The 55,003-nt window shown below is 67.5% G+C and carries 56 protein-coding genes (1 of these 56 only partly in view); 33 read left to right on the forward strand and 23 right to left on the reverse strand.

The genetic code is table 11. From position 1 onward, the window contains the following. The 3 genes in view from BP68_RS16080 to cbiB are tightly spaced (at most 55 nt apart) and all read right to left on the reverse strand, a layout consistent with a single transcriptional unit that may run on beyond the window. Positions 1-602, reverse strand: the 5' portion of a protein-coding gene (locus BP68_RS16080; protein ID WP_496373717.1) for a HipA family kinase. Its footprint begins 184 nt before the window's first position; the window shows 602 of its 786 coding nt (coding positions 1-602); its start codon is at positions 600-602; its stop codon lies beyond the left edge, outside the window. A 55-nt stretch (positions 603-657) separates the two neighbouring features. After that, positions 658-1,704, reverse strand: coding sequence for an aminotransferase class I/II-fold pyridoxal phosphate-dependent enzyme (locus tag BP68_RS16085; RefSeq protein WP_496373576.1), 1,047 nt, complete (start codon positions 1,702-1,704; stop codon positions 658-660). Beyond that, complete coding sequence (gene cbiB, locus BP68_RS16090; RefSeq protein ID WP_496373578.1) at positions 1,697-2,671, reverse strand: adenosylcobinamide-phosphate synthase CbiB; 975 nt, start codon at positions 2,669-2,671, stop codon at positions 1,697-1,699. Before cbiB ends, BP68_RS16085 begins: the two co-directional genes overlap by 8 nt. 181 nt (positions 2,672-2,852) lie before the next feature. On the opposite strand from cbiB, the gene BP68_RS16095 reads away from it, so the two are divergent. The 9 genes from BP68_RS16095 to BP68_RS16135 all read left to right on the forward strand — a co-directional run bounded on the left by BP68_RS16095 (position 2,853) and on the right by BP68_RS16135 (position 13,371). After that, entirely contained in the window at positions 2,853-3,455 is a 603-nt protein-coding gene (locus BP68_RS16095; RefSeq protein ID WP_496373580.1) for a GspH/FimT family pseudopilin, read from the forward strand. A gap of 27 nt (positions 3,456-3,482) precedes the next feature. Further along, positions 3,483-4,052 carry a GspH/FimT family pseudopilin gene (locus tag BP68_RS16100; protein WP_496373582.1) on the forward strand — a complete coding sequence of 190 codons (570 nt, stop codon included), beginning with the start codon at positions 3,483-3,485 and terminating at the stop codon, positions 4,050-4,052. Then, positions 4,040-4,741 (forward strand): type IV pilus modification protein PilV, encoded by a 702-nt coding sequence (gene pilV / locus BP68_RS16105; protein WP_496373584.1) that lies wholly within the window; start codon positions 4,040-4,042, stop codon positions 4,739-4,741. Before BP68_RS16100 ends, pilV begins: the two co-directional genes overlap by 13 nt. Before the next feature lie 33 nt (positions 4,742-4,774). Continuing rightward, positions 4,775-5,638: a prepilin-type N-terminal cleavage/methylation domain-containing protein gene (locus BP68_RS16110; RefSeq protein ID WP_496373586.1), complete on the forward strand. Its 864-nt coding sequence runs from the start codon at positions 4,775-4,777 to the stop codon at positions 5,636-5,638. A 32-nt stretch (positions 5,639-5,670) separates the two neighbouring features. Then, positions 5,671-6,399, forward strand: coding sequence for a pilus assembly PilX family protein (locus BP68_RS16115; protein WP_496373588.1), 729 nt, complete (start codon positions 5,671-5,673; stop codon positions 6,397-6,399). 83 nt (positions 6,400-6,482) lie between these two features. Beyond that, complete coding sequence (locus BP68_RS16120) at positions 6,483-9,959, forward strand: pilus assembly protein (protein WP_496373590.1); 3,477 nt, start codon at positions 6,483-6,485, stop codon at positions 9,957-9,959. 115 nt (positions 9,960-10,074) lie between these two features. After that, positions 10,075-10,500 carry a type IV pilin protein gene (locus BP68_RS16125; protein ID WP_496373592.1) on the forward strand — a complete coding sequence of 142 codons (426 nt, stop codon included), beginning with the start codon at positions 10,075-10,077 and terminating at the stop codon, positions 10,498-10,500. A gap of 36 nt (positions 10,501-10,536) precedes the next feature. Next, positions 10,537-11,649 (forward strand): bifunctional diaminohydroxyphosphoribosylaminopyrimidine deaminase/5-amino-6-(5-phosphoribosylamino)uracil reductase RibD, encoded by a 1,113-nt coding sequence (gene ribD, locus BP68_RS16130; protein ID WP_496373594.1) that lies wholly within the window; start codon positions 10,537-10,539, stop codon positions 11,647-11,649. A gap of 24 nt (positions 11,650-11,673) precedes the next feature. Further along, on the forward strand, positions 11,674-13,371 hold the full coding sequence (locus tag BP68_RS16135; RefSeq protein ID WP_496373596.1) for a phospholipase D family protein: 1,698 nt from the start codon (positions 11,674-11,676) through the stop codon (positions 13,369-13,371). Here the strand turns inward: BP68_RS16135 and BP68_RS16140 are convergent. From BP68_RS16140 to moaE, 7 genes are all read right to left on the reverse strand, one after another. Next, a complete protein-coding gene (locus BP68_RS16140) occupies positions 13,331-14,350 on the reverse strand; it encodes a tRNA dihydrouridine synthase (RefSeq protein WP_496373598.1) in 1,020 nt (339 codons plus the stop codon). The two genes, BP68_RS16135 and BP68_RS16140, sit on opposite strands and share 41 nt — an antisense overlap. Before the next feature lie 96 nt (positions 14,351-14,446). Continuing rightward, entirely contained in the window at positions 14,447-15,610 is a 1,164-nt protein-coding gene (locus BP68_RS16145) for a methyltransferase (RefSeq protein ID WP_496373601.1), read from the reverse strand. A gap of 8 nt (positions 15,611-15,618) precedes the next feature. Beyond that, the gene (locus tag BP68_RS16150; protein ID WP_496373603.1) at positions 15,619-16,140 is read right to left on the reverse strand and encodes a GNAT family N-acetyltransferase; all 522 of its coding nucleotides are present in this window, start codon (positions 16,138-16,140) and stop codon (positions 15,619-15,621) included. 156 nt (positions 16,141-16,296) lie between these two features. Then, positions 16,297-17,733 carry a coniferyl aldehyde dehydrogenase gene (locus BP68_RS16155; RefSeq protein ID WP_496373605.1) on the reverse strand — a complete coding sequence of 479 codons (1,437 nt, stop codon included), beginning with the start codon at positions 17,731-17,733 and terminating at the stop codon, positions 16,297-16,299. Between the two features lie 105 nt (positions 17,734-17,838). Continuing rightward, entirely contained in the window at positions 17,839-18,147 is a 309-nt protein-coding gene (locus BP68_RS16160) for a hypothetical protein (protein ID WP_496373607.1), read from the reverse strand. A 64-nt stretch (positions 18,148-18,211) separates the two neighbouring features. Next, positions 18,212-20,815 (reverse strand): ATP-dependent chaperone ClpB, encoded by a 2,604-nt coding sequence (gene clpB, locus BP68_RS16165; protein ID WP_496373609.1) that lies wholly within the window; start codon positions 20,813-20,815, stop codon positions 18,212-18,214. A 77-nt stretch (positions 20,816-20,892) separates the two neighbouring features. Continuing rightward, positions 20,893-21,372, reverse strand: coding sequence for a molybdopterin synthase catalytic subunit MoaE (gene moaE / locus BP68_RS16170; RefSeq protein ID WP_496373611.1), 480 nt, complete (start codon positions 21,370-21,372; stop codon positions 20,893-20,895). 118 nt (positions 21,373-21,490) lie between these two features. Between moaE and BP68_RS16175 the strand changes: the two genes are divergently transcribed. The 4 genes from BP68_RS16175 to dapA all read left to right on the forward strand — a co-directional run bounded on the left by BP68_RS16175 (position 21,491) and on the right by dapA (position 23,689). After that, complete coding sequence (locus BP68_RS16175) at positions 21,491-21,745, forward strand: hypothetical protein (RefSeq protein WP_496373613.1); 255 nt, start codon at positions 21,491-21,493, stop codon at positions 21,743-21,745. Between the two features lie 149 nt (positions 21,746-21,894). Beyond that, positions 21,895-22,044, forward strand: a complete 150-nt coding sequence (locus BP68_RS16180; protein ID WP_496373615.1) for a DUF3149 domain-containing protein — start codon at positions 21,895-21,897, stop codon at positions 22,042-22,044. Positions 22,045-22,155: 111 nt separating this feature from the next. Further along, positions 22,156-22,479 (forward strand): hypothetical protein, encoded by a 324-nt coding sequence (locus BP68_RS16185; protein ID WP_496373718.1) that lies wholly within the window; start codon positions 22,156-22,158, stop codon positions 22,477-22,479. Between the two features lie 277 nt (positions 22,480-22,756). Then, complete coding sequence (gene dapA, locus BP68_RS16190; RefSeq protein WP_496373617.1) at positions 22,757-23,689, forward strand: 4-hydroxy-tetrahydrodipicolinate synthase; 933 nt, start codon at positions 22,757-22,759, stop codon at positions 23,687-23,689. On the opposite strand, the gene BP68_RS16195 is transcribed toward dapA, so the two are convergent. The 7 genes from BP68_RS16195 to BP68_RS16225 all read right to left on the reverse strand — a co-directional run bounded on the left by BP68_RS16195 (position 23,635) and on the right by BP68_RS16225 (position 30,197). Further along, positions 23,635-23,988, reverse strand: coding sequence for a recombinase family protein (locus BP68_RS16195; RefSeq protein ID WP_496373619.1), 354 nt, complete (start codon positions 23,986-23,988; stop codon positions 23,635-23,637). The genes dapA and BP68_RS16195 overlap by 55 nt on opposite strands. 5 nt (positions 23,989-23,993) lie before the next feature. Next, the gene (moaD, locus tag BP68_RS16200) at positions 23,994-24,257 is read right to left on the reverse strand and encodes a molybdopterin converting factor subunit 1 (protein ID WP_496373621.1); all 264 of its coding nucleotides are present in this window, start codon (positions 24,255-24,257) and stop codon (positions 23,994-23,996) included. Further along, the gene (locus BP68_RS16205; protein ID WP_496373623.1) at positions 24,254-25,486 is read right to left on the reverse strand and encodes a molybdopterin molybdotransferase MoeA; all 1,233 of its coding nucleotides are present in this window, start codon (positions 25,484-25,486) and stop codon (positions 24,254-24,256) included. The genes moaD and BP68_RS16205 overlap by 4 nt, the downstream gene beginning before the upstream one ends. Beyond that, the gene (mobB, locus tag BP68_RS16210) at positions 25,483-26,034 is read right to left on the reverse strand and encodes a molybdopterin-guanine dinucleotide biosynthesis protein B (protein WP_496373625.1); all 552 of its coding nucleotides are present in this window, start codon (positions 26,032-26,034) and stop codon (positions 25,483-25,485) included. Before mobB ends, BP68_RS16205 begins: the two co-directional genes overlap by 4 nt. A gap of 80 nt (positions 26,035-26,114) precedes the next feature. Beyond that, a complete protein-coding gene (thrC, locus tag BP68_RS16215) occupies positions 26,115-27,545 on the reverse strand; it encodes a threonine synthase (RefSeq protein ID WP_496373627.1) in 1,431 nt (476 codons plus the stop codon). A gap of 13 nt (positions 27,546-27,558) precedes the next feature. Then, positions 27,559-28,893: a homoserine dehydrogenase gene (locus tag BP68_RS16220; protein ID WP_496373629.1), complete on the reverse strand. Its 1,335-nt coding sequence runs from the start codon at positions 28,891-28,893 to the stop codon at positions 27,559-27,561. A gap of 71 nt (positions 28,894-28,964) precedes the next feature. After that, on the reverse strand, positions 28,965-30,197 hold the full coding sequence (locus BP68_RS16225) for a pyridoxal phosphate-dependent aminotransferase (protein ID WP_496373631.1): 1,233 nt from the start codon (positions 30,195-30,197) through the stop codon (positions 28,965-28,967). Positions 30,198-30,355: 158 nt separating this feature from the next. Between BP68_RS16225 and BP68_RS16230 the strand changes: the two genes are divergently transcribed. From BP68_RS16230 to BP68_RS16245, 4 genes are all read left to right on the forward strand, one after another. Beyond that, the gene (locus BP68_RS16230) at positions 30,356-30,730 is read left to right on the forward strand and encodes an Mth938-like domain-containing protein (protein WP_496373633.1); all 375 of its coding nucleotides are present in this window, start codon (positions 30,356-30,358) and stop codon (positions 30,728-30,730) included. Positions 30,731-30,898: 168 nt separating this feature from the next. Beyond that, positions 30,899-31,387: a peroxiredoxin gene (locus BP68_RS16235; RefSeq protein WP_496373635.1), complete on the forward strand. Its 489-nt coding sequence runs from the start codon at positions 30,899-30,901 to the stop codon at positions 31,385-31,387. Between the two features lie 156 nt (positions 31,388-31,543). Continuing rightward, positions 31,544-33,313: a PhoH family protein gene (locus BP68_RS16240; protein WP_496373637.1), complete on the forward strand. Its 1,770-nt coding sequence runs from the start codon at positions 31,544-31,546 to the stop codon at positions 33,311-33,313. After that, positions 33,313-33,678, forward strand: coding sequence for a hypothetical protein (locus BP68_RS16245; RefSeq protein ID WP_496373639.1), 366 nt, complete (start codon positions 33,313-33,315; stop codon positions 33,676-33,678). The genes BP68_RS16240 and BP68_RS16245 overlap by 1 nt, the downstream gene beginning before the upstream one ends. 71 nt (positions 33,679-33,749) lie before the next feature. Here the strand turns inward: BP68_RS16245 and dnaB are convergent, their stop codons facing one another. From dnaB to rpsF, 5 genes are all read right to left on the reverse strand, one after another. Next, on the reverse strand, positions 33,750-35,165 hold the full coding sequence (dnaB, locus tag BP68_RS16250) for a replicative DNA helicase (protein WP_496373641.1): 1,416 nt from the start codon (positions 35,163-35,165) through the stop codon (positions 33,750-33,752). A 186-nt stretch (positions 35,166-35,351) separates the two neighbouring features. Continuing rightward, entirely contained in the window at positions 35,352-35,804 is a 453-nt protein-coding gene (gene rplI, locus BP68_RS16255) for a 50S ribosomal protein L9 (RefSeq protein WP_496373643.1), read from the reverse strand. Between the two features lie 14 nt (positions 35,805-35,818). Then, positions 35,819-36,100: a 30S ribosomal protein S18 gene (gene rpsR / locus BP68_RS16260; protein WP_054255839.1), complete on the reverse strand. Its 282-nt coding sequence runs from the start codon at positions 36,098-36,100 to the stop codon at positions 35,819-35,821. Between the two features lie 19 nt (positions 36,101-36,119). Continuing rightward, complete coding sequence (gene priB / locus BP68_RS16265) at positions 36,120-36,413, reverse strand: primosomal replication protein N (RefSeq protein ID WP_496373646.1); 294 nt, start codon at positions 36,411-36,413, stop codon at positions 36,120-36,122. Positions 36,414-36,438: 25 nt separating this feature from the next. Continuing rightward, entirely contained in the window at positions 36,439-36,816 is a 378-nt protein-coding gene (gene rpsF, locus BP68_RS16270; RefSeq protein WP_496373648.1) for a 30S ribosomal protein S6, read from the reverse strand. Between the two features lie 230 nt (positions 36,817-37,046). Here rpsF and grpE point away from each other — a divergent pair, with 230 nt between their 5' ends. The 9 genes from grpE to ubiD all read left to right on the forward strand — a co-directional run bounded on the left by grpE (position 37,047) and on the right by ubiD (position 46,095). After that, the gene (gene grpE, locus BP68_RS16275) at positions 37,047-37,577 is read left to right on the forward strand and encodes a nucleotide exchange factor GrpE (protein WP_496373650.1); all 531 of its coding nucleotides are present in this window, start codon (positions 37,047-37,049) and stop codon (positions 37,575-37,577) included. Positions 37,578-37,659: 82 nt separating this feature from the next. Further along, positions 37,660-39,600, forward strand: coding sequence for a molecular chaperone DnaK (gene dnaK, locus BP68_RS16280; protein WP_496373652.1), 1,941 nt, complete (start codon positions 37,660-37,662; stop codon positions 39,598-39,600). Positions 39,601-39,695: 95 nt separating this feature from the next. Beyond that, complete coding sequence (dnaJ, locus tag BP68_RS16285) at positions 39,696-40,841, forward strand: molecular chaperone DnaJ (protein ID WP_496373654.1); 1,146 nt, start codon at positions 39,696-39,698, stop codon at positions 40,839-40,841. A gap of 226 nt (positions 40,842-41,067) precedes the next feature. Beyond that, positions 41,068-42,114, forward strand: coding sequence for a ubiquinone anaerobic biosynthesis protein UbiU (gene ubiU / locus BP68_RS16290; protein WP_496373656.1), 1,047 nt, complete (start codon positions 41,068-41,070; stop codon positions 42,112-42,114). Between the two features lie 5 nt (positions 42,115-42,119). After that, complete coding sequence (locus BP68_RS16295) at positions 42,120-43,019, forward strand: U32 family peptidase (protein WP_496373658.1); 900 nt, start codon at positions 42,120-42,122, stop codon at positions 43,017-43,019. Positions 43,020-43,031: 12 nt separating this feature from the next. Next, on the forward strand, positions 43,032-43,565 hold the full coding sequence (ubiT, locus tag BP68_RS16300; RefSeq protein ID WP_496373660.1) for a ubiquinone anaerobic biosynthesis accessory factor UbiT: 534 nt from the start codon (positions 43,032-43,034) through the stop codon (positions 43,563-43,565). Next, the gene (locus BP68_RS16305) at positions 43,562-43,975 is read left to right on the forward strand and encodes a putative zinc-binding protein (protein WP_496373662.1); all 414 of its coding nucleotides are present in this window, start codon (positions 43,562-43,564) and stop codon (positions 43,973-43,975) included. Before ubiT ends, BP68_RS16305 begins: the two co-directional genes overlap by 4 nt. Beyond that, positions 43,968-44,555, forward strand: coding sequence for a UbiX family flavin prenyltransferase (locus tag BP68_RS16310; RefSeq protein WP_496373664.1), 588 nt, complete (start codon positions 43,968-43,970; stop codon positions 44,553-44,555). Before BP68_RS16305 ends, BP68_RS16310 begins: the two co-directional genes overlap by 8 nt. A gap of 55 nt (positions 44,556-44,610) precedes the next feature. After that, on the forward strand, positions 44,611-46,095 hold the full coding sequence (ubiD, locus tag BP68_RS16315; protein ID WP_496373666.1) for a 4-hydroxy-3-polyprenylbenzoate decarboxylase: 1,485 nt from the start codon (positions 44,611-44,613) through the stop codon (positions 46,093-46,095). A 163-nt stretch (positions 46,096-46,258) separates the two neighbouring features. Here the strand turns inward: ubiD and BP68_RS16320 are convergent, their stop codons facing one another. Further along, positions 46,259-46,972 carry an NYN domain-containing protein gene (locus tag BP68_RS16320; RefSeq protein WP_496373668.1) on the reverse strand — a complete coding sequence of 238 codons (714 nt, stop codon included), beginning with the start codon at positions 46,970-46,972 and terminating at the stop codon, positions 46,259-46,261. 433 nt (positions 46,973-47,405) lie between these two features. Here BP68_RS16320 and BP68_RS16325 point away from each other — a divergent pair, with 433 nt between their 5' ends. From BP68_RS16325 to asd, 7 genes are all read left to right on the forward strand, one after another. Further along, the gene (locus BP68_RS16325; RefSeq protein ID WP_496373670.1) at positions 47,406-48,770 is read left to right on the forward strand and encodes an MBL fold metallo-hydrolase; all 1,365 of its coding nucleotides are present in this window, start codon (positions 47,406-47,408) and stop codon (positions 48,768-48,770) included. Between the two features lie 187 nt (positions 48,771-48,957). Beyond that, positions 48,958-49,896, forward strand: a complete 939-nt coding sequence (locus tag BP68_RS16330; RefSeq protein ID WP_496373672.1) for a LysR family transcriptional regulator — start codon at positions 48,958-48,960, stop codon at positions 49,894-49,896. Between the two features lie 42 nt (positions 49,897-49,938). Further along, a complete protein-coding gene (gene leuC, locus BP68_RS16335) occupies positions 49,939-51,360 on the forward strand; it encodes a 3-isopropylmalate dehydratase large subunit (RefSeq protein ID WP_496373674.1) in 1,422 nt (473 codons plus the stop codon). 11 nt (positions 51,361-51,371) lie between these two features. Beyond that, positions 51,372-51,494, forward strand: coding sequence for an entericidin A/B family lipoprotein (locus BP68_RS16340; RefSeq protein WP_496373676.1), 123 nt, complete (start codon positions 51,372-51,374; stop codon positions 51,492-51,494). A gap of 22 nt (positions 51,495-51,516) precedes the next feature. Further along, positions 51,517-52,167: a 3-isopropylmalate dehydratase small subunit gene (gene leuD / locus BP68_RS16345; RefSeq protein WP_496373678.1), complete on the forward strand. Its 651-nt coding sequence runs from the start codon at positions 51,517-51,519 to the stop codon at positions 52,165-52,167. 83 nt (positions 52,168-52,250) lie between these two features. Further along, positions 52,251-53,321: a 3-isopropylmalate dehydrogenase gene (gene leuB / locus BP68_RS16350; protein WP_496373680.1), complete on the forward strand. Its 1,071-nt coding sequence runs from the start codon at positions 52,251-52,253 to the stop codon at positions 53,319-53,321. A 299-nt stretch (positions 53,322-53,620) separates the two neighbouring features. Then, a complete protein-coding gene (asd, locus tag BP68_RS16355) occupies positions 53,621-54,751 on the forward strand; it encodes an aspartate-semialdehyde dehydrogenase (RefSeq protein WP_496373682.1) in 1,131 nt (376 codons plus the stop codon). The last annotated feature ends 252 nt before the right edge of the window (positions 54,752-55,003 follow it).

Raw genomic sequence — 55,003 nt, forward strand, 5'->3', positions numbered from 1 at the left:
CGCGTGAGCAGCGGCGCCAGTTCGGCGTCGACCCGCGGCAGGGCATCGGCCAGCGGCAGCAGCACATGCTCGGCAATGGGGGCGAAGGGCTTGGCCGCATCGGCCACCGTACCGTTCCAGGCATGGTGAAAGCTCAGGCTGGCGCCATGGTCGATGAGCCAGGGCATGCGGTGCCACATGAGCAGGTTGGTGTTGCGCGCGGTGCGGTCCACATTGCTCACCAGGGTGTCGAACCACACCAGGCGCGCGGCGAAGTCCGGTTCCACCACGTCCACGCAGGGGTCGAAGTTCACGGCGCCCGACAGGTAGTCCAGCGCCACGTTCAGCCCTCCGCTGGCGCGGATCAGCTCCTGTATCTCGGGGTCGGGCTCGGTGCGCGCGAGCTGGGGGTCGAGCCGCGCCAGCACGATCTCGGGCACGGGCAGGCCCAGCGCGCGGGCGATGCCGCCCGCGATGATCTCGGCCATGAGCGCACGCACGCCCTGGCCCGCGCCGCGGAACTTGAGCACATAGGTACCCTGGTCGTCGGCCTCGACCACGGCGGGCATGGAGCCGCCTTCACGCAGCGGCGTGACGTAGCGCTCCACCAGGATGGTGCGCAGGGCTGAAGGTTCGGAATGCATGCGGCACATGGTAGCGGCAGGGTCGCGGCCGGCCTCACGGCAGCGCCGCGCCCGGCCGGCATTCCTGCCACGCCTGCAGCAGCGCCTGCTGCGCCTCGGGCGCGAGCACGCCCAGCCGCACATGGCCGGGCAGCCCGAAGGACGCGCAGTCGCGCAGCTTGATGCCGCGCGCGCGCAGCGCCTGCAGCGCGCGCTGCAGGGCGGGCAGGTCGTCCGCCGCCAGCGGGCGGGCGGTGAAGAAGTTGGCCAGGCTGCCCGGCAGCACGGCCCAGCCCAGTTGCGCGCACAGCCGCAGCTGCGCGGCCTTCCAGCCGCGCAGCTGGTCGAGCGAGCGCGCCAACCAGTCCTGCGTGTCGGCCCGCACCCAGGCGCCAAGCAGCGCCACGCCGTCCGCCCCCAGGGGCCACGAGGGGGCCAGCGCCTGCACGGCCGCCACGCTGCCGTCCTGCACGGCCGCAGGCGGCGCAATGGCGTAGGCGGCGCGCACGCCGGTCAGGCCCAGGGCCTTGTTGGGCGTCAACATCTGCCACACATCGCCGGGCACGGCGTCGGCAGCAGCGGCAACGGCCGCATCCAGGCGCAGCGGGGCGTAGGCGCGGTCGATCACGCGCAGCGCGCCGGGCGCGGCGCCGGCCTGCGCCCAGCAGGCCAGCGCGGCATCGCGCGTGCCCAGCGGGCTGGCGGGCTCGCAGGCCCAGTGCAGCGCGGGCGCTGGCTGCGCAGCCGCCCCCGCACCGTTCTGCAACCCCCAGGTGCGCGCGGCCCTCAGGTAGTCGCCATAGCCATGCGCGGGCACGGTGGCGTGGCGCAGACCGCTGCGCGCGGCAAAGGCGCTGATGCGGTGGATGAACTCGCTGGCGCTGGCGGCGATCACGATGCGCTCGGCCGCCACGCCATGGAACGCCGCCAACTGCGTCCGCAGCGCCGTGTAGGCCGGGTCGGGGTAGTGGCGGCGGTCGGCCTGCTGCAGGGCCGCCAGCGCCTGGGGACTGGGGCCGCAGGCGTTGGCATTGGTGGAAAAGTCGTACCGCGGCACGCCCAGCGCATCCGGGCCGCCGTGCAGGGGAAATGGCTCAGGCATGGGTGCGCACTATAGCTATCAATACAATAGCTGCCAGCGCAACAGGGATAAGCGCCGCAATCGATTTGGATGCCAAATCCACGGCACACTGCGTGTCCGCGGCCTGGGCCGAGCGCCCCGGGGCATTCAGCGCATACGCGCCGGGCTTGGACAGCCGCACCCCCAGCGCCAGCGCCATGGCCGCCATGGGCCAGCCGCCGTTGGGCGATGGCGTGGTGCGGGCCTGCGCGCGCAGGGCGCCCCAGCGCACGGCGCCACGCGCCACGGCGTACAGCAGCAGCGCCGTCAGCCGCGCGGGCAGCCACGACAGCACGTCGTCCGCCCGCGCCGCCCACTTGCCAGCCCACTGCCAGTAGCGGCCGCCGCGCATGCCCGGGTAGCCCCACATGGCGTCGGCCGTGTTGGCAAAGCGGTACAGCGCCGCCCCCGGCAGGCCCAGCAGCACGAACCAGAACAGCGGCGCGACCACCGAATCGCTGAGGTTCTCGGCCAGGGATTCGATGGCGCTTTCGCGCACCGTGACGGCGTCGAGCCGCTGCACGTCGCGGCTCACCAGCCAGGACAGCCGCTCGCGCCCGGCCGCCAGCGATTCGGCCAGGGCGGCCTCCACGGCCAGCACCTCGGTGCGCAGCATGCGCCAGGCCAGCAGCGGCTTGAGCAGCAGCGCCAGTACGGCGGCGGCGGCCCAGCCCGGCAGGTACGCCAGGGCAGCCTGCTGCAGTGCGGCAGAAACTATCAAAACAATAGCTGCAAGCGCACACCACACAAGCGCTGCAAGCCAAAAAGCCCCTAAATCCCGCTCCGTTGCCTGCCCCGGCGCCACCCGCGCACCACCGGCCCCCAGCGCCCGCCCCATCCACACCACGGGGTGCAGGGGCACGGGCGGCTCGCCCCACCAGCGGTCGATGGCCAGCGCCAGCAGCAGGGCCGCGGCGGGCACGGCGTAGTCCAGAGTCCCAAAAACCATGGGGCGAGCCTACCGCGAATGCGGCCGCCCCATGCCGGAACGCCAGGCAGACGATCCATGTCACACCTGTTACCAATCCAATGCGCCAGATACAACATACATCGACCGCCCGTCCTGCCCCAGGCTCCGCTCGTCCACGCATGGGGTGGCAGCCAGGCACACCCTACCTAGCATGCCCGGCATGCAATCCCTGTGCGCTCCCTGTAACACACCAAGGCTCCCTGCCCGCGCCTCTCAATCCGCCCAACGCGGCTTCACGGCCATCGAGTTGATGGTGACAGTGGCCATCATGGCCGTGCTGGCCGCGCTGGCCGCGCCCAGCTTCACCCCGCTCATTGAGCGCTGGCGCGTGCGCCAGGCAGCGCAGGAGCTGGAATCCACCCTGTACTTCGCCCGATCGGAGGCCATCAAGCGCGGCGGCGGCGTGTCCATCCTCAAGTCCAGCGACATGGACGGCTGCACCAACGCGGGCAGCAACACCCTGTGGGGCTGCGGTTGGGAGGTTTTTGCCGACGCCAACGGCAATGGCACCAAGGATGCCGGCGAGACATCCCTTCAGCTCACCGCTCCCCCAAACCGGGTCGCGATCGAGCTGACCGGCAGCAATGGCTACCTCACCGTGGACCGCTGGGGCATGCTGGCGCACGGCGGCGGCGCCCCCACCGCCCTGGACTTCCTGCTCACGCCCCAGGGCAAGGACGCAAACGCTAATGGCGCGACCCGGCTGTGCACCGGCACCGGGGGGCGCATCGTGCAAGTGAAGGGGAGCGACTCATGCTCCTGACGCTCCACACCCGAGAGGAGAGACACCATGCGCACTGCCTCCCCACGTCCACCGCACTGGCCCAGCAACGGCTTCACGGTGATCGAGCTCATGGTGACAGTCGCGGTGCTGGCGGTGCTGGCCGCATTGGCCGGCCCCAGCTTCACGCCCCTCATCGAACGCTGGCGCGTCATGCAAACCACTGAGCAGCTCAAGCACACCCTGTACTACGCGCGTTCCGAGGCCGTCAAGCGCGGCGGTGGGGTGGTCATCCAGAAGCTGCCCAACAACACCAGCGGCTGTACCACGGCGAAGCAGGACCGCGAATGGCATTGCGGCTGGTTCGTCTGTGCCGACACCAACGACAACGGCCGCTGCACCACCAGCGAGCCCGTTCTTCAACGCTACGACACCCCTGCCAATGTGGAGGTTCTCCGCACGGGTGGAGCGGCCACCATCAAGCTCAACCGTTGGGGGCTGGTGAGCGGTCCCTGGCTCGGGTTCAGCCTGACTCCCATGAATAAGGACATGAACGATCCCGCCGCTCGCGGCGTCTGCATGAGCTCCGGCGGACGCATCCGAGTCATTCCCCCAGAGGCCATTCCATGCACCCCCTGAAACCCATGCAAGCAGCACAGCCCCCCTACCAGCGTGGCATCACCCTGATCGAATCGCTGGTGGCCATCGCCATCGCCGCCCTGGGCGTGCTGGGCGTACTGGGCATGCAGATGCGCACCCTGAGCGACACGCAGACCACCGTGCGCCGCGCCCAGGCCATTCGGCTGATCGAAGACCTGAGCGAGCGGCTGAAGGTGCACCCCAATGCCCTCAACGCCGTCAACCCCTTGGCCGGAGGCACGGCCAGCTACATCGGCGACACCTGGAATGCGGCGCTGAGTGCACCCGGCACCAACTGCGCCGCCGCCTCATGCAACCCAGACCAGCTTGCCGCCTACGACCTGTGGGCCTGGCGCACGCTGGTGCGCGACAGCCTGCCCGCAGGCGACGGTGTCGTCTTCCTCACCGAAGGCGAGGACGGGGCCACCGGCAACCAGCGCCAGTTGGGCGTCATGCTGCGCTGGCGCGAAAACGAGCGCGCCGACGCCAATACCGCCTTCAAGGACAACATTGACGCCACCAAGACCAAGAGCGGCAGCAGCTTCATCAGTGGCACCGGCAAGACCACCCTGGACAGCGGCTGCAGCGTGGGGGGCTTCACCTGCCACCTGCAATACATCCCCATCAGTGCCCGCTGCGCCCCCGACTTCTGGGGCGGCCAGACCTGGTACTTCTGTGCAGGTGCCTGACACACACCCAACACCCTCCGCAAGGTACACCGCATGACCCCATCCAAGCACCCCGCCGCACGCCGCCAGCGCGGCGTCACCCTCGTCGAACTAATGGTCGGCCTGGCCCTTGGCCTGCTGACCGTCGCCGTTGCCATGGGCGCACTCATGGTCTCACGCGGCGTCAGCGGCACCGTCAGCGACGCCAGCGAGATCCAGCAACAAGGCGCCTATGCCATGCGCGTCATCGGCCAACAGATGCGCCAGGCAGGCTCACTACGCCTCGACCTCTATCCGCCCGCTGCCCGCGCCGCCGCCGCCAGCGACGCCTTCGACCACCTGCTGCCCGTGGCGCTGGAGGCCCGCGCCGCAGCGGCATCCGGTGAAGCCACCGGCTGGGAGCCAGCCACCGACACCATCAGCGTCCGAAACGGCGGGCCCATCGTCGGCTATGCCAACTACACCGAGAATCTCACCACCGGCAACGGCTCCCAGGCCGTCAACTGCCTGGGCAGCTCGGCAGGCACCGCCACGCGCAGCAACTTCCGGCTGAGCGGTACCGAGCTGCAATGCGGCGATGGCACCAATGCCTTCCAGCCCATCGTGCGCAATGTCGCCGCCTTTGAGGTGCGCTACCTGCTGCAGGACAACAGCACCAATCCCGGCATCCCCCGGATCAGCTATGTGGCATCCGCCCCCACCGACCCTGCCAGCTGGCCCAAGGTACAGGCCATCGAGGTCTGCCTGGAACTGTTCGGCGACGAGCCCGTGGACCTGCCTGCTGACAGCGAATACACGGGCTGCACCGGCCAAGTCCAGTACAGCACCCTTACCGGCCAGCGCGCCCGGCGCATCCACCTGAGCTTTCGCAACGTATTCCAGTTGCGCGGCCAGGGTCTGGCCGGCACCGTGCTCTAACCATGGACGGAAACACCACCATGCCGCAATGCATGCCAACCACCCCATGCCACCCGCGCCATAGGCACCGCGAGCGCGGCGTCGCCCTGTTCGTCGTCCTGGTCTTCGTCATGCTCTCCATGCTGCTGGCGCTGTGGGCATCGCGCACCTCGCTGTTCAATGAGCTGGTCGTGGGCAACGACGCCGACCACCAGCGCGCCACCGAAGCCGCCCAGGCCCTGCTGCAAGACGCGGAGATGGATATACGCGGCGAACGCGCCGACGGCAGCAACTGCACCGGAACTGCCCCCGTCTGCCGCGGGGGCGGTACCACCAATTTCCCCGTGGAAGCCAAGGACGTCGCCAGACTGCTCGCCGATCTGGAGGGCATCAGCACCGGCCTTCGCTGCAGGGATGGGCTGTGCCTAAAGCGCACCGGCAACCAGGACTTCTGGAACGAGAGCGTCAGCCTGACCGCCATGCAAGACGCGGGCGTGCGCTACGGCACCTACACCGGCGCCCAAGTAGGTGACGCCAATGCACCCGCCAACCCCATCCTGCGCAACACCGATGCAGGTCAAGGCGGCTGGTATTGGATTGAAGTGCTGCCCTACACCCCCGACGCGGCCAACGCCAATGTCCTTGCCGGCTCTGCCGACTACCTGGCGCCCAACATCCAGCCCAACGTGATCTACCGCGTCACCGCCATGGCCCAAGGCCGCAAGGAGAACACGCGGGTTGTCCTGCAGCAAACCTATGTGCGGCACAGGCTCAAGGACTGATAGCTATTAAAGCAATAGCTAACAGAGATTTATACACAAGCCCTGTGGACCCCATTCAAATCAAATTCAATTAGGAGAACGTCATGCCCTCTCATGCCCCCTCCCGCACCCATTTCAGAAAAACACTGCTCGCTTCGCTGATCGGCACAGTGCTCGCACCTCACGGCGCAATGGCGCTGGACTTTGCCCAGGCACCGCCGGGCACGGTGGAGCCTTATGTCGCGCCGAACGTCATCCTGTCGCTAGACGATTCAGGCAGTATGGGTGGGGGCATGTTCGACAGCAAAACCGGCGCCTACTTGGGCACGCGTGCCCAAGTGCTTGCAAAAGCCCTCAAAGACACGTTCAATGACACCACACTGCTGCCAGACGGAAAAATCCGTTTAGCTTGGCAATCCATGCACGGCAATACCACCGTCAGTGGACTGACTTTCAGTAACCTGGGCACGGCTGCAGCGAGCGAAGCAAACAGCCACAACCTGATGCGTGTACTGGAAGGTAGTCACCGCACCAACTTCATCGCGTACGCGAACAACTACAAAGTTAGCGGCGGCACCCCCACCCATGACATGGTGCAGCGGGCAGACCAGTACATGCGCGCAGCCCTACACAAAAACGGCCCCTGGGCTGACAAACCAGGCACACAGTTGGCAGATGCCAAGAACGACAACAAGCCCCTGGGTTGCCGCCGCAACTACCACATCCTGCTGACCGACGGCGAATGGAATGGCTCCGAGCGAAAAACCGATCCCCGCAACTACGATGGCACGGCCGCAACCCTGCCTAACGGCAAAACCTATGGCATAGCCTCGGCGGAAAACCGCCTCTACCGCGACGGCGAAAACTACACCACTGTTGCCGACTGGGCCTTCAAGAGCTGGGCCGACAGACTGCAGAGCGCGAGCGACCTCAAAGGCAAGGTATCGCCCCTGCCCGAATATGACAACGCGCCAGCGACCGAAACCATCAAGAACCGCAGTACCGGCACGACGGCGACGCTGCAAAAATTCTGGAACCCGAAATACAACCCGGCCGACTGGGCGCACATGGTCACCTTCACCATCGGGTTCAGCGCCGACGCACTTCCCAAGAAGAACTACAACTCAACAGGCTCAGATATGGGTGCAATCACAGCACCAACGTCCTTGCTGCCGTATGGAGACGACGGCAACCTGGCCGACTACGCCAACGGCACCTACGTCTGGCGCGCCTATGGCAAAGACAGAGGCCACGACATGTGGCACGCCGCGCTCAACGGCCGAGGCCAGTTCTACGCTGTGGAGAAGGGCGAAGATCTGAAAAGGGCATTCCAGCAGATCGTTCGCACCATCAACACCGAAACCGAACCCGACCGGGGCTCCACCGCCACCAGCGGTAGCAATGCATCGCAAAACGACGTGGGCATCTTCACGGCCAGCTACATGCCCAAGGAAGGCTGGCGGGGCGCAGTGTCGTCCGAGACTTTCAAGAGCGAGGACGGCACCACTGTGCCCGCCTGGGATGGCAAGACCACAGCCGACAAGCTGGATGCCACGGGCTTCGACGTATCCACCCGTCTGATCCTGACCTGGAACGACACCATCCCCACCGGAAGCACAACGGAAGTGGGCGGTGCAACTTTCAAATGGCTCAGCAGCAGCCTGAGCCCCGCACAGCGCTCCCTCTTGACCCAGGTGGGCTCGCCTGACGGCGGCCCCTCTGGCACCAATGGTGCCGATGGCGACAAGCGCGTAAGGTTCCTGCGCGGTGAGCGCGGCCTGGAGTGCCCCACCCCAACGCCCGCCGGGGGGTGCACCGATAGCGCGCCCTTCCGCCACCGCTGGAGCCGCCAGGGCAGCATCGTCAACTCCGAGGTGTGGTATCTGGGCGCGCCCGTGAGCAACTATGCGCTGGCAGGCTACCAGGCCTTCACCCGCGACTGGAGCAAGCGCGAGCCTATGCTCTATGTGGGCGGCAATGACGGCATGCTGCACGGTTTTACAGCCAAGGATGGCACGGAGCGCATCGCCTACGTGCCCCGCGGCGTGATGCGCGACCTGCCCAAGCTCACCAATCCTACCTTCAACAACAACCACCAGTACTTCGTCGACGGCTCGCCCATGACGGGCGACGTGTTTGACAGCGCATGGAAGACCCTGCTAGTGGGCACGCTGGGCGCGGGCGGCCGGGGCTACTTCGTGCTCGATGTGACCAACCCCGGCAAGACGGACGGCACGGGCACGGGCTCCTTCGTCGAAGGCAATGCCAGCAGCCTGGTGGTAATGGATAAGACGCATCCGGCCAGCACCTCCTCCGCAGGCAACGACGACGTGGACGACCTTGGCCACATCTTCGCCAAGCCGGTGATGGACGACACCAACCCCCAGCGCACCACGCAGATCGTGCGCCTGAACAACAACCGCTGGGCTGCCGTCATGGGCAATGGCTACAACAGCGCCAACGGGCGGCCCGTGCTGCTGATCCAGTATCTGGATGGCGCCAAGGAACTGCTGCGCATTCCCGCGCTAGCGACGGACACGGACAACGGCCTGTCCGCCCCACGCTTGGTGGACATCAACGGCGATGGCCGGCCAGACGTGGTGTATGCGGGCGACTTGAAGGGTAACCTGTGGAAGTTCCTCATCACCTCCAACGTCTCGGGCGAATGGGGCGTAGCCACCTGGGAGGGCGTGGGCGCCGCACCGCTGTTCACAGCCAACCGCGGCACGGGGCATTCGGGCAACACGGGGCATTCGACAAGACAGTCCATCACCGCCGCACCCTCGGTGCGGGTGAACGACCGCTCCAAAAAAGTGACCGACGCGGGGGGTGAAGAAAAGATCTTGCCCGTGGGCGGCATCATGGTGGCCTTCGGCACCGGCCGCAACGTGACCAAGCTGGACCAAGCAGAGCTGCAGCAGCAAACGCTGTACTCCGTGCTGGACAACACGCGCTACCGGCGTGTGGGCGCGGATCTGGACCGCGTGGAGGTCTGTACCTCCGACGCCGGGGACTGCGCCAAGCTGGTAAAGAGCACCGCCGACCTGCCCCATGCCGTAGCGCAAAGCGCTCTGGTGGAAAGCACGATTCCCAACAGCGCAAACCACACGCGTGACGGCAAGCAGTTCTGGACGGTAGATGCCACCACCCTGGACTGGGCGACCAAGAAGGGCTGGTACATGGACTTCCCCCTCACCCGCGAGCGCCTGCTCAAGCCCATGCCGTTCTACGACGGTAGCAACCTGCTGGTGGTGCCCTCCCAGATCCCTGCCAAGGGCTCGCGCCTGGACCCAGCCGTGGAAAGCTGCGAAGGTGGCGCGGTCGACAAGGAAAGCCAGTACGTCACGTTCATTAACATCATGGACGGCAGGGCGCCCCGCGTGCCGATCATCGACGGGCCTGCCGGTCTGGCACGCTTCAACGTTCCGCCGGGCGCCCTGACGATGGTGGTGCGCGAGTCCAGCGTTCACGTGCGCGGCCGGCAACCCAAGCCGGGCGGCTCGGGCTCGGACCTCATCGAGGAGAAGATGCGCCGCATGCCGGAAATGTCCATGCGCCCGAACTGGCGCCAACTGCGGTAACTTCCGCTCTCACTTTTGATAGCTGCGCACGCTTATCTGGGGACGTTTCACAGTACTTTTTATTGTGGAATGTTTTCAGGAAAGCGTAGCCAGCTATGGTTTTTGAACGGGTTTGATGATGAAACACCAGCACCAAGGCTTCACCCTGATCGAGCTGATGATCGTGGTGGCGATCGTCGGCATTCTCTCGGCCATCGCCTACCCCAGCTACGCCGAATATGTCCGCCGCGGGCACCGCGCCGATGCACGTGCCGGCCTGCTGCAGACGCAGCAGTGGCTGGAGCGCGCGGCGACGGCGCAAGGCGTGTACCCCACGACGCTGCCCGCAACGCTCACCTGGTCCGGCGACAGCACCAAGCGCTACACCATCGGCTTCCAGGCAGGCAACACCAACGCGGCCTTCACGCTTACCGCGACCCCAAAAGGTGCGCAGGTTGGCGACAAATGCGGCACCTACACGCTGAGCCACACGGGACTGCGCGGCGCCAACGGCAAGACGTCTGGCCAAGCGGGCTACGACCCCGACTGCTGGGGCAAGTAAGCCGGTGAACACATGGCGCGCTACCATCGCAGCGCCATGACAGACGCCTCTTCCTTCATCACCCAAGCGCTTGGGCTCGCCGCCCAGGCGCTTTGTCTTTCCAACCCCAACCCGCGCGTGGGCTGCGTCATCGCCGGTGGCGATGGCGCCGTGCTGGGCCAGGGCTTCACCCAGCAGGCGGGCGGCCCGCATGCCGAGGTGATGGCGCTGCGCGATGCGCAGGCCCGCGGCCACGACGTGCGCGGCGCAACGGCCTACGTGACGCTGGAGCCCTGCGCGCACCAGGGCCGCACCGGCCCGTGCTGCGACGCACTGATCCAGGCCGGCATAGGGAAGGTGGTGGCGTCCCTGGCCGACCCCAATCCGATGGTGGCGGGCCAAGGCTTTGCGCGATTGCGGGCGGCGGGGGTGACGGTCGAGGTGGGCCCGGGCGCTGCGCAGTCGCGCGAACTCAACATCGGCTTCTTCAGCCGCATGGTGCGCGGCACGCCCTGGGTGCGCATGAAAGCCGCGGCCTCGCTCGATGGCGTGACTGCGCTGGCCAACGGCGCCAGCCAGTGGATCACCTCGCCCGCTGCCCGGGCGGACGGGCATGCCTGGCGCGCGCGCGCCTGCGCGGTGCTGACCGGCATCGGCACGGTGCTGGAAGACGACCCGCGCCTGGACGTGCGCGAGGCACCCACCCCGCGCCAACCGCACCTGGTGATTGTGGACAGCCGGTTGCAGACGCCGCCCGGCGCGCGGCTCTTCGACGTGCCCGGCCGGCGCGTGTTTCTGTACGCCGCCCACGCAGACGCGCACAGGGCCGAGGCCCTGCAGGCGCGCGGCGCCACCGTCATCGTGCTGCCCAACGCCCATGGCAAGGTGGACCTGCCCGCAATGCTGCGCGACCTGGACACGCGCGGCGTGAACGAGCTGCACCTGGAGGCCGGGCACAAGCTCAACGGTTCCTTCCTGCGCGAAGGGCTCGTCGATGAGCTGCTGCTCTACCTGGCCCCCCTCCTGCTGGGCAGCGGCGGCGCCGGGCTCGCCCACTGGGGGCCGCTGCAGGCGCTGGCGGATGGCGTGCGCATGGAGTTCCACTCCATGCAGCCGGTGGGGCCGGACGTTCGGCTGCTGGCCCGCGTGGCCGGGCGTGCCGATTTCTAGACTGCATACGGAGCTGCCGGCACCATGCCCGCCACCACACCGTACCGCCACCAACCGGTCCAGGCCCTGATCCGCTGGTGCGTACTGACAGGGCTGGCGCTTTTTGTGTGCTACGGCTGCTCCGGCCTGCCCAAGGCGGTGGACAGGCCCGTCTCCACGGCGCTGGACACTGCGCGCGAACCCACGGCGCTCACCGCACTGGTGGACGCGCGCCGCCGCACCGCGGGCGCCCGCCATCCCTCGGGCTTCATGCTGCTGAGCGGCCCGCAAGAGGCCTACGGCAGCCGCCTGGCCCTGGTGCAGGCGGCGCAAAAGACGCTGGACCTGCAGTACTACGCCATCCACGCCGACGCCAGCACCGAGCGCCTGCTGCACAGCGTGGTGGCCGCCGCGCGGCGGGGGGTGCGCGTGCGCATTCTGCTGGACGACTTTCACAGCACCGGGCGCCATGCGCTGGTGATGCGCATGGCGTTCGAGCCGCATATCGAGATGCGCATGTTCAACCCGGTGGCAGGCGCCCGCGCCTCCGCCCTGGGGCGCCTGTGGGGCGCGATCACGGACTTCTCGCGCGTGCAGCAGCGCATGCACAACAAGCTCTTCCTGGCCGACAACGTGATGGGCGTGACAGGCGGGCGCAACCTGGGCGATGCGTACTTCGGCAAGTCGGAGGCAGAAAACTTCGTCGATCTCGACGTGCTGGCCGCCGGGCCCATCGTGGCCGACATGTCGCGCAGCTTCGACAGTTACTGGAACAACCCCCGCGCCTACCCGGTGCAGTCGCTCATCACGCCGCAGGAGCTGGAGCGCCTGCGCTCGCAGGTGCTGCAGGACAGCCACGGTCCTGCCGAAGAGCAAGCCCCCGCACCATTGGCCGCACCACAGGCCCCGCCGGCGCAGGCCGCACATGTCTGGGACACGCAGCCCATGGACCTGCACACCGCCGAATTCACCTGGGCACCGGCCGCGATGCTGGCGGACAAGCCCACCAAGATCGCGCTCGACGGCGAAGAGCCCGGAACGCCCGCCACCCTGCGCACGCGGGGCGCCGCTGCCCGCGACACGCTGCCGCCGTCCACCGCATCGGCGGACACGGTGGTCGACGGACTGCTCGGCCTCATGGGCCGCACGCGGCGCGAGCTGCTCATCATCTCCCCCTACTTCGTGCCCGGCGACGACATGAAGCGCGCCTTCGCCCAGGCGCGGTCACGCGGCGTGCGTGTGCGGGTGCTGACCAACTCGCTCGCCTCCAACGACGCACCCATCGCCCATGTCGGCTATGCGCGCCACCGCGACGATCTGCTGGCCATGGGCGTGGAGCTGTACGAGCTGCGCAGCGAGCAGGCCGGCCTGCGCTCGGCCTTCGGCAGCTCCGGCAGCACCACGGGTGCGTCGCGCTCCATGCTGCACTCCAAGGTCATGGTGGTGGACGGCCGGCTGGTGGTGGTGGGCTCGATGAACCTGGACCTGCGCTCGCAGTTGCACAACACCGAGATCGCCCTGCTGATCCGCAGCCGCGGCCTGGCCACCGAGGCGGCCGGGCAAATCGACGCCGCCATGCGCGAAAGCGCCTGGCGCCTGGCGCGCCAGGACGACGGCCGCCTGGTGTGGCACGCCCCGGAGGGCAGCGGCCTGCCGGACGCCCATACCGATCCCGACAGCGGCCTGGGCCTGCGCCTGCTGCTCAGGCTGCTGGGCCCGCTGGCGCCCGATCACCTGCTGTAGCCGGCGCTGCCGCGGCGTCGCCCTCGGTGCGCGTCACCCAGGCGGTGATGGCCTGCTGGTCGGTCATTACGCGCACCTGGTCGAAGGCCTGCTGCGCCTCTGGATAGCGCCGGCGCAGCAGGTTCAGCCACTGCTTGAGCCGGCCGGCGCGCTGGCGCGGCTCCAGGTCTTCGCACACCAGGCGCCAGAAGCGGGCGATCTGCGGCAGCAGCGCCTCCCAGGACAGCTCAGCCTCCGCACGCCCCTGGTCGCGCGCGCGAATCGCCAGCGCCAGGCCCGGGTCGGCCACCATGCCGCGGCCCAGCATTAGCGCGTCGCAGCCCGACAGGCTGCGGCAGCGCAGCGCGTCGGCCACGGTCCAGATCTCGCCATTGGCCACCACGGGAACGGCCACCGCCGCGCGGATCGCGGGAATCTGCTCCCAGTATGCGGGCGGGCGGTAGCCATCGGCCTTGGTGCGCGCATGCACCACCAGCTCGCAGGCCCCGCCCTGCGCCATGGCCTGCGCGCATTCGCGGGCCAGGCCAGCATCGTCGTAGCCCAGGCGCATCTTGGCCGACACGGGCAGGTGCGCGGGCACGGCGCGGCGCACGGCCGCCACCACGGCGGCGATGCGCTCGGGCTCGCGCAACAGGGCCGCGCCGCCGCCATGGCGGTTGACGGTCTTGGCCGGACAGCCGAAGTTCAGGTCAATGCCCTCGGGCCCCAGCGCGGCCAGGCGGGCGGCGTTCTCGGCCATGCTCACGGGGTCCGAGCCCAGCAGCTGCGCCCGCACGGGCACGCCGGCCAGCGTGCGCCCGCCGTTGCGCAGTTCGGGGATGTAGCCCAGAAACACCTTGTCGGGCAGCAGGCTGCCCGTGACCCGGATGAATTCGGACACGCAGCGGTCCACGCCGCCCACGCGGGTCAGCACGTCGCGCAGCACGAAGTCGAGCAGCCCCTCCATCGGGGCGAGCAGCAGCGGTGCGGGTATACCCATGGAAGGCTTTTGAATCAAATCAGCCCCTAACACTTACCAGATAAGCGCAAGCAGCTATCAAAACAGGAGTTTTGCATGGACCGCGGCGGCACGCGCCTAGGGTTGCCGCGCGCCGCCGGCCAGGCCCAGGCGCCACAGCGAGGTGACCTCGGCCGCGCGCGCGGCGGCCAGCGCATCGCCACCGGCGGTGGCCTTGCCGTGGCGCGGCCGGATGTCGTGGCGGCCGCGCACCTCCAGCCCCGCCGCCGCCACCCAGCCCAGCAGGTCGTCCCGGCTGCGCAGGCGCAGATGCTCGGCCAGGTCCGAGAGGATGAGCCAGCCCTCGCCCCGCGGCTCCAGGTGCGCCGCCAGGCCCGCCAGAAAGCCGCGCAGCATGCGGCTGTCCTCGTCGTACACCGCGCGCTCGATGGGCGCGCCGGCCTTGGCCGGCAACCAGGGCGGGTTGCAGACGATGAGCGGGGCCCGCCCGAACGTGCTCGCGGGCGGGAACAGGTCGGCCTGCAGCAGCTCCACGCGATCCGCCAGGCCCAGGCGCGCCAGGTTGTCGCCCGCGCAGGCCAGGGCACGCGGGTCCAGCTCGGTCGCCACCACGCGGGCCACGCCGCGCCGCGCCAGCACGGCGGCCAGCACGCCGGTACCTGCGCCGATCTCGAAGGCCAGCGCTTCCGCACCCGGCGGCAGCGGCGCCTGGGCGACCAGGTCCACGTATTCGCCGCGCACGGGCGAAAACACGCCGTAGTGCGGATGGATTTGCGCCTCCAGCGCGGGCACATACACGCCCTTCTTGCGCCACTCGTGCGCGCCCACGGCGCCCAGCAGCTCGCGCAGCGAGACGATGCAGGAGGTTTCGGGCGCGGCGCCCCAGGCCTCGGTGCAGGCGACGCGCCAGTCGGGCGCGCGGCGCAGGGCCATGCCCCAGCCGGGCTGCAACTCGATCAACAGCAGCCCCAGCAGGCGGGCGCGCTGCGCCTGCGCCTGGCGGTGCAAGTGGAAGGCATGCGGGAAATCCGCGGCGGGCTGTGCACCGCGCTTGCCGCCCTTGCGGGGGCGGTCGATGCGGCGCTTGAGCGCATCCAGCAGGTGGCGTGCGTTCTGAAAATCGCCACGCCACAGCAGGCCCGTGCCTTCGCACATCAGCCGGTAGGCGGCATCGGCCGCCAGCGTGTCGTCGGCCAACACCACGCGGCGCGGCGGGCTGGCGCCGCTTTCGGAGCGCCACGGCGCACAGCGGTCCTCGCCGTGTTCGCTCCAACGAATCATGGGAAGACTCAGTTCAGGGGGCGCTTGAGGCGCACTTCCTCGATCTTCACGCCACCGATCACGGCCGTCTTGGCGGTCGTCATCTCGCGCTTGAAGCCGGCGAGTTCGTGAAAGCGCAGGGCACGCTCATTGCGCAGCGGCACCCAGGCCGTCACGGTGGTGCAGCCCTCTTCGTGCAGGCCGTCGCGGGCAGCGTCCCACAGGGCCACGCCCACGCCCTTGTCCCAATGCGAGGGGGCGGCGTAGATGGCCCAGATCTCGCCCGTGGTGGGGCGGCTCTTTTCATCACGCGAGCGGTCGAAGCCGACGAAGCCGACGATCTTGTCGCCGTCCACGGCCACCTGGACCTGGGGCTCGCAATATTCGATGGCCTCGCGCCAGTAGGCCTGGCGCTTCTCCATCGAGGACATGGACTTCAACTGATCGTCTGGTACCAGACCTCGGTAGGCTTCCATCGCGGCAGTGGAGTGAACCTGTGCAATGGCTTTGGCATCGCGAAGTGTGGCGGGGCGAACCTGGATACTGGACATGGGAAAACGGGAACGGGTGAAAAGCGAAAAACCCAGCATTCTCGCGCAAATGGATTTTTGCCTCTCGCGCTACAAAGTTTCCACCTTGCCAACCCCGCCATTTCACGCAAATGCGTCCATCTGTGGCATGCACGCGCGCCCGGCGTGGGCGCCGCGCTACATCAGGCGCCGCAGCAGCGCCATCACCTGGTCGAAGCGCGCACCGTAGGGCGGATACAGCAGATGGCCCATGGACCAGCGCGACTGCGCCAGCACCGGCTTCTGGTGGCAAAAGCGCAGGAAACCCGGCTCGCCATGGTAGGCGCCCCAGCCGCTGTCGCCCACGCCGCCGAAGGGCAGGTTGTCGTGCGCAATGTGCATCAGCGTGTCGTTCACCGACACGCCACCGCTCACCGTGCGACGCAGCACGTCGTCGCGCACGCTCTCGCTGCGGCCAAACCAGTACAAGGCCAGCGGCCGTGGATGCGCATTGATGTGGGCGATGGCGTCGTCCAGCCGCTCGTAGCCCAGCACGGGCAGCACGGGGCCGAAGATCTCCTCCTGCATGAGCAGCATGCCCTGCGTAGCGCCGAACACCAGCACCGGCGCCATCTGCCGCCCCACCCCGTCGCCGATGCCCTGCGGCGGCGGCGGGGGCGATCCCGGCACCGGCGCCATCACCTGCAGCTCGGCCCCCTGGGTCTGGGCCTGCTGCAGCATGGTGCGCAGGCGCGCGAGATGGCGCGAGCTGATGACGGAGGCATAGTCCGGGTTGCCCTCGAAGTACGGAAACAGCCTCGCCACCGCGGCGCGGAAGGCCTCCGCGAAGGCGGCCTCGCTACCGCGCGGCAGCAGCACGTAGTCAGGGGCGATACAGGTCTGGCCCGCGTTGAGCAGCTTGCCGTGGGCGATCTTGAGCGCGGCATCCTGCAGGTCGCAGTCCGTGTCGATGATGCAGGGCGACTTGCCGCCCAGCTCCAGCGTGGTGGGCGTGAGGTTGGCCGCCGCCGCCTGCGCCACCTTGCGCCCCACGGCCGTGGAGCCGGTGAATACCAGGTGGTCGAACGGCAGCGACGCCACCAGCGCCGCCACCGCCGCATCGCCCTGCACCACGCAAAACTCGTCCGGCGCAAAGAACTGCGCCACCAGGGCCGCCAGCTGCGCCGAGGTGTGGGGCGTGAGTTCGCTGGGCTTGAGCATCACGCGGTTACCGGCCGCCAGCGCGCCGATGGCCGGCGCCAGCGCCAGCTGCACGGGATAGTTCCATGGCGAGATGACCCCCACCACGCCCAGCGGCTGGCGCTCGATCCAGCCGCGCGCGGGCTGCAGGAACAGGGGCGTGCGCACCTTTTGCGGCCGGCTCCAGCGGGCCAGATGGCGCAGGGTGTGCGTGAGCTGGGCCCGCAGCACGAACAGGTCCGCCACCTCGGTGAGGCGGGGCGAACGCATGCCGAAATCGGCCTGCACCGCCGCCGCCAGCGCAGGGCCATGCTCGTCGAGCAGCTTGCGCATGCGCAGCAGCCGCTCGCGGCGCACCATGAGCGGCGCATCGGGCTGCGCCCTGCTGGCCTGGCGTTGTATTTCGAAGAGATGGCGGATGTCGTCAGGCTTCATGGAGCGATCGAGAAAACGCCGCGCGGACGGCATGCGTCGCGCGGCAGTGCCTGGGGTGCAGGCGGCCAGGCGCGGGCCGGCACCGCCGGCCAGCGCCCGGGGAGGTCAACGAATCTCGCGCGGCACCACGTCCGTGACGTCATGCATCGCGGCGGCATCGCCGCGCCGGGGTTCGGCCGGCGCGGTCCAGCGCGCCGTGCTGCGGTACACCGTGCTCCAACCCGTGCGCGGGTCCATGCGCATGGTCCACGGCATGACCGGCTTGCCGGTGAGCCGCGCCCACAGCGCGCGCACGCCCCATACCAGCGCCAGCACCGCTGCCGCAGCCAGCAGGCTCAGAAACAGGACCACGCCCATGGCAAAGACCACGAGGCGCAACGTCCAGCGGATGACACCAGCCACTACTTCATTCAAACCAGGCCCCTTTCAGGCGGGTGATGCACAGGCCCTGCGCACCCACCCGCAAAGATGGTAAGGCTCAGCCCGCCGCGCGGGCCTCGCCAAAGTGGAATACCCCCGGATCCTTCACCGGATCGACATCCACCGGAATCGCGCTCTTGGGAGGATAGCGGCCCTCCAGCAGCAGCTTGGACAAGGGGTTTTCGATGCGCTGCTGGATCGCCCGCTTGAGCGGCCGCGCGCCGAACACCGGGTCGAAGCCGACCTTGGCCAGCTCGCCCAACGCGGCCTCGGACACCTGCAGAGCAAGGTCCATTTTCGCCAGCCGCGCCTGCAGCACGCGCAACTGAATGCGCGCAATCGCTTCGATATGCTTCGCGTCCAGGCCGTGGAACACCACCGTCTCATCGATGCGGTTGAGGAACTCGGGGCGGAAATGGCCCTTGAGTTCGCCCCACACGGCTTCCTTGATGTCCTCCGCGTCCTGGCCCACCATGGCCTGTATCAGGTGCGAGCCGATGTTGCTGGTCATCACGATCACCGTGTTCTTGAAGTCCACGGTGCGGCCCTGGCCGTCGGTCAGCCGGCCATCGTCCAGCACCTGCAGCAGCACGTTGAACACGTCGGGGTGGGCCTTCTCCACCTCGTCCAGCAGCAGCACGGAGTACGGCTTGCGGCGCACGGCTTCCGTCAGGTAGCCGCCCTCTTCATAGCCCACATAGCCGGGAGGCGCGCCAATCAAGCGCGCAACGCTATGCTTTTCCATGAACTCGCTCATGTCGATGCGCACCAGGTGGTCTTCGCTGTCGAACAGGAAGCCCGCCAGCGCCTTGCACAGCTCGGTCTTGCCCACGCCCGTGGGGCCCAGGAACAGGAACGAGCCGGTGGGGCGATTGGGGTCCGACAGGCCCGAGCGCGAGCGGCGGATGGCATTGGCCACGGCGGAAATCGCCTCGTCCTGGCCCACCACGCGCTCGTGCAGTTTTTCCTCCATGTGCAGCAGCTTGTCCTTTTCGCCCTGCATCATCTTGGCCACGGGAATGCCCGTGGCGCGGCTCACCACCTCGGCAATCTCCTCGGCGCCGACCTGCGTGCGCAGCAGCCTGGGCGCGGCCTTCTCGCGCGCGTTCTCGCTGTCCTGCGCTTCCTTCAGCTGCTTTTCCAGCGCGGGCAGCTTGCCGTACTGCAACTCGGCCACCCGGTTGAAGTCGCCCTTGCGCTTCAGGTCATCGATCTGGGTGTGGATGGCGTCGATCTCCTTGCGGATCTGTTCGCTGCCCTGGGCGCTGGCCTTCTCGGCCTTCCAGACCTCTTCGAGATCGGCGTACTCGCGCTCCACGTTGGACAACTCTTCCTCGATGAGCTGCAGGCGCTTTTGCGAGGCCTCGTCGGTCTCCTTCTTCATGGCCTCGCGCTCGATCTTGAGCTGGATCATGCGGCGCTCGAGCTTGTCCATCGCCTCGGGCTTGGAGTCGATCTCGATCTTGATCTTGGCCGCGGCCTCGTCGATCAGGTCGATGGCCTTGTCGGGCAGGAAGCGGTCGGTGATGTAGCGGTGGGACAACTCGGCCGCGGCCACGATGGCCGGGTCGGTGATGTCCACACCGTGGTGCGCCTCGTAGCGCACCTGCAGGCCGCGCAGGATGGCGATGGTGTCTTCCACCGAGGGTTCGTCCACCAGCACCTTCTGGAAGCGCCGCTCCAGCGCCGCGTCCTTCTCGATGTACTTGCGGTACTCGTCCAGCGTGGTCGCGCCGATGCAGTGCAGCTCGCCGCGCGCCAGCGCGGGCTTGAGCATGTTGCCTGCATCCATGGCGCCGTCGGCCTTGCCGGCGCCGACCATGGTGTGGATCTCGTCGATGAACAGAATGATGCGCCCTTCCTCGTGCGCCACCTCCTTCAGCACGGACTTCAGGCGCTCCTCGAAGTCGCCGCGGTACTTGGCGCCGGCCAGCAGGCCCGCCATGTCCAACACCAGCACGCGCTTGTTCTTGAGCGACTCGGGCACCTCGCCCTCGACGATGCGCTGGGCCAGGCCTTCGACGATGGCGGTCTTGCCCACGCCGGGCTCGCCGATCAGCACGGGGTTGTTCTTGCTGCGGCGCTGCAGCACCTGGATGGCGCGGCGGATCTCGTCGTCACGGCCGATCACCGGGTCGAGCTTGCCCAGGCGGGCGCGCTCGGTCAGGTCCAGCGTGTATTTCTTGAGCGCCTCGCGCTGGCCCTCGGCCTCGGCGCTGTCCACCTTCTGGCCGCCGCGCACGGCGTCGATGGCGGCCTCCAGGCTCTTGCGCGTGAGGCCGTTGTCCTTCGCGATCTGCGCGGCCTCGCCCTTGCTGTCGATCAAGGCGAGCAGGAACAGCTCGCTGGCGATGAACTGGTCGCCGCGCTTGATGGCCTCTTTCTCGGTGGCCTGCAGCACGCGGCCCAGCTCGGGACTGCCCTGCACCTGGTCCTGGCCCTGCACCTGGGGCAGGCGCTTGACGGCCGCCTCGGCCGCGGCCAGCAGGCCCGGTGCATTGGCGCCGGCGCGCTGCAGCAGCGCGCGCGGGCCCTCATCCTGGCGCAGCAGGGCGACCAGCATGTGAACGGGTTCGATATAGGCATTGTCGTGCCCGAGCGCCAGGGACTGGGCATCGGACAGCGCTTCCTGGAACTTTGTGGTGAACTTGTCGAAACGCATGTAAAACCTCCAACTCAACGCTAGCTAAGGATGGCGCGACGCTATTTCAAGCCACGGCGCGATAAAAGCCGCTGCGCTCAGCCTGCCGCCTGCGGCGGCGCCGCAATGCCCCAGCGCGCCAGCGCCGCATCGTCGCTCACGCGCGCATCCACCCAGCGCGCACCCTCGGGGGTCTGCTCCTTCTTCCAGAACGGCGCCTGGGTCTTGAGGTAGTCCATGAGGAACTCACAGGCCTGGAAGCTCTCGCCCCGGTGCGCCGAGGTCACGGCCACGAGGACGATCTGGTCCAGCGGCGCCAGCAGCCCCACGCGGTGGATCACGCGCACGCCGAACAGGTCGAAGCGCCGCAGCGCCTCGTCCACCATGGCCTCGATGGACCGCTCCGTCATGCCGGGGTAGTGCTCCAGCTCCATCGAGGCCACGCTGTCGCCGTCATTGCGGTCGCGCACCGTGCCCACGAAGCAGCACACGGCGCCTACGCGCCCGTCCCGGGCGCGCAGCGCCGCCAGCTCGGCGGAAACGTCGAAATCATGTGTCTGGATGGATACGCGTGGCATGGCTGGAATCGGCGGCATAAGGAGGAAAATGGCCCGGGGTGGATATTGCGCGCACAGGCGGCCACCACGCCAGCGGGTTTTGCTACATTGCCCGGCACTTTAACGCCCCCGCACCGCCATGGCCCTGCAGACCATCACCACCGCCGACTACACGCTCTACCCCTCGCCGCGCAACACGCACCGCGTGGTGTTCGAGTTCCAGGTCTTCGTGCCCCACCCCTATGCGCTGATCGACCTGCCCAGCTTCGGGCTGGCGGGCCGCTACAGCCTGTTTTCCGCCCACCGCCTGGGCGACGGCAAGGCGGGCCAACTCGCGACCTTCGAGCAGGAAAGCGACAAGCAGCGTTTCGAGCGCCTCTTCGTACCCGACTGAAGGATCCCGGCAGGGCCGGCGTTTGAGCCCGCTCAAGCCCCGGCGCCACGCCGGCGCCCCACCCGGCCGCCCTTGACCTGACGCAAAGACACCCGCGCCCCGCTGCGCTGCAATGGCGCCCAGAAAGTCCATACAAGGAGGAAAGCGTCATGCAACTGCTCAAGCAACTCTTCACCACCGAGGTCGGTCTGTTCAGCGCCGTCGGCATAGGCATCATGCTGTGCATGGCCGGCTTTTTCCTGTGGCTGTTCACGCGCAACGACGCGCCCCAGGCGGGCCAAAAGCAACAGCAGCGCTGAATCCGCACGCCCCTCGGCCAAGGCGCCGCTCCGGCAGGGGTGGCGCCTTGGCTTTTTTGCGCCATGGCCCGACCCATCGCGGCGCGGGATCGCAAGGCGGACAATACGGCGATGCACGACGACAACCAGATCCAGGTTCCGCCCTCCTTCATCGCGGTGTACGGCGACGCACGCCAGCGCCTGCGCGAGCCCGTGGCGGTGGTGCGGGCACGCTACGAGCTGTGCGAGGACCTGGCCTGCCATCTGGTCGAGCAGGCCCAAATGCTCTACCACCGCGATGCGCCGTCCGAAGAGGGCGTGCTGCTGGGCATCCATGCGGGCCTGGCGGCCGAGGGCTCCATCGTCAGCCCCGGCGAGGCGCGCTGGATCGTGCTGCGCCTGGCCGAGCTGCTGGAGTGGCGCGCCCCTCTGCTGCCCGAGCCCGGCGCCACCTAGCACGCGTGCGCAGCCGCGCTACACTGCGCGCCATGCCTGCAGACTTCACTGCCTTCACACGCCACGGTGGCCCCGTGCGCCTGTGCCTGCGCAAAGCCTGCAAACCCTGGCTCGTCTGACCGGAGCCGAGGTTCCGTCCAGATGAGCGACGGAACCGGCCCGGCAGCCTCTTGACCCTCTTCCCGTATTCCAGCAGGCGCCTGCCTCTCCGCCCCTCGGTCTGGCCGTGGGAGCGTTCGGTCGTCCATCGCTTGAATCACCCGAAGGGATTTTTTCCATGTTTCTGCCCTCCTCCCCCTCGCAGGCCCGCTTTGGCGGCCTGTGGCTGCCCCTGGTCACGCCGTTTCTGGACGATGGCCAGGCCACCGTGGACCATGAGGCGCTGCGCGCCCTGGTACAGCACACCAACGGCACGGGCATCTCCGGCTATGTGGCCTGCGGCTCCACCGGCGAGGCCGCCGCTCTGAGCGAAGCCGAGCACGATGCCGTGCTGGCCACCATTCTTGGCGCGGCCCGGGGCCTGCCCGTGGTCATGGGCGTGTCGGACTGCCACCTGGGGCGTGCGCTGGCGCGCGTGCAGGCCCTCAATACCCTGCCGCTGGCCGGCATCCTGGTGCCGGCCCCGCACTACATCCGGCCGTCGCAGGCCGGCCTGCTGCAATGGTTCACGGCGATTGCCGAGCGCAGCGCCCACCCCGTCATCGTCTACGACATTCCCTACCGCACGGGCGCCGTGCTGGAACTGGCCACGCTGCGCGCGCTGGCGGCCCATGCGCGCATCGTGGCGGTCAAGGACTGCGGTGGCGATGCCAGCAAGACGCAGGCCTTGATCGCCGATGGCCGGCTGCAGGTGCTGGCCGGCGAGGATGCGCAGATCTTCGCCACGCTGGCCCTGGGCGGAACGGGGGCGATCGCCGCCAGCGCCCATGCGCACACGACGCATTTCGTGGCCCTGGTGCAGAGCCTGCAACGCGGCGACCTGCCCACGGCCCGCACGCTGTGGCAGTCTCTGCAGCCCCATGTCACGGCCTGCTTTGCCGAACCCAATCCCGCGCCGATCAAGGCCTGGCTCGCACAGCAGGGATGGATGCGGCAGGCGCTGCGCGCGCCCATGCAGCCGGCATCCGACACCCTGGCGCGGCGGCTGGCGCAGATTCAGTTGCCGCCGCTGTCGTCCGCGGGCTGCGAGGCCGCGCGCAGGTCGGCATAGCGGTTCAGGATGCGCTGCACCTGCCCGTGGGTCCACTCGCCGCCCCGGGCCGCCGCGATGCCACGCGCATTGAGCTCGGCCGCCATGGCGCGGTGGGTCAGGCCGCGCGACTGCAGCTCGGCGAACAGCGCGGCGTGCTGCTGCGCGAAGGCGTCGGCGGCCAATTTGCGCTTTTCCACCGTGGCGCGGATGTTGTCGGCGCCCGCACGGCCCAGCTGCACGCCACGGGAGCGGGCTTCGGACAGGGCCATGCGCGTGCGCGCGCTGATGGCCTGGTCCACGGGCCTGTCGGCAGCCATGGCGTTCAGCCCCCGGTGACGGGCGGGAAGAAGGCCACCTCGTCGCCTGCGCGCAACGGCGCCACGCCCTCGCACAGGGCCTGGTTCAGCGCCATGCGCACGGCGCGGCCCGGCGCCAGCACCTGGGCCTCCGCACCGCCGCGCGCGATCAACTCGTCGCGCAGCGCCCCCACGGTGGCCACCTGCGTGGACAGGGTTTCGCTGCCCGTGCCCACGGCCTCGCGGATGGAGGCGAAGTAGCGCACCGTGATCGTGATGGAAGAGGTCATGACAGCAGCTCCGCAAACGGCAGGAAGCGCACGGTGTCGCCGCGCGCGATGGTCTGGCCCGGGGGGTTGTCCACCACGCCATCGGCCCAGGCGGCCGAGGTGAGTACGCCCGAGCTTTGGTTGGTGAACAGCTCCAGCGTGCCGTCCGCCACCTGGCGCACGCGCAGGAATTCACGGCGTTTATCGCCCTTGAGCCAATCGAATCCTGCGGTAGCAGCTATTATTTTAGGAGCAACTCGCTGCACCCCCTGCAGCCGCAGCAGGAAGGGGCGCACCAGCACGCCGAAGGTGACGAAGCTGGACACCGGGTTGCCCGGCAAGCCCATGAAGTGGGCGCCGGCAATGCGGCCGTAGGCAAACGGCTTGCCGGGCTTCATGGCGATCTGCCACAGGTCCAGCGAGCCCAGGCTTTCCACCGCGGGCTTGATATGGTCCTCCTCGCCCACGGAGACGCCGCCGCTGGTGAGGATCAGGTCATGCCCCGCGCTCGCCTCGCGCAGCGCGGCCACGGTGGCGTCGCGCCGGTCGGGCACGATGCCGAAGTCGCTCACCTCGCAGCCCAGGCGCAGCAGCATGGCGCGCAGGAAGAAGCGGTTGCTGTTGTAGATGGCGCCGGGCCGCATCTGCGCGGGCGGCACGTCGCCGGGCATGACCAGTTCGTCGCCCGTGGAGAACAGCGCCACGCGCGGCCGGCGCGCCACCTGCAGTTCGGCCAGGCCGATGCTGGCGGCCAGGCCCAGCTCGGCCGGCGTCAGGCGCGTGCCGGCGGCCAGCACCTCGGCGCCCAGCCGGATGTCCTCGCCCGCGCGGCGTATCCACTGGCCCGGGGCGGGCACGGCGTTCACGCGCACGCGCTCGCCCGGCAGCGCCTCGCAGTCTTCCTGCATGACGATGGCGTCGGCCCCCGCGGGCACGGGCGCGCCCGTGAAGATGCGCGCCGCCGTGCCGGCCGCCAGCGGCGTGCCGCAGCCACCCGCGGCGATGCGCTGGGAGACTGGCAGATCCACGCCCGCGGCCGTGATGTCGGCGCGGCGCACGGCGTAGCCGTCCATGGAGCTGTTGTCGTCGGGCGGCACCTGCAGCGGCGAGCAGGCCGACTGCGCCAGCACGCGGCCATCGGCATCGAAGGTGTTGACGGTGTCCGTGCCGGCCAGGGGAATGGCCTGGGCGAGCAGCTCGGCCATGGCGTCGTCCAGGGACTTCAGGGGCGCGCGCGCTGGGGTTGTCATTGGCAGGTCTCCACGGGTTGGGGCAGGTAGTCGAAACGCGCGCCCTGCTCCACCATCCATTGCACGACGGCGCGCGGGTCGCGCAGGTCCAGCAGCGGCAGCGTGGTGGGCACGGGCAGGCGGGCCGCGTCGGTGGCCACGGCGACGAAGCAGGGATCGCCCACGTAGCACGGGGGACGCGCCTGGTAGTCGGGCGAGGGTGCGCGCCAGACCTCGATCTTGGGCAGGTCGCAGTCCTTGAAGCCTTCCACCAGCACCCAGTCCGCACGGGGGTCAAGTTCGGCCAGCAGCGCGTGCACGCTGGGCAGGCCCTCCTGCTCGAACTCGCGCATCAGCGCCATGCGCCGGTCGGAGGCCACGGCCACCTCGTAAGCGCCGGCCTCGCGGTGGCGCCAGGAGTCCTTGCCCACATGGTCGATGTCGAACCTGTGGTGCGCGTGCTTGACCACCGACACGCGCTGGCCGCGCAGGCGCAGCTCGGGAGTCAGCCGCTCCACCAGCGTGGTCTTGCCGCTGCCCGAATAGCCGGCAAAGCCAACGACCTTCATCCCGATGCTCCTTCCGCCATTACTCACATTTTGATAGCTACTAGCGCTTTATGAACAAGCGCTGCAGGCCATTTTGGTCATCAATCGCAATGGGCGGCGATGTAGGCCTTGACCCGCTCCACGTCGGCCGGCAGCACCTGCACGCGCTTGGGCAGTTGCTCGATGCCCTCGAACTTGGCCGGGCGCTGCGGCGCGCGGCCCAGGGCCTCCTGGATGGTCTCGGCGAACTTGATGGGCAGCGCCGTCTCCAGCACGATCATGGGCACGGCAGGGTCGCCGCGGTGCTCGCGCGCCACCTTCACGCCATCGGCCGTGTGGGTGTCGATGATCTGGCCGAAGCGCTCGTCGGTGTCGCGGATGGTGGCCAGGCGGTCGGCGTGCGTGCTCTTGCCGCTGACGAAGCCATACTTGGCCCGTGCGTCCTGGAACGCCGGGTCCGCCCCCAGGTCGAAGAAGCCCTGGCGCGCCACGCCCTCGGCGAACAGCTGGCGCGTGCGCTCGGCGTCCCGGCCCACCAGGTCGAACACGAAGCGCTCGAAGTTGCTGGCCTTGGAGATGTCCATGGACGGGCTGGAGGTCTCGTAGGTGTGGGCGCTGCCGCGCACCTTGTAGGCGCCGGTGCGGAAGAACTCGTCGAGCACGTCGTTCTCGTTCGTGGCCACCACGAGGCGGTCGATCGGCAGGCCCATCTGGCGCGCCACATGGCCGGCGCAGATGTTGCCGAAGTTGCCGCTGGGCACGGTGAAGCTGACCTTCTGGTCGTTCGTTTCCGTGGCCTGGATGTAGCCGGCGAAGTAGTACACCACCTGGGCCAGCAGGCGGGCCCAGTTGATGGAGTTGACGGTGCCGATCTTGTACCGGGCCTTGAAGGCGTGGTCATTGCTGACGGCCTTGACGATGTCCTGGCAGTCGTCGAACACGCCCTCGATGGCCAGGTTGTGGATGTTGGCGTCCTGCAGGCTGAACATCTGCGCCTGCTGGAAGGGGCTCATGCGGCCGTGCGGGCTGGTCATGAACACGCGCACGCCCTGCTTGCCGCGCATGGCGTATTCGGCCGCGCTGCCGGTGTCGCCGCTGGTGGCGCCCAGGATGTTGAGCTGTTCGCCGCGGCGTTGCAGCTCGTACTCGAACAGGTGGCCCAGCAGCTGCATGGCCATGTCCTTGAAGGCCAGCGTGGGGCCGTTGGACAGCGCCTCGATCCACAGGCCGTCTTCCAGATGGCGCAGCGGCACGATCTCGCCGGTGCCGAACACCTCGGCGGTGTACGTCTTCTCGCACAAGCGCTGGAGGTCAGCAGCCGGGATGTCGTCGATGTACAGCGACAGGATGCGGAACGCCAGCTCGGCATAGCCCTGCTCGTGATAGACCTTGCGCAGCACGGTCAGCTCGGCGTCGCCGATCCGGGGGTAGCGCTCGGGCAGGTACAGGCCGCCATCGGGCGCCAGGCCCTCAAGCAGGATGTCGCAGAAACGCTTGCGGTCCGGGTGGCCGCGGGTGGACAGGTACAGCATGCTCCGGGCCCCTTTAGTTCAGCTCTTCCTTGCGGATACGCGTGATGCCGGCCAGCACCGTGGGCAGGCCCTGGATCTGGGCCAGCGCGGCGTCCATGTCACCCTCGCGCGTGTCGTGCGTGAGGATGATGAGGTCGGTCTGGGTGCTGCCCTCGCCGCCCACCTCGTCGGCCTCGCGCTGCAGCACCGCGTCGATGCTGATGCCCGCGCCGGCCAGGATGCCGGTGATCTTGGCCAGCACGCCGGCCTCGTCAGCCACGCGAATGCGCAGGTAGTAGCTGGTCACGACCTCGGCCATGGGCAGCACGGGAAGCTCCTGGCCGGCCTCGCGCAGCGTGTGGCTCTGGAAGGCCAGGGGCGGCACGCGGTGGGTCGGGTCGGCCTCGATCAGGCGGGTGATGTCCACCAAGTCGGCGATCACGGCGCTGGCCGTGGGCTCGGAGCCCGCGCCCTTGCCGTAGTACAGCGTGGTGCCCACGGCGTCGCCATGCACCACGACGGCGTTCATCGCGCCCTCGACGTTGGCGATCAGGCGCTTGGCCGGGATCAGCGCGGGGTGCACGCGCAGTTCCACGCCCTTGTCGGTGCGCTTTGTGATGCCCAGCAGCTTGATGCGGTAGCCGAGCTGCTCGGCGTACTTGATGTCGGCGGCGGACAGCTTGGTGATGCCCTCCACATAGGCCTTGTCGAACTGCACCGGGATGCCGAAGGCGATGGCGCTCATGATCGTGGCCTTGTGGGCGGCGTCCACGCCCTCGATGTCGAAGGTCGGGTCGGCCTCGGCATAGCCCAGGCGCTGCGCCTCCTTCAGGACCACGTCGAAGTCCAGGCCCTTGTCGCGCATCTCGGACAGGATGAAGTTGGTCGTGCCGTTGATGATGCCGGCCACCCACTGGATCTGGTTGGCCGTCAGGCCCTCGCGCAGCGCCTTGATGATGGGAATGCCGCCGGCCACGGCCGCCTCGTAGGCCACCACCACGCCCTTCTCGGCCGCGGCCTTGAAGATCTCCGTGCCGTGCACGGCCAGCAGCGCCTTGTTGGCGGTCACCACATGCTTGCCGGCGGCAATGGCCTCCAGCACCAGCTGCTTGGCGATGCCGTAGCCGCCGATGAGCTCGACCACGATGTCAATGTCGGGGTTGGCGATCACTTCGCGGGCATCACCCACCACCTTGGCGTTGTCGCCCACGATGGAGCGCGCGCGGGCGGTGTCCAGGTCGGCCACGCAGGCAATCTCGATGCCGCGGCCCGCGCGGCGGCGAATCTCCTCCTGGTTGCGCGAAAGAACGTTGAACACGCCGCTGCCCACGGTGCCAATGCCGAGCAGGCCAACTTGGATCGGTTTCATATCAGGAATACCCGTCAAAAAGTGCTGTAGCGCTTTACCAGCAAGCGCAAAATGCTATGAAAAAATGAGTATTACGCCACCTTGGCGTGGCGCTGCCGGTAGGCGGCGAGAAAGCCCGCCAGGCGGTCGATGGCCTCGCGCAGGTCGTCCTCATGCGGCAGGAAGACGATGCGGAAATGCTGGTTGTCGGGGTAATTGAAGCCCGAGCCCTGCACCAGCATCACCCGCGTGGCGCGCAGCACTTCCATGAAGAACTGGCGGTCGTCCGCGATGGGGTACATCTCCGGGTCCAGCCGCGGGAACATGTACAGCGCGGCCTGCGGCTTGACGCAGGTGACGCCCGGAATGGCGGTGATGAGCTTGTACGCCAGGTCGCGCTGGCGGCACAGGCGCCCGCCGGGCTTGATCAGGTCGTTGATGCTCTGGTAGCCGCCCAGCGCCGTCTGGATGGCCCACTGGCCCGGCACGTTGGAGCCGAGCTTGATGTTGGCCAGCATGTTGAGGCCTTCGACGTAGTCGCGCGCCGCCGCCTTGTCGCCCGACAGCACCATCCACCCCGCGCGGAAGCCGCACGAGCGGTAGGCCTTGGACAGCGAGTTGAACGTGAGCGTGAGCACGTCGGTGGACAGGCTGGCCATGGCAGTGTGCTTCACCCCGTCGTACAGCACCTTGTCGTACACCTCGTCGGCGAACAGCACCAGGTTGTGCTCGCGCGCGATCGCGATGATGCCCCGCAGCAGCTCGTCCGAGTACAGCGCGCCCGTGGGGTTGTTGGGGTTGATGACCACGATGCCGCGCGTGCGCGGCGTGATCTTGGCGCGGATGTCCTCCAGGCTGGGCATCCAGCCATTGCTCTCGTCGCACAGGTAGTGCACAGGCTTGCCGCCGGACAGGCTGGCCGCGGCCGTCCACAGCGGGTAGTCGGGCGCGGGCACGAGCAGTTCGTCGCCGTCGTCGAGCAGCGCGTTCGTGGCCATCGTGATCAGGTCGCTGGCGCCATTGCCCAGGTAGATGTCGTCGAGCGTCACGCCCGCCACGCCCTGCTGCTGGCTGTAGTGCATGACAGCCTTGCGCGCCGCGAAAATGCCCTTGCTGTCCGAGTAGCCGGCCGAGTTGGGCAGGTTGCGGATCATGTCCTGCTGGATTTCCTCGGGCGCATCGAAGCCGAACGGGGCCAGGTTGCCGATGTTCAGCTTGATGATCTTCTGCCCCTCGTCCTCCATCTGCTTGGCCGCGTCCACGATGGGGCCCCGGACATCGTAGAGAACATTGTTGAGCTTGGCGGATTTGTGGATGGGCTTCATGCGCTGGCTATTCTGGAGAACGGGCATAAATGGGGCTGCGCCCCGCCGGGCGCGGCGCGCCTCGGTGAAACCTATAATTTGACCACAGTTCCACGCGCAGGCCCCGGCCGCCGCCCGCCCTGGCAGCGGCCCTGACACCTCTCATTTCCACGCCGCACATGAAATTCCAGCCTGAACGATCCGACGCACAGACCATCACCGCCTACGGGCCCGGCTGGATCGGCGTGGATGCGGACCGGGTGACCGCCAGCGTCATCATCGGATCGCGCGGCCAGCGCATCGCCTGGAACTGCAGCCGCTTCGAGGACCTGACCCCCGCGCACTTCGCCCAGCTGGCCGATCTGGACGCCGAGGTGGTGATCTTCGGCAGCGGCCTGCGCAACCGCTTTCCGCCGCCGGCCTGGCTACAGCCGCTGATGGCGCGGCGCATCGGCCTGGAGGCCATGGACACACAGGCAGCCTGCCGCACCTACAACATCCTGGCGGACGAGGGGCGCAACGTGGTCGCGGCCCTGCTGCTGGAAAGCGCCTAGCCGCTTTCGGACCCGCGCCACCCCGAGCCCGGCGGGCGAGCCCGTGATTCGCAGACAGGGGGGATTCGAGGTAAAATAGTCTGTTGCGGTCGGGGGCACCATGCCAAGAGTACAACCCACCCACTCCCCCGGCTTTTCATCGACTAATTCTTGAGAGATAGAAGTGCCATGGCGATCGTTGTCAACAAACCCCTTCCTGAATTTGAAGCCAACGCGACGGGCGGAATCAAGGTTTCCAACGTCTCGCACCAGGGCCAGATTCTGATCCTGTACTTCTACCCCAAGGACAACACCCCGGGCTGCACCACCGAGGCCATGCAGTTCCGCGACAAGTTCAAGGATTTCGAGAAGGCCGGCGCCGTGGTCTTCGGTGTTTCGCGCGACAACATGAAGTCCCACGACGACTTCAAGGAAAAGCTGGAACTGCCGTTCGAACTCATCGCCGACACGGAAGAGAAAATGTGCCACATGTTCGGCGTGGTCAAGAACAAGATCATGTACGGCAAGAAGGTCAAGGGCATCGAGCGCAGCACCTTCCTCGTCGGCCCCGACGGCATTCTGGTGCAGGAATGGCGCGGCCTGAAGGTACCCGGCCACGTGGACGAAGTGCTCAAGGCCGTGAAGTCGATCAAGGCGCCCGTCAAGAAAGCCGCCTGAAGTCCGTGCGGCTCTGCGCCGCCACGGCATGGGGAGCATGCATAATGGGCCAATGCTGCTGAAAAACGCAACACGCTCCCCACAACCCAAAGCCGCCTTGGTCTCCAGGCGGCTTTTTGCTTTTTGACCGCTCCTTCCCGCGAGGCCTTCCGCACCATGCCCCTGCCCCCCGCCCCGACCAAGCGCGCCGCCCTGCTCACACCGGATGCCTATCGGCTGACCGCCCCCCAGGACGAACCGCAAGAGGCCCCCGAGACCGCAACGGAAGCCGTCACCAAGGCACCGCGCAAACGCACGGCAAGCAAGACCAAGGCCAGCGACACGCCCGCTGCGAAGGTGCGCGCGACCCCCGCCAAGCCGGACAGCCTCCCCAAGCCCGCGCCAGCAGCGCCTGCGGTCACGCCGATCACCCAGGCACGCGCCCGCAAGGACAAGGACCTCGCGCCCGCCGGCGACGGCACGCAAGCCGAGCCAAGCAACGTCACGGCCATCCGCACGGCAGCCACCGCGACCCCGCACAAGCGCCGCAGCACGGGCCCGAAGAAGATGTTCGTGCTGGACACCAATGTGCTGCTGCACGATCCGACGAGCCTGTTCCGCTTCGAGGAACACGACATCTTCCTGCCGATGATCGTGCTGGAGGAACTGGACGCCCACAAGAAGGGCATGACCGAAGTCGCGCGCAACGGCCGCCAGGCCAGCCGCACGCTGGATGCGCTGGCCGCAGCCCATGGCGCCGACATGGCCAGCGGCCTGCGGCTCGACTCCACGGGCCAGCGCGCCGCCACCGGCAGCCTGTATTTCCAGACCGCGCCGCTGGATTACCAGTTGCCCTCCAGCCTGCCCCAGGGCAAGGCGGACAACCAGATCCTGGGCGTGGTGGAAGCCCTGCGCAAGTTGCAGGCGCCGCGCGAGGTAGTGCTGGTGTCCAAGGACATCAACATGCGCGTCAAGGCCCGCGCGCTGGGCCTGGCCGCCGAGGACTACCAGAACGACAAGACGCTGGAAGACGGAGACCTGCTGTACGCCGGCAGCCTGGCCCTGCCCATGGACTTCTGGACCAAGTCCGGCAAGAACGTCGAGAGCTGGCAGAGCGGCGCCCACATGTACTACCGCATCAGCGGCCCGGTGGTGCCCCAGCTCATGATCAACCAGTTCGTGTACTTCGAGGCGCCCGGCGAGCCCAGCCTCTACGCGCGCGTGACCGAGATCCGCGACAAGACGGCGGTGCTGGAAACCCTCAAGGACTACGGTTCGACCAAGAACTCCGTCTGGGGCGTGAACACCCGCAACCGCGAGCAGAACTTCGCCATGAACCTGCTCATGGACCCCGACGTGGACTTCGTGACGCTGACCGGCACGGCCGGCACCGGCAAGACGCTGATGGCGCTGGCCGCGGGCCTGACGCAGGTGCTGGACGAGCGCCGCTACACCGAGATCATCATGACCCGCGCCACGGTGAGCGTGGGCGAGGACATCGGCTTCCTGCCCGGCACCGAAGAGGAAAAGATGGGCCCCTGGATGGGCGCGCTGGACGACAACCTGGAGTTCCTGGCCAAGGGCGACGGCGGCAACGCGGGCGAATGGGGGCGCGCGGCCACCAACGAGCTGATCCGCAGCCGCATCAAAATCAAGAGCATGAACTTCATGCGTGGCCGTACGTTCCTGAACAAGTACGTGATCATCGACGAGGCGCAGAACCTGACGCCCAAACAGATGAAGACGCTGATCACCCGCGCCGGCCCGGGCACCAAGATCATCTGCATGGGCAACCTGGCGCAGATCGACACGCCCTACCTCACCGAGGGCTCGTCGGGCCTGACCTATGCCGTGGACCGCTTCAAGGGCTGGCCGCACAGCGGCCACATCACGCTGGCGCGCGGCGAGCGCTCGCGCCTGGCGGATTTCGCCAGCGAGGTGCTTTGATGGCCGTGGGGTGGATGTCCGCGCTGAAGCTCGTGCCCTGGGGCCAGGTGATCGAAGCCACACCCCAGATCGCACAGGCTGCGCGCAAGCTCATCAACAGCACGGGCAAGGCACAGGCCGCCCCGCCGCAGACACCCCACCGCGATGGCACGGCAGAGCAGCTGGCCGCACTGCAGGGCCGCCTGGCGCTGCTGGAGGAGGATCAGCACGCCTCGGCCGCACTGATCCAGTCGCTGGCCGAGCAGAACGCGCAGCTGGTGCGGGCCGTGGATGGACTGCGCCGGCGCAGCGTGCAGCTGCTGCTGGCCTGCTGCGGACTGGGTGTCTGCACGCTGGCGCTGCTGGCCTGGGCCATGTCGCGCTGAACGCCATCTTTTGCTATTAAATTTATAGCTGACAGCGCTTACCCATCAAGCGCCAAGAGCCGATTTAACCCTTAATAGTCATCCCCGGCGCCCATGGCGAGGTTCTCGAAGCGCGTCTGGTTCTTCTGGAAGAACAACTTCACCGTACCCGTGGGGCCGTTACGCTGCTTGCCGATGATGACCTCGGCGATGTTGGGCTCGTTGGATTCCTTGTTGTAGTAGTCGTCGCGGTAAATGAACATGATGATGTCCGCGTCCTGCTCGATGGCGCCCGATTCGCGCAGGTCGGACATCATGGGGCGCTTGTCGGTGCGCTGCTCCACCGAACGGTTGAGCTGCGAGAGCGCGATCACCGGGCACTCCAGCTCCTTGGCCAGCATCTTCAGGCCCCGCGAGATTTCTCCCAGCTCGGTGGCCCGGTTGTCCGAACTGGATCCGCCCGAACCGCTCATCAGCTGCAGGTAGTCCACCACGATCAGCCCCAGCTTGCCGCATTGGCGCGCCAGACGACGCGCATTGGCGCGCAGCTCCGTGGGGGAAAGCCCCGGTGTCTCGTCAATGTGCAGGCTGACCGTGCGCAGGCGCTCGATGGCCTCCGTCAGGCGCGGCCACTCCTCGTCCGACAGCTTGCCCGTGCGCAGGTTGCCCTGGTTAACGCGGCCGATGGAGCCCACGATACGCACCGCCAGTTGCGCCGCACCCATTTCCATGGAGAAGATGGCCACGGGCAGCCCCTCGTTGAGGGCCACATGCTCCGCGATGTTCACCGCAAAAGACGTCTTGCCCATGGAGGGACGCGCCGCCAGCACCACCAGGTCGCCCGCCTGCAGACCACTGGTCATGCGGTCCAGATCCGCGAACCCGGTCGGCACGCCCGTCACATCCATGGGGTTGTCCGCCATCTCCTGCACCCTGTCCAGCAGGTCGATGACCAGCGAGTCCAGCGACTGGAAACCCTGCTTGTTGCGCGAGCTTTCCTCCCCGATGGCAAAGAACTTGGCCTCGGCCTCATCCAGAATGCTCTCCACCGCCCGCCCCTGCGGATTGAAGGCGGAGGTGGCGATTTCGTCGCTCACCGTTACCAGCTTGCGCAAGATGGCACGCTCGCGCACGATCTCCGCGTACCGGCGGATGTTGCTCGCGCTCGGCACATACTGCGCCAGGGTGTTCAGGTACGGCAACCCGCCCGTTTCCTCGGCCTTGCCCAGGGACTGCAGCCGCTCGTACACCGTGATCACGTCGGCGGGCTTGCTTGCATTGGACAGCACGGCAATCGCCGCGAAGATCTGCTGGTGCTCGTAGCGGTAGAAGTCCCCCTCCTTCAAGAGATCGCTGACGCGCTCCCACGCCATGTTGTCGAGCAGCAGGCCACCCAGCACGGAAGACTCCGCCTCGATAGAGTGCGGAGGCACCCGCAGCTGGGCCACTTCACGGTCTGGAATGGCTGCGGCATAGCCGTCATCGGGAACAGGCAAAACGGCGGACATGGGTCGGCGACTTTCGGGAAAAGGGGCGGGCAATACTAGCGTTCACGGGCACGCCCGTCACTGCACAACTCTGTGGATAAGGAGTGCACAGGCCGTGGGCGAGCCGTGCACAACCGGCCTGAGAGGCAAAAAACAAAAGCCGCCCGAAGGCGGCTTTTGTGCGGCGTGAGCCAGATCGCGTGGCGATCAGGCAGTTTCGCCGTAGACGGACACGGTCACTTCGACGGCCACGTCGGTGTGCAGAGCCACCACGACGGTGTTGTCGCTCACGGTCTTGATGGGACCGTTGGGCAGACGGATCTGCGACTTGACCACTCCGTAGCCTTGCTTGTTCAGCTCTTCGGCGATGTCGTGGTTGGTCACGGAGCCGAACAGGCGGCCGTCAACGCCGGCCTTCTGCGTCAGCTTGAACGTGGTACCGGCCAGCTTCTCACCTTGTGCCTGGGCAGCAGCCAGCTTTTCGGCGGCAGCCTTTTCGAGTTCGGCGCGCTTGGCTTCGAACTCGGCCTTGGCGGCTTCGGTGGCGCGGCGTGCACGGCCGGTGGGGATCAGGAAATTGCGGGCGTAACCGTCCTTGACCCGGACGATTTCGCCGAGGTTGCCGAGGTTCACGACCTTGTCGAGCAGGATGACTTGCATGGGAATCGTGCTCCTTAGATCTTGTGCTGGTCGCTGTAGGGCAACATGGCCAGGAAGCGGGCGCGCTTGATGGCTGTGTTGAGCTGGCGCTGGTAGATGGCGCGCGTGCCGGTCAGGCGCGCGGGGATGATCTTGCCGTTCTCAGCGATGAAATCGCGCAGGGTATCGACATCCTTGTAGTCGATTTCTTCGACGCCGGCGACCGTGAAGCGGCAGAAGCGCTTGCGCTTGAACAGCAGCGACTGGGTGTTGCGCTTCGGGCGCTTGTCTTTGTTGAATTTCTTGAACGTGGCCATTTATCAAGCCTCTTGAGAATTAATCTTGTTGACGAATATCCTGGATATGGAACACCAAACCCTTGCCGCCGCGCCCCGTGGCCAGAAACCCCTGGAAGATCCAGAGGCTTCCCATGGCCTGCCGGGCCAGCCGCTCTGCGAGCGCACCAAAAGCCACCGCCTTGACGCTGGCCCTGACCTGCCGCTGTGCGCCTGCCTCTTGCTGCAGCGACTCATGCTCAAGCCGCAAATCCAGCGCTGGCAGGCCGGCGGGCGTGTAACGCAGGGGCTGTGCCTCGGCGATACAGGCCGTCAGGGTGCATTGGTTGTTCACATCTCCTGGCAATCAGGCTGGGCGATCAGCGCTCGTTCGCAGCGGCGAACTCGGCCTGGCTGGCCTTGCGGGCTTCTTCGCGCTCGACGGTCTTCATCATCGAGGAAGCGCCGGTCTCGGCCTTCTTCTTTTGCACCGTCAGGTGGCGCAGCACGGCGTCGTTGAACTTGAAGGCGTGCTCCAGTTCAGCCATCACAGCCTGGTCGGCTTCGATGTTCAGGCACAGGTAGTGGGCCTTGGCCAGCTTGTTGATCAGGTACGCCAGTTGACGGCGGCCCCAGTCTTCCACGCGGTGCACTTGGCCACCGCCGGCGGTGATCATGCCCTTGTAGCGCTCCAGCATGGCCGGAACCTGCTCGCTCTGATCCGGATGGATCAACAAAATGATTTCGTAGTGACGCATGCAAACTCCTTTTGGATGACACCACCCGCCGCGTCGTGTAGCAGTGTGGCAAGGCAAAGCGCGAAATTATAGCCTCGCTCGCGCAGCTTGTACACTGCAGTCTGCGCGCTTCGGCAGCCCACCCATGCCAAAGCCAGCAAATGGCGACGGATGCGGCTTTTTTGCTTGAAATCCCCGAACCTGCACCCAAGTGCCGCGCGTACCCATTCCAAATTTCAACCGTAGCCGACATGTCCGACATCCAGAACCCCGCCCCCGAAGAGATCGAAGCCGCGATGGCCGCCAATGCCGCCGACGAACTGGCCCGCCTGCAGGGCGAGCTGGCCGAACTCAAGGCCAAGAGCACCGACCTGGCCGACCAGTTCCTGCGCGCCAAGGCCGAGGCCGAGAACGCCCGTCGCCGCGCCGATGAAGAAGTATCCAAGGCGCGCAAATTCGGCATCGAGAGCTTTGCCGAGAGCCTGCTGCCCGTGTGCGACAGCCTGGACGCCGCCCTGTCCATCGAGAACGCAACGGCCGAGCAGCTGCGCGAAGGCTCGGACGCCACGCTGCGCCAGCTGCTGTCGGCCCTGGAGCGCAACAAGGTGGTGGTCGTGAACCCCGCCGCGGGAACGAAGTTCGACCCGCACCAGCACCAGGCCATCAGCATGGTGCCCGCCGAGCAGGAGGCCAACACCGTCGTCTCCGTGCTGCAAAAGGGCTACCTGATCGCCGACCGCGTGCTGCGCCCGGCCCTGGTCACCGTGGCCGCCCCCAAGTAATAAATTCCGCCCCCGCTTGAAGACGGGCAAGTTATCCACAGTTACTGGCTATCCAGACATTTCAGACATCACGGAGAAAAACATGGGAAAGATCATCGGCATTGACCTGGGCACCACCAACAGCTGCGTGTCCATCATGGAAGGCAACACCACGCGCGTGATCGAAAACAGCGAGGGCGCACGCACCACGCCTTCGATCATTGCCTACCAGGACGACGGCGAGATCCTCGTCGGCGCCTCCGCCAAGCGCCAGGCCGTCACCAACCCCAAGAACACCATCTACGCCGCCAAGCGCCTGATCGGCCGCAAGTTCGAGGAAAAGGAAGTGCAGAAGGACATCGACCTGATGCCCTTCACCATCACCAAGGCCGACAACGGCGACGCCTGGGTGGAAGTGCGCGGCAGCAAGCTGGCCCCCCCGCAGATCAGCGCCGAAGTGCTGCGCAAGATGAAGAAGACCGCCGAGGACTACCTGGGCGAGCCGGTCACGGAAGCCGTCATCACGGTGCCCGCCTACTTCAACGACGCACAGCGCCAGGCCACCAAGGACGCCGGCCGCATTGCCGGCCTGGAAGTCAAGCGCATCATCAACGAGCCCACGGCCGCGGCCCTGGCCTTCGGCCTGGACAAGCAGGAAAAGGGCGACCGCAAGATCGCCGTCTATGACCTGGGCGGCGGCACGTTCGACGTGTCCATCATCGAGATCGCCGACGTCGATGGCGAAAAGCAGTTCGAGGTGCTCTCGACCAACGGCGACACCTTCCTGGGCGGCGAAGACTTCGACCAGCGCGTGATCGACTACATCATTGACGAGTTCAAGAAAGAATCGGGCGTCAATCTCAAGAACGACGTTCTGGCCCTGCAGCGCCTGAAGGAAGCCGCCGAGAAGGCCAAGATCGAGCTGTCCTCGTCCGCCGCGACCGACATCAACCTGCCCTACATCACGGCCGACGCCTCGGGCCCGAAGCACCTGAACATCAAGCTGACCCGCGCCAAGCTGGAAGCCCTGGTGGAAGACCTGGTCGAGCGCACCATCGCGCCCTGCCGCACGGCCATCAAGGACGCCGGCGTTTCCGTGTCCGACATCCATGACGTGATCCTGGTCGGCGGCCAGACCCGCATGCCCAAGGTGCAGGAAAAGGTGAAGGAGTTCTTCGGCAAGGAACCGCGCAAGGACGTGAACCCCGACGAGGCCGTGGCCGTCGGCGCCGCCATCCAAGGCCAGGTGCTGTCGGGCGACCGCAAGGACGTGCTGCTGCTGGACGTCACCCCGCTCTCCCTGGGCATCGAAACCCTGGGCGGCGTGATGACCAAGATGATCACCAAGAACACCACGATCCCGACGAAGTTCGCCCAGACCTTCTCGACGGCCGAGGACAACCAGCCCGCCGTGACCATCAAGGTGTTCCAGGGCGAGCGCGAAATCGCCAGCGCCAACAAGCTGCTGGGCGAGTTCAACCTGGAGGGCATCCCGCCCGCATCGCGCGGCACGCCGCAGATCGAGGTGAGCTTCGACATCGACGCCAACGGCATCCTGCACGTGGGCGCCAAGGACAAGGGCACGGGCAAGGAAAACAAGATCACCATCAAGGCGAACTCGGGCCTGTCCGAGGACGAGATCCAGAAGATGGTGAAGGACGCCGAGCTCAACGCCGCCGACGACAAGAAGAAGCTGGAGCTGGTGCAGGCCCGCAACCAGGGTGAGGCCGCCGTGCACACCGTGACCAAGAGCCTGTCCGAGCACGGCGACAAGCTGGACGCCGGCGAAAAGGAAACGATCGAAGCCGCCGTGAAGGACCTGGAAGCCGCCCTCAAGGGCGAGGACAAGAACGCCATCGACGAGAAGACCACCGCGCTGATGGCCGCCAGCCAGAAGCTCGGCGAGAAGATGTACGCCGACAGCCAAGCCGCCCAGGGCGCGGAAGCCGCTGCCGCCCAGGCTGGCGCCGCTGCATCCGCCGGCGCGGCGGCGCAGGACGACAACGTCGTGGACGCCGAAGTCAAGGAAGTCAAGAAGGGCTGATCGCGCAAGCGCCCCGACTGCCCTGCCGCCGCGCCGGGCCCCGCCACACCGGGGTTCGCGCGGCGTTCCTGCTCCAACCGGCCTGAAGAGTCCCCATGTCCAAAAGAGATTTTTACGAGGTCCTTGGCGTTCCCAAGAACGCCTCGGACGACGAGCTCAAGAAAGCCTATCGCAAGCTCGCGATGAAGTACCACCCTGACCGCAACCAGGGTGACGCGGCCAAGCCCGCCGAGGAAAAGTTCAAGGAGATCAAGGAAGCCTACGAGATCCTCTCCGACGCGCAAAAGCGTGCCGCCTACGACCAGTACGGCCACGCCGGCGTGGACCCAAACATGCGCGGCGGCATGGGCGGCGGCCCCGAGGGCTTCGGCGGCTTCGCCGAGGCCTTCGGCGACATCTTCGGCGACATGTTCGGCAACGGCGGCGGCGGCGGGCGCGGGCGCGGCAGCCGCCAGGTCTACCGTGGCAACGACCTGTCGTACGCCATGGACGTCACGCTGGAAGAGGCCGCCAAGGGCAAGGAAGCCCAGATCCGCATCCCGACCTGGGAGAGCTGCGACACCTGCCACGGCAGCGGCGCCAAGCCCGGCACCAGCGCCAAGACCTGCGGCACCTGCCAGGGCAGCGGCGCGGTGCAGATGCGCCAGGGCTTCTTCAGCGTCCAGCAAACCTGCCCGCATTGCCGCGGCACGGGCAAGATCATTCCCGAGCCGTGCATGAGCTGCCACGGCCAGGGCCGCGTCAAGAAGCAAAAGACGCTGGAGGTGAAGATCCCCGCCGGCATCGACGACGGCATGCGCATCCGCTCCACCGGCAACGGCGAGCCAGGCACCAACGGCGGCCCGCCAGGCGACCTGTACATCGAGATCCGCATCAAGAAGCACGACATCTTCGAGCGTGACGGCGACGACCTGCACTGCGAAGTGCCCGTGAGCTTCATCACCGCCGCGCTGGGCGGCGAGATCGAGGTGCCCACCCTGCAGGGCAAGGCCGCCATCGACATTCCCGAAGGCACCCAGGCCGGCAAGCAGTTCCGCCTGCGCGGCAAGGGCATCAAGGGCGTGCGCGCCAGCTACCCGGGCGACCTGTACTGCCACATCGTGGTGGAAACGCCCGTCAAGCTCACCGAGCACCAGCGCAAGCTGCTCAAGGAGCTGGACGAGTCGCTCAAGAAGGGCGGCGCCAAGCACTCGCCCTCCACCGAAAGCTGGACGGACCGGCTCAAGAGCTTCTTCAGCTGATGCACACACAACAACGGCCCGCAACGCGGGCCGTTGGTCCATCTGGCCCCGGCCCGATCAATCCCGAGTCATTCATTCAGGATTAACCGTGCGCCGTTGACAAAGATCAGCGCCAGGGTCTTTTCCAAACCCTAAGGTACGCAGCCTGTGTGACGCCAGGGCGCGTACCCTTACCGGAACGTACCGCCCGGCAGCTCGCACGCCAGCCAGCCGAAAGAGCGTTCCCGTGATCGACCCAGCCAGCCCTCCGCCATCTGCCACAGCCACCACGCCCCCTGAACTGGTCTGCCCCGCGGGCAGCCTGCCCGCACTCAAGGCCGCCATTGACGGCGGCGCCGACTGCGTCTACCTGGGCCTGCGCGACGCCACCAACGCGCGCAACTTCGCGGGCCTGAACTTCGACGAAGCCGCCATCCAGAATGGCATCGCCTACGCGCACCAGCGCGGCCGCAAGGTGCTGCTGGCGCTCAACACCTACCCGCAGGCCAGCAACCCCGGGCCCTGGCGCGCCGCGCTGGACAAGGCGGCCGCCTGGGGCATCGACGCCGTCATCCTGGCCGACCCCGGCCTGATGCGCTACGCCGCCGAACGTCTCCCGCAACTGCGCCTGCACCTGTCGGTGCAGGGCTCGGCCACCAACCACGACGCCATCAACCTGTACCACCAGCAGTTCGGCATCCAGCGCGCGGTGCTGCCGCGCGTGCTGTCGCTGGAGCAGGTCAAGCAGGTGGTGCAGCGCACGCCGGTGGAGATCGAGGTGTTCGGCTTTGGCAGCCTGTGCGTGATGGTCGAGGGGCGCTGCGCGCTGTCTTCCTACGCCACGGGCGAATCGCCCAACACGCACGGCGTGTGCTCGCCGGCCAAGTTCGTGCGCTGGCAGGAGACGCCCAAGGGCCTGGAATCGCGCCTGAACGGCGTGCTTATCGACCGCTACGGCAGCGGCGAGAACGCCGGCTACCCCACGCTGTGCAAGGGCCGCTTCGACGTGGGCGACGAGAGCAACTACTACGCGCTGGAGGAGCCCACCAGCCTCAACACCCTGGAGCTGCTGCCCCAGCTCGTGAAGATGGGCGTGCGCGCCTTCAAGATCGAAGGCCGCCAGCGCAGCCCCGCCTACGTGGCGCAGGTCACGCAGGTATGGCGCGAGGCCATCGACCACTGCATGGCGCAAGGCCACCTGTACGCGCCCAAGACCGCCTGGATGGCCAGCCTGGACCAGGTGGCCGAGGGCCAGCAGCACACGCTGGGCGCCTACCACCGCCCCTGGAAGTGAACACCATGAAACTCGCCCTCGGTCCGCTGCAGTATTACTGGCCGCGCGACACCGTTTTTTCCTTCTACCAGGTCATGGCCGAAACGCCCGTGGACGTGGTCTACCTCGGCGAGGCCGTGTGCTCGCGCCGGCGCGAGCTGCGCCAGAGCGACTGGATCGACATCGCGCGCATGCTGCGGGACGCGGGCAAGCAGCCCGTGCTGTCCACCATGACGCTGCTCGAATCCACCGCCGACGTGGCCGCCATGCACAAGATCGTGCGCGATGAGGAATTCCTCGTCGAAGCCAACGACATGGGTGCCGTGCACAACCTGGCGGGCCAGCGCCCGTTCGTGGCCGGCCCGCAGCTCAACCTGTTCAACCCCGACGCCCTGGCCTGGATGGCCGGGCTGGGTGCGTGCCGCTGGGTCATGCCGCTGGAAATGCGCCAAACCGACCTCGCCGCGCTGCAGCAGCAGCGGCCTGCGGGGCTGGAAACCGAAGTCTTCGCCTACGGCCGCATGCCGCTGGCGTTCTCGGCGCGCTGCTTCACCGCGCGGCACTACAACCGGCCCAAGGACGACTGCGGCTTCGCCTGCATCGAGCACCCCGACGGGCAGTTGCTGCAAACGCGCGAGGCCGAGGGCTTTCTGGTGCTCAACGGCATCCAGACCCAGTCGGCGCGCGTGCACAACCTGCTGCAGGACCTGCCGGCGCTGCGCGCCCTGGGCGTGGACCTGCTGCGCCTGTCGCCGCAGTCGCAGCACATGGCCGAGGTCATCGCCGCCTTTGACGCCGCACGCCACGCCGCGCAGCCCGACCCCACGGCGCTGGAGCGCCTGCTCCCGCTGATGCCCGCCGCGCCCTGCAACGGCTACTGGCACGGCCAGCCCGGCCTTGACCTGATTGAACCCGCGCACGCCTGATTGGGAGCCCCCATGACCACCACCCCGCCCGCCCCCTTCACCCTGCCGCGCCCCGTGGGCGCCGTGCTCGCGCGCCTGCCCGCCTACCCGGGCTCGGTGCTGCTGGTCACGGCCATCAACCTGGCGCTGGCACGCCACCTGCCCGACGATGTGAAGGCGCTGCTGAAGGGCAAGCGCCTGTCCATCCGCGTGCGCGACGCGCGCCTGGCCTTCGACTTCGCCTGGACCGGCCAACGCTTCACGCCCAGCGCGCCTCAGGCCCAGCCCGACCTGGCCATCAGCGCCAACGCGCAGGACTTCGTGCTGCTGGCCCAGCGCCGCCAGGACCCGGACACCCTGTTCTTCAACCGCCGCCTGGTGATGGAGGGCGACACCGAGCTGGGCCTGGTGGTGAAGAACGCGCTGGACGCCATCGAGCTGCCCGTGCTCGACCCGGCCCACTGGTCGCCGCGCGCCGTGCTGGCGCGCCGGGCGCCGCACCTGGCCCACCTTGCGCGCCAGCTGCCGCCGCTGCCCCTGCCGCCCTTCCGCGGAGGCCGCCCATGACCGAGCCCGCCCCCGCCGACAACCAGCCGCTGGTGTATTCCTGCTCGGGCTGCTCCAGCGCCGCGCAGCTGGCCAACCATGTGGCGCTGCGGCTGGACCGCCATGGCGTGGCCGAGATGTCGTGCATTGCCGGCGTGGGCGGCGACGTGCCCAAGCTGGTCCAGCTCGCCCACTCGGGCCGCCCCATCATCGCGCTGGACGGCTGCCCTCTGGTGTGCGTGCACAGCAGCCTGGCGCGCCACGGCATCGCGCCCGCGCGGCACTACCAGTTGCACCAGTACGGCGTGAAAAGGCGCGCCCATGAGGACTTCGACCCCGACCAGGCAGCCGAGGTGCTGGCGCGCATCGAGGCCGACCTGCGCGCGCAGCCGCTGCGCCCCGCCGCCGCGCAAGAGGCCGCCCATGGCTGAGCCCGCGCGCCGCGTCATCGTCGGCATCTCCGGCGCCAGCGGCGCCGTGTACGGCGCACGCCTGCTGCAGGCGCTGCAGGACATGCCGCATGTCGAATCGCACCTCGTCGTCTCGGGCGCCGGCTGGCGCAACCTGCAGCACGAACTGGACATGGACCGCCCCAGCGTCGAGGCCCTGGCCGACGTGGTGCACGACCTGGACAACGTGGGCGCCAGCATCGCCAGCGGCTCGTTCGCCGCGCAGGGCATGGTCATCGCGCCCTGCTCCATGCGCACGCTGGCGGCCGTGGCCCACGGCCTGGCCGACAACCTGCTGACCCGCGCGGCCGACGTGACGCTGAAGGAACGCCGCCGCCTGGTGCTGATGGTGCGCGAATCGCCGCTGCACCTGGTGCACCTGCGCAACATGGCCACGGTGACCGAGATGGGCGCCATCGTCTGCCCGCCCATGCCCGCGTTCTACCAGCGCCCCACCACCGTGGGCGAGATCGTGGACCACAGCGTGGCGCGCGCGCTGGACCTGCTGGGCATCGAGAACGCGCTGGCCCCGCGCTGGCAGGGGCTGCCGCCAAACTCCTGATTTGATAGCTACTCACGCTTACCCAGAAAGCGTCAGAGGCCAATTTCATTCAAATATGCATTACCGCGACCTGCGCGACTTCATGGCCCAACTGGAGGCCGCGGGCGAGCTGCGCCGCATCACCGCGCCCGTATCGCCCCACCTGGAAATGACCGCGCTGGCCGACCGCGTGCTGCGCGCCGGCGGCCCGGCGCTGCTGTTTGAAAACCCCACGGGCCACGCCATGCCAGTGCTGGCCAACCTGTTTGGCACGCCCGGCCGCGTGGCGCGCGCGCTGGGCGTGGCCGGGCTGCCCGAGATCCGCGCCTTTGGCGAAGTGCTGGCGCAGCTCAAGGAGCCCGAGCCGCCGCGCGGCGTGAAAGACCTGTGGGGCAAACGCGACCTGCTCAAGACGCTGTGGAGCATGGCCCCGGCAGAGGTGCGCCGCCCGCCCTGCCAGCAGGCGGTGTGGGAGGGCGACGACGTGGACCTGACCCGCCTGCCCATCCAGCACTGCTGGCCCGGCGACGTGGCGCCGCTGGTCACCTGGGGCCTCACCATCACGCGTGGGCCGCTGAAGAAGCGCCAGAACCTGGGCATCTACCGCCAGCAGCTGCTGGGCAAGAACCAGCTCATCATGCGCTGGCTGTCGCACCGCGGCGGCGCGCTGGACTTTGCCGACCACTGCCGCCTGCACCCCGGCCAGCCCTACCCGGTGGCCGTGGCCATCGGGGCCGACCCGGCCACCCTCCTGGGCGCCGTCACGCCCGTGCCCGACACGCTGTCGGAATACCAGTTCGCCGGCCTGCTGCGCGGCGCCCGCACCGAAGTCGCCCCCGCCCTGGGCGTGCCGCTGCAGGTGCCGGCCAGCGCCGAAATCGTGCTGGAAGGCCACATCCACCCCGACGCCAACCACCCCAGCGGCTGGCAGCACGCGCTGGAAGGCCCCTACGGCGACCACACCGGCTACTACAACGAATGCGCCGAATTTCCCGTGTTCACCGTGGAGCGCATCACGCTGCGCGAAGACGCCCTGTACCACAGCACCTACACCGGCAAGCCGCCCGACGAGCCCGCCATGCTGGGTCTGGCGCTCAACGAACTGTTCGTGCCGCTGCTGCAGCGCGCCTTCCCCGAGATCATCGACTTCTACCTGCCGCCCGAGGCCTGCAGTTACCGCATGGCCGTGGTGCGCATCCGCAAGGCTTACGCCGGCCACGCGCGGCGCGTGATGATGGGCGTGTGGAGCCACCTGCGCCAGTTTCTGTACACCAAGTTCATCGTGGTGGTGGACGAAGACGTGGACGCGCGCTCATGGCCCGAAGTCATCTGGGCCCTGACCACCCGCATGGACCCGGCGCGCGACACGATGCTGATCGAGCACACGCCCATCGATTACCTGGACTTCGCCTCGCCCGTGGCCGGCCTGGGCAGCAAGATGGGGCTGGACGCCACCAACAAATGGCCCGGCGAAACCCAGCGCGAATGGGGGCGGCCCATGGCCATGGACGCCGCCGTCAGCGCGCGCATGCACGCACTGGCGGATCAGTTGAGGTTGTAGCCTGCTGCTGTCGGTGGCGGCTTCCTGAGCTTGCTGCGTATTGCCCTCACGCGTGGTCGCCCAGTCCCGTACTTCGCAGCCACCCGCCGCAGCGAGGTGACGAGCGATAAGCGACCCCAAAGCATGCATTGCCGGACGTGGAGTTGCTTTGGGAACGCGCGTCTTACTTCAAACGCACCTCGACATGAACAAAACCTGTGGAATCCGCGGTGTCGGCCACCTCAATAAACGGCTGAGCGCGGACAAGTTCATTGAGCTTCTTGAACCCATAGTTCCGTGGATCAAACGAGCTATGTGTTTTACCAAGCAGGCTACCTACCGTAGCCAAGCGCGACCACCCGGTCTCTCGAGCAGTCTCGCGGATCGCGTGAGAAAGTAGATCCTTCAATTCAGGCACATCTGGTAACTGCAGTGCGGCCGCTGCAGTGCCTGTCGGCTTCTTCAAAACCTCAAAGAATATGAACTTGTCGCATGCTGCGATGAATGGCTCTGGTGTTTTTCGTTCACCAAGACCGTAAACGGTCTTGCCGGCCTCGCGCAACCGAGTCGCTAGCCGAGTGAAATCACTATCGCTCGAGACCAAACAAAACCCATCCACGTTTCCTCCATACAACAAATCCATCGCGTCGATGATGAACGCCGAGTCTGTCGAGTTCTTGCCTGTGGTGTAAGAAAACTGCTGCACAGGCTGGATCGCATGGCGATGAAGGCACGCTTTCCATCCCACCAAATTCTGAGTGGTCCAGTCTCCGAAAGCCCGCTTCACTGTGGCCGTCCCGTATTTCGCCACTTCCTCTAGCAACTCCTTCGCCACGCTCGCAGAAGCGTTGTCGGCGTCAATGAGCACCGCTAGCCGTAGAACATCTGAATTGGCCAAGTCCGTTTACCTCCGAGTTGCAAATGCATCAATAGCAAGCTCGAGCTCGCAGAATGGAAATTATGCTTGGTGCTTTACGTGGAAACGAAGTCCGCCACCGATAGGTGTCAAACGCACGTTGAACGTGCTCGCCCTGTCACAAGGTCATGTCACCGAGCCGGCTGACCAATATCAAACGGCATACGTCGCGCTCCCGTCAAGCGCTTCCGATTTTTGGCCCAAAAGCCATAACAAACGCTTGCAGAGAACGCGCCGGCCAGATGGCGCGATGGCGTTCCGCCCCCCGTTGCGTTGCAGCACCCACCAGGAATCTTGGCAATCCGCCGCTCATCAGCCGCCCTGTACCGGTGCAACCAACGCAACTCTGCGCCGGGTCATTTGCAGGCCCGCCGCAGCATTGCTACGCTGGAGCCACCCAACCAGCAGGAATCCCATGAGCGTCAGCATCACCTTCCTCGGCGGGGCCGGCACGGTCACCGGCTCCAAGTACCTTGTGCGCCACGGCGGCCAGTCGCTGCTGGTGGACTGCGGCCTGTTCCAGGGCTACAAGCAGCTGCGGCTGCGCAACTGGCACGCCTTGCCGGTGGCGCCGCATGAGGTGGACGCCGTGCTGCTCACCCATGCCCACCTGGACCATTCGGGCTACCTGCCGCTGCTGGCGCGCGATGGCTTTGGCGGCCCGGTGTTCTGCACGGCCGGCACGCGCGACCTGTGCGCCATCTTGCTGCCCGACAGCGGCCACCTGCAGGAGGAAGACGCCAACTACCTCAACCGCCACCACCTCAGCAAGCACGAGCCCGCGCTGCCGCTGTACACGCGCCTGGACGCACAGCACAGCCTGGCGCTGCTGCGCGTGCAGCCCGTGCACCAGGCGTTCGAGCCCCTGCCCGGCTGGCGCGCCACCTTCCTGCGCGCGGGCCACATCCTGGGCGCGGCCAGCGTGCTGCTGGAGGTGGGCGGGCGGCGCATTCTGTTCTCGGGCGACCTGGGGCGGCCGGACGATCTGCTGATGCACGCGCCCGACGCGCCCCCCGCTGCCGACACGGTGCTGGTCGAATCGACCTACGGCGACCGCAGCCACCCGCCGGGCTCGGTGCTCGATGAGCTGGGCCCCGCCCTGTCGCGCCTGGCCGCGCGCGGCGGCGTGGCCGTGGTGCCGGTGTTCGCCGTGGGGCGCGCGCAGACGGTGCTGCACGCGATCGCCCTGCTCAAGAGCCGTGGCGAGCTGCCGTCGGGCCTGCCGGTGTACCTGGACAGCCCCATGGCCGTGAGCGCCACGCAGCTGTTCCACGACCACATGGGCGAGCTGCGGCTGAGCCGCTCCGAGCTGCACGCCATGGCGCGCGGCACGACGCTGGTGCACAGCGTGGACGAGTCCAAGGCGCTGGCGCGCCTGCACGGGCCGCGCGTGATCCTGTCGGCCAGCGGCATGGCCACGGGCGGGCGCGTGCTGCACCACCTGGCCCTGCACGCGGGCGACCACCGCAACATGATCGTGCTGACCGGCCACCAGGCCGGCGGCACGCGCGGCGCGCGCCTGGCCGCGGGCGAGAAGAGCATCCGCATCCTGGGGCGCGACGTGCAGATTCGCGCCGAGGTGGTGCAACTGGCCACGGCCTCGGCCCATGCCGACGGCGGCCAGCTGCTGGACTGGCTGCGCGCCATGCCCGCCGCGCCGCGCCGGGTGTACGTGGTGCACGGCGAGCTGCCCGCGGCCGACATGCTGCGCCAGCGCATCGAGCACCAGCTGCGCTGGTCCGCCGACGTGCCGGAGCATGGCGAAACCGTGACGCTTTGAAAGTTCAAGCAAAAACAGGCCACAGCGCTTATACAGCAAGCGAAAACAGCTATTAAATCAGGAGCAAACACCCGTCAGCGGTGCGCATGGCGGCATGATTGCCATCGCGTTTCACGATGACAAAACCCGCACACCAAGGGGAAAATGCGATGATCACTTCTCCAAACGAGAAGCCGCACCCCCACCGATGAAAAGCTCCGAGCGCAGTTTTGCGCGCCGTATCGACCTGACCTCTCTGCAACTGTTCGTGGCCGTCTGCGAACTGGGCAGCATCGGCCGCGCGGCCGAGCGCGAGTTCATCGCCGCATCGGCGGTGAGCAAGCGGCTGTCCGACCTGGAGGCCGCCGTCGATACCGCCCTGCTGTACCGCCACAGCCGCGGCGTGACGCTGACGCCCGCGGGCGAGAGCCTGCTGCACCACGCGCGCACCGTGCTCTTCGGCCTGGAGCGCATGCAGGGCGAGCTGAGCGAGTACGCCGAGGGCGTGCGCGGCCATGTGCGCATGCACGCCAATATCTCGGCCATCGTGCAGTTTCTGCCCGAAGACCTGGGCGCCTTCGCCCGCACGCACAGCCAGATCAAGATCGACCTGCAGGAACACCTGTCGCCCGACGTGCTGCACGCCGTGCACGAGGGCGCTGCGGACCTGGGCATTTGCAACGTGTCCGCAGCCACGGCCCACGAGGGCCTGCAAAGCCGCCCCTACCGCAGCGACCGGCTGGTGCTGGTGGTGCCGCAGACGCACGCCCTGGCCGCGCGGCAAGCCATTGCCTTCGACGAGGTGCTGGACTGGGACATCGTCGGCCTGCACGTGGGCAGCAGCATCAGCCTGGCCATGCGCCAGGCCGCCGCGCAGGCCGGGCGGCCGCTGCGCCAGCGCATCCAGGTGACGAGCCTGGACGCCATGTGCCGCATGATCGACAACGGCCTGGGCGTGGGCCTGCTGCCCGACCGCGCCTTTGCGCTCATGCACGGCGTGGGGCGCCTGGCCGCCGTGCGCCTGGACGCGCCCTGGGCCCAGCGCGAGCTGCGCCTGGTGGCGCGCGACTTCGACGCCCTGCCCGTCACCGCGCGGCTGCTGGTCGAGCACCTGGCGCCCGGGGAGGCCCCGGCCAGCCCCACCTAGAATTCCAATCACCCCATCACTGAACCACGAAACGAGACCGCCATGGGACGCACCCTGTACGACAAGATCTTCGACGAGCACGTCGTCCACACCGAGGAAGACGGCACCGCCGTTCTCTACATCGACCGCCATCTGGTGCACGAGGTGACCAGCCCGCAGGCCTTCGAGGGCCTGCGCCAGGCGGGCCGCAAGGTCTGGCGCGTGAGTTCCATCGTGGCCACGGCCGACCACAACACGCCCACCACCGGCTGGGAGCTGGGCTACGACGGCATTGCCGATCCGATCAGCAAGGAGCAGATCACCACGCTGGACAAGAACATCGCCGAGGTGGGCGCGGCCGCGTTCTTCCCGTTCATGAGCAAGCGCCAGGGCATCGTGCACGTGATCGGCCCCGAGAACGGCGCCACCCTGCCCGGCATGACGGTGGTGTGCGGTGACTCGCACACGTCCACGCACGGCGCCTTCGGCGCGCTGGCCCACGGCATCGGCACCAGCGAAGTCGAGCACGTGATGGCCACGCAGACCCTGCTGGCCAAGAAGGCCAAGAACATGCTGGTGAAGGTGAGCGGCAAGGTGGCCCCCGGCATCACGGCCAAGGACATCGTGCTGGCCATCATCGGCAAGATCGGCACGGCCGGCGGCACGGGCTACACCATCGAGTTCGCGGGCGACGCCATCCGCGCCCTGTCGATGGAAGGCCGCATGACGGTGTGCAACATGGCCATCGAGGCCGGTGCGCGCGCCGGCCTGGTGGCCGTGGACGACAAGACCATCGACTACGTGAAGGGCCGCCCGCTGGCGCCCACGGGCATGGAGTGGGACCAGGCCGTGGCGTATTGGAAGACGCTGCACTCCGACGCCGACGCGCAGTTCGACGCCGTGGTGGAGCTGAACGCCGCGGACATCGTGCCCCAGGTCACCTGGGGCACCAGCCCCGAGATGGTGCTGGGCGTGGACGCCACGGTGCCCGACCCCGACAAGGAAAAGGACGCCAGCAAGCGCGGCGCCATCGAGCGCGCGCTGACCTACATGGCGCTCACGCCGGGCAAGCCGATCAACGACATCTTCGTGGACAAGGTGTTCATCGGTAGCTGCACCAACAGCCGCATCGAGGACATGCGCGAGGCCGCCGCCGTGGTCAGGAAGCTGGGCCAGAAGGTGGCCAAGAACATCAAGCTGGCCATGGTCGTGCCGGGCTCGGGCCTGGTGAAGGAGCAGGCCGAGCGCGAGGGGCTGCACGAGATCTTCCGCGCCGCGGGCTTCGAGTGGCGCGAGCCCGGCTGCAGCATGTGCCTGGCCATGAACGCCGACCGCCTGGAGCCCGGCGAGCGTTGCGCCTCTACCTCCAACCGCAACTTCGAGGGCCGCCAGGGCGCGGGCGGGCGCACGCACCTGGTCAGCCCCGCCATGGCCGCCGCGGCCGCCATTCACGGCCACTTCGTGGACATCCGCCAATTCGCCTGAGGACTCTTGCCATGACCAAACCACTCGCCGCCCTGCTGGCCCTGGCCTTCGTTCTGGCCGGCTGCAACACCGTCAAGGGCATGGGCCAGGACGTGCAGCGCGCCGGCAACGCCATCGAGCGCGCCGCCAAGTAAGAGGACCAAAGGGACACACACCATGCAGAAATTCACCATCCACCAGGGCCTCGTCGCCCCCATGGACCGCGAGAACGTCGACACCGACGCCATCATCCCCAAGCAGTTCCTCAAGTCGATCAAGAAGACCGGCTTCGGCGTGAACCTGTTCGACGAATGGCGCTACCTGGACCACGGCGAGCCCGGCCAGGACCCGGCATCGCGCAAGCCCAATCCCGACTTCGTGCTGAACCAGCCGCGCTATGCGGGCGCGAGCATCCTGCTGGCGCGCAAGAACTTCGGCTGCGGCTCCAGCCGCGAGCATGCGCCCTGGGCGCTGGACCAGTACGGCTTTCGCGCTGTCATTGCGCCGAGCTTTGCCGACATCTTCTTCAACAACTGCTTCAAGAACGGCCTGCTGCCCATCGTGCTGCCCGAGGCCACGGTGGACCAGCTGTTCAACGAGGTCGCGGCCTTCCCCGGCTACCAGCTCACCATCGACCTGGAGCGCCAGGTGATCGTTCGTCCGCAGGGAGAGGAAATCGCCTTCGACGTGATCCCTTTCCGCAAGTACTGCCTGCTCAACGGCTTCGACGACATCGGCCTGACGCTGCGCCACGCGGACAAGATCCGTGCCTTCGAGGCCCAGCGCCTGGCCACCAAGCCCTGGCTGGCCCACACCATGGCCTCGTGATTCGCTGGCCAGTTACAAGCCAAATCACCTTCCAGCGCCACCCATCAAGCGCTGACAGCTATCAAATCAGAAGTGAAACAACCATGAAAATCGCAGTTCTGCCGGGTGACGGCATTGGCCCCGAGATCGTTGCCGAAGCCGTCAAGGTGCTGAAGGCGCTCCAGCTTCCGCTGGAGATGGAAACCGCCCCCGTGGGCGGCGCCGCCTACGAGGCCGCCGGGCACCCGCTGCCCGAGTCCACCCTCAAGCTCGCGCAGCAGGCCGACGCCATCCTGTTCGGCGCCGTGGGCGACTGGAAGTACGACACGCTGGACCGCCCGCTGCGCCCCGAGCAGGCCATCCTGGGCCTGCGCAAGCACCTGGGCCTGTTCGCCAACTTCCGCCCGGCCATCTGCTACGAGCAGCTCACGCACGCCTCCAGCCTCAAGCCCGAGCTGGTCGCCGGCCTGGACATTCTCATCATCCGCGAGCTGACGGGCGACATCTACTTCGGCCAGCCGCGCGGCCGCCGCACGGCCGTGGACGGCCACTTCCCCGGCGCCGAGGAAGCCTTCGACACCATGCGCTACAGCCGCCCCGAGATCGAGCGCATCGCCCGCGTCGCCTTCGAGGCCGCGCGCAAGCGCAGCAAGAAGGTGACCAGCGTGGACAAGGCCAACGTGCTGGAAACCTTCCAGTTCTGGAAGGACGTGGTCACCGAGGTGCACAAGGACTACCCCGACGTGGAGCTGCAGCACATGTACGTGGACAACGCCGCCATGCAGTTGGTGAAGGCGCCCAAGGCCTTCGACGTGATCGTCACCGGCAACATGTTCGGCGACATCCTGAGCGATGAGGCGTCCATGCTTACCGGCTCCATCGGCATGCTGCCTTCCGCATCGCTGAACGACCGCAAGCAGGGCCTGTACGAGCCCAGCCACGGCAGCGCGCCCGACATCGCCGGCAAGGGCGTGGCCAACCCGCTGGCCACCATCTTGAGCGCCGCGATGATGCTGCGCTTCAGCCTGAACCAGGAAGAAGCCGCCCGCCGCATCGAGGCCGCCGTGCAGAAGGTGCTGGCCCAGGGCCTGCGCACGCCCGACATCTACAGCGAAGGCACGACCAAGGTCGGCACGGTGCAGATGGGCGACGCGGTGGTGAAGGCGCTGGGCTGATCGTGCCAGGCGGGTGGCAGCACAGCCGCCACCCGCATGCCCCATGCACCGCCCGTACACACGGGCGGCGTGTCCGCTACAATGTGCGCCTATGTTTGCCGCCCGCCCGTTCGCCCTGAACACAGCTCCTGCCGCCACGGCAGGTCCGGCAGCGCGCGCAATCACCAAAACCACGACCATTACGGGCTGATCCAGCTCCGGTATCGTCGTGCGCCCTCCCTGGCCCAGACGAGCCGGGGACGAAAGAAGGCAGCCACCGGTCGGGTGCGTACTGTTTTTACTTTGAAAGGGCGTTGAAAATGAGCAAGTTGGTAGGTTTGGTTGGCTGGCGCGGCATGGTCGGCTCGGTTCTCATGGACCGCATGGTGCAGGAAAAGGACTTCGATCTGATCGAGCCCCTGTTCTTCTCCACCTCGAACGCGGGCGGCAAGGCTCCGGCGCAGGCCAAGAACGAAACCACGCTGCAGGACGCATTCAACATCGACCAGCTCAAGCGCTGCGAGATCATCATCACGGCCCAGGGCGGCGACTACACCAACGATGTGTACCCCAAGCTGCGCGCCGCCGGCTGGAACGGCCACTGGATCGATGCAGCCTCCGCGCTGCGCATGGAAAAGAACGCCGTGATCGTGCTGGATCCGGTCAACATGCCGGTGATCAAGAACGCCCTGGCGAACGGCGGCAAGGACTGGGTCGGCGGCAACTGCACCGTCAGCTGCATGCTGATGGGCGTGGGCGCGCTGTACAAGGCCGGTCTGGTCGAGTGGATGAGCACGCAGACCTACCAGGCCGCCAGCGGCGGCGGCGCCCAGCACATGCGCGAGTTGCTCACGCAGTACGGCACCCTGAATGCTGAGGTAAAGGCACTGCTGGACGACCCCAAGAGCGCCATCCTGGAGATCGACCGCAAGGTCATCGCCAAGCAGCGCAGCCTCTCGGTCGGCGAAACGGCGAACTTCGGCGTGCCGCTGGGCGGCTCGCTGATCCCCTGGATCGACAAGGACCTGGGCAATGGCATGTCCAAGGAAGAATGGAAGGGCATGGCCGAAACGAACAAGATCCTCGGCATGGGCGAGGGCTTCGACTCCGCAGCCATCCCCGTGGACGGCTTTTGCGTGCGCGTGGGCGCCATGCGCTGCCACAGCCAGGCGCTGACCTTCAAGCTCAAGAAGGACGTGCCCGTGCCCGACATTGAGGCCATGATCGCCGCCGACAACCAGTGGGTGAAGGTGGTGCCCAACACGCGCGAGGCCACCATCCAAGACCTGACGCCAGTGGCCGTGACCGGCACCATGACCATTCCCGTGGGCCGCATCCGCAAGCTGGCCATGGGCCCCGAGTACGTGGGCGCCTTCACCATCGGCGACCAACTGCTGTGGGGCGCAGCCGAGCCGCTGCGCCGCATGCTGCGCATCCTGCTGGACGCTTGACGACCAGACGGCGCCACCCGCGTGGCGCCGTTTTTTTATGGACTTTAGACAGATACGCCCTGTTACCTGCCGTTGCCCATTACCAACATGCATAAGGCCTTTTCCACCCCTTCCAACGGGGTAGAAAAGCTGGCACCGCGCATCAGCTTGTCAGTGCAAAACATTGATGCTATGGTGCTTTTTACATATTTTCACGCTCCGGAGCGGCTCCGATCATGACCAGAAAAACACCGCTCTCCATGGCAGCATCCA

It is taken from the genome of Diaphorobacter oryzae DSM 22780 (genome assembly GCF_059568935.1).

What these genes read in the sequence shown, in the direction of transcription:
- dnaK (WP_496373652.1), top strand. Translation starts at nt 37,660, where the DNA reads ATGGGAAAGATCATCGGCATTGACCTGGGCACCACCAACAGCTGCGTG.
- BP68_RS16340 (WP_496373676.1), top strand. Translation starts at nt 51,372, where the DNA reads ATGACCAAACCACTCGCCGCCCTGCTGGCCCTGGCCTTCGTTCTGGCC.
- cbiB (WP_496373578.1), bottom strand. Translation starts at nt 2,671, where the DNA reads ATGGTTTTTGGGACTCTGGACTACGCCGTGCCCGCCGCGGCCCTGCTG.
- BP68_RS16095 (WP_496373580.1), top strand. Translation starts at nt 2,853, where the DNA reads ATGCAATCCCTGTGCGCTCCCTGTAACACACCAAGGCTCCCTGCCCGC.
- BP68_RS16180 (WP_496373615.1), top strand. Translation starts at nt 21,895, where the DNA reads ATGCAACTGCTCAAGCAACTCTTCACCACCGAGGTCGGTCTGTTCAGC.
- BP68_RS16120 (WP_496373590.1), top strand. Translation starts at nt 6,483, where the DNA reads ATGCCCTCTCATGCCCCCTCCCGCACCCATTTCAGAAAAACACTGCTC.
- BP68_RS16150 (WP_496373603.1), bottom strand. Translation starts at nt 16,140, where the DNA reads ATGTCCAGTATCCAGGTTCGCCCCGCCACACTTCGCGATGCCAAAGCC.
- BP68_RS16100 (WP_496373582.1), top strand. Translation starts at nt 3,483, where the DNA reads ATGCGCACTGCCTCCCCACGTCCACCGCACTGGCCCAGCAACGGCTTC.
- asd (WP_496373682.1), top strand. Translation starts at nt 53,621, where the DNA reads ATGAGCAAGTTGGTAGGTTTGGTTGGCTGGCGCGGCATGGTCGGCTCG.
- BP68_RS16230 (WP_496373633.1), top strand. Translation starts at nt 30,356, where the DNA reads ATGAAATTCCAGCCTGAACGATCCGACGCACAGACCATCACCGCCTAC.
- BP68_RS16325 (WP_496373670.1), top strand. Translation starts at nt 47,406, where the DNA reads ATGAGCGTCAGCATCACCTTCCTCGGCGGGGCCGGCACGGTCACCGGC.
- BP68_RS16110 (WP_496373586.1), top strand. Translation starts at nt 4,775, where the DNA reads ATGACCCCATCCAAGCACCCCGCCGCACGCCGCCAGCGCGGCGTCACC.
- dapA (WP_496373617.1), top strand. Translation starts at nt 22,757, where the DNA reads ATGTTTCTGCCCTCCTCCCCCTCGCAGGCCCGCTTTGGCGGCCTGTGG.
- BP68_RS16295 (WP_496373658.1), top strand. Translation starts at nt 42,120, where the DNA reads ATGAAACTCGCCCTCGGTCCGCTGCAGTATTACTGGCCGCGCGACACC.
- mobB (WP_496373625.1), bottom strand. Translation starts at nt 26,034, where the DNA reads ATGAAGGTCGTTGGCTTTGCCGGCTATTCGGGCAGCGGCAAGACCACG.
- clpB (WP_496373609.1), bottom strand. Translation starts at nt 20,815, where the DNA reads ATGCGTTTCGACAAGTTCACCACAAAGTTCCAGGAAGCGCTGTCCGAT.
- BP68_RS16140 (WP_496373598.1), bottom strand. Translation starts at nt 14,350, where the DNA reads ATGGGTATACCCGCACCGCTGCTGCTCGCCCCGATGGAGGGGCTGCTC.
- pilV (WP_496373584.1), top strand. Translation starts at nt 4,040, where the DNA reads ATGCACCCCCTGAAACCCATGCAAGCAGCACAGCCCCCCTACCAGCGT.
- ribD (WP_496373594.1), top strand. Translation starts at nt 10,537, where the DNA reads ATGACAGACGCCTCTTCCTTCATCACCCAAGCGCTTGGGCTCGCCGCC.
- BP68_RS16135 (WP_496373596.1), top strand. Translation starts at nt 11,674, where the DNA reads ATGCCCGCCACCACACCGTACCGCCACCAACCGGTCCAGGCCCTGATC.
- BP68_RS16085 (WP_496373576.1), bottom strand. Translation starts at nt 1,704, where the DNA reads ATGCCTGAGCCATTTCCCCTGCACGGCGGCCCGGATGCGCTGGGCGTG.
- BP68_RS16225 (WP_496373631.1), bottom strand. Translation starts at nt 30,197, where the DNA reads ATGAAGCCCATCCACAAATCCGCCAAGCTCAACAATGTTCTCTACGAT.
- moaE (WP_496373611.1), bottom strand. Translation starts at nt 21,372, where the DNA reads ATGCCACGCGTATCCATCCAGACACATGATTTCGACGTTTCCGCCGAG.
- BP68_RS16155 (WP_496373605.1), bottom strand. Translation starts at nt 17,733, where the DNA reads ATGAAGCCTGACGACATCCGCCATCTCTTCGAAATACAACGCCAGGCC.
- ubiD (WP_496373666.1), top strand. Translation starts at nt 44,611, where the DNA reads ATGCATTACCGCGACCTGCGCGACTTCATGGCCCAACTGGAGGCCGCG.
- BP68_RS16125 (WP_496373592.1), top strand. Translation starts at nt 10,075, where the DNA reads ATGATGAAACACCAGCACCAAGGCTTCACCCTGATCGAGCTGATGATC.
- BP68_RS16235 (WP_496373635.1), top strand. Translation starts at nt 30,899, where the DNA reads ATGGCGATCGTTGTCAACAAACCCCTTCCTGAATTTGAAGCCAACGCG.
- rpsR (WP_054255839.1), bottom strand. Translation starts at nt 36,100, where the DNA reads ATGGCCACGTTCAAGAAATTCAACAAAGACAAGCGCCCGAAGCGCAAC.
- thrC (WP_496373627.1), bottom strand. Translation starts at nt 27,545, where the DNA reads ATGCTGTACCTGTCCACCCGCGGCCACCCGGACCGCAAGCGTTTCTGC.
- BP68_RS16205 (WP_496373623.1), bottom strand. Translation starts at nt 25,486, where the DNA reads ATGACAACCCCAGCGCGCGCGCCCCTGAAGTCCCTGGACGACGCCATG.
- grpE (WP_496373650.1), top strand. Translation starts at nt 37,047, where the DNA reads ATGTCCGACATCCAGAACCCCGCCCCCGAAGAGATCGAAGCCGCGATG.
- BP68_RS16240 (WP_496373637.1), top strand. Translation starts at nt 31,544, where the DNA reads ATGCCCCTGCCCCCCGCCCCGACCAAGCGCGCCGCCCTGCTCACACCG.
- rpsF (WP_496373648.1), bottom strand. Translation starts at nt 36,816, where the DNA reads ATGCGTCACTACGAAATCATTTTGTTGATCCATCCGGATCAGAGCGAG.
- BP68_RS16175 (WP_496373613.1), top strand. Translation starts at nt 21,491, where the DNA reads ATGGCCCTGCAGACCATCACCACCGCCGACTACACGCTCTACCCCTCG.
- BP68_RS16310 (WP_496373664.1), top strand. Translation starts at nt 43,968, where the DNA reads ATGGCTGAGCCCGCGCGCCGCGTCATCGTCGGCATCTCCGGCGCCAGC.
- BP68_RS16185 (WP_496373718.1), top strand. Translation starts at nt 22,156, where the DNA reads ATGCACGACGACAACCAGATCCAGGTTCCGCCCTCCTTCATCGCGGTG.
- BP68_RS16245 (WP_496373639.1), top strand. Translation starts at nt 33,313, where the DNA reads ATGGCCGTGGGGTGGATGTCCGCGCTGAAGCTCGTGCCCTGGGGCCAG.
- BP68_RS16115 (WP_496373588.1), top strand. Translation starts at nt 5,671, where the DNA reads ATGCCAACCACCCCATGCCACCCGCGCCATAGGCACCGCGAGCGCGGC.
- leuC (WP_496373674.1), top strand. Translation starts at nt 49,939, where the DNA reads ATGGGACGCACCCTGTACGACAAGATCTTCGACGAGCACGTCGTCCAC.
- BP68_RS16305 (WP_496373662.1), top strand. Translation starts at nt 43,562, where the DNA reads ATGACCGAGCCCGCCCCCGCCGACAACCAGCCGCTGGTGTATTCCTGC.
- BP68_RS16195 (WP_496373619.1), bottom strand. Translation starts at nt 23,988, where the DNA reads ATGGCTGCCGACAGGCCCGTGGACCAGGCCATCAGCGCGCGCACGCGC.
- dnaJ (WP_496373654.1), top strand. Translation starts at nt 39,696, where the DNA reads ATGTCCAAAAGAGATTTTTACGAGGTCCTTGGCGTTCCCAAGAACGCC.
- leuD (WP_496373678.1), top strand. Translation starts at nt 51,517, where the DNA reads ATGCAGAAATTCACCATCCACCAGGGCCTCGTCGCCCCCATGGACCGC.
- BP68_RS16330 (WP_496373672.1), top strand. Translation starts at nt 48,958, where the DNA reads ATGAAAAGCTCCGAGCGCAGTTTTGCGCGCCGTATCGACCTGACCTCT.
- moaD (WP_496373621.1), bottom strand. Translation starts at nt 24,257, where the DNA reads ATGACCTCTTCCATCACGATCACGGTGCGCTACTTCGCCTCCATCCGC.
- leuB (WP_496373680.1), top strand. Translation starts at nt 52,251, where the DNA reads ATGAAAATCGCAGTTCTGCCGGGTGACGGCATTGGCCCCGAGATCGTT.
- ubiT (WP_496373660.1), top strand. Translation starts at nt 43,032, where the DNA reads ATGACCACCACCCCGCCCGCCCCCTTCACCCTGCCGCGCCCCGTGGGC.
- dnaB (WP_496373641.1), bottom strand. Translation starts at nt 35,165, where the DNA reads ATGTCCGCCGTTTTGCCTGTTCCCGATGACGGCTATGCCGCAGCCATT.
- BP68_RS16145 (WP_496373601.1), bottom strand. Translation starts at nt 15,610, where the DNA reads ATGATTCGTTGGAGCGAACACGGCGAGGACCGCTGTGCGCCGTGGCGC.
- BP68_RS16220 (WP_496373629.1), bottom strand. Translation starts at nt 28,893, where the DNA reads ATGAAACCGATCCAAGTTGGCCTGCTCGGCATTGGCACCGTGGGCAGC.
- rplI (WP_496373643.1), bottom strand. Translation starts at nt 35,804, where the DNA reads ATGCAAGTCATCCTGCTCGACAAGGTCGTGAACCTCGGCAACCTCGGC.